The sequence below is a fragment of the Shinella sp. M27 genome (genome assembly GCF_049199905.1).
Lineage (GTDB): Bacteria > Pseudomonadota > Alphaproteobacteria > Rhizobiales > Rhizobiaceae > Shinella.
On the sequence record NZ_JBLZPK010000059.1, the window covers coordinates 123,608 to 178,994 of the forward strand.

The 55,387-nt window shown below is 63.5% G+C and carries 57 protein-coding genes, 1 tRNA gene and 1 riboswitch (1 of these 59 only partly in view); of the genes, 31 read left to right on the forward strand and 27 right to left on the reverse strand.

From position 1 onward, the window contains the following. Positions 1-29 precede the first annotated feature (29 nt). The 6 genes from purB to ACOZK4_RS21525 form a co-directional block, all read right to left on the reverse strand. Positions 30-1,337, reverse strand: a complete 1,308-nt coding sequence (purB, locus tag ACOZK4_RS21500) for an adenylosuccinate lyase (protein WP_313528760.1) — start codon at positions 1,335-1,337, stop codon at positions 30-32. A gap of 79 nt (positions 1,338-1,416) precedes the next feature. Continuing rightward, positions 1,417-1,842, reverse strand: a complete 426-nt coding sequence (locus tag ACOZK4_RS21505) for a hypothetical protein (RefSeq protein ID WP_421593700.1) — start codon at positions 1,840-1,842, stop codon at positions 1,417-1,419. A 103-nt stretch (positions 1,843-1,945) separates the two neighbouring features. Continuing rightward, the gene (locus tag ACOZK4_RS21510) at positions 1,946-2,674 is read right to left on the reverse strand and encodes a DUF2259 domain-containing protein (protein WP_421593796.1); all 729 of its coding nucleotides are present in this window, start codon (positions 2,672-2,674) and stop codon (positions 1,946-1,948) included. Positions 2,675-2,676: 2 nt separating this feature from the next. Then, positions 2,677-3,354: a ribulose-phosphate 3-epimerase gene (rpe, locus tag ACOZK4_RS21515; protein ID WP_421593701.1), complete on the reverse strand. Its 678-nt coding sequence runs from the start codon at positions 3,352-3,354 to the stop codon at positions 2,677-2,679. Between the two features lie 69 nt (positions 3,355-3,423). Then, positions 3,424-4,425 carry a P1 family peptidase gene (locus ACOZK4_RS21520; RefSeq protein WP_421593797.1) on the reverse strand — a complete coding sequence of 334 codons (1,002 nt, stop codon included), beginning with the start codon at positions 4,423-4,425 and terminating at the stop codon, positions 3,424-3,426. Positions 4,426-4,427: 2 nt separating this feature from the next. Next, positions 4,428-5,504: an ABC transporter substrate-binding protein gene (locus ACOZK4_RS21525; protein WP_421593702.1), complete on the reverse strand. Its 1,077-nt coding sequence runs from the start codon at positions 5,502-5,504 to the stop codon at positions 4,428-4,430. Between the two features lie 156 nt (positions 5,505-5,660). Here ACOZK4_RS21525 and ACOZK4_RS21530 point away from each other — a divergent pair, with 156 nt between their 5' ends. The 8 genes from ACOZK4_RS21530 (at position 5,661) to ACOZK4_RS21565 (ending at position 13,565) form a co-directional block, all read left to right on the forward strand. Beyond that, positions 5,661-6,173, forward strand: a complete 513-nt coding sequence (locus tag ACOZK4_RS21530) for a flavin reductase family protein (protein ID WP_409530381.1) — start codon at positions 5,661-5,663, stop codon at positions 6,171-6,173. 78 nt (positions 6,174-6,251) lie between these two features. Beyond that, positions 6,252-7,127, forward strand: coding sequence for an AAA family ATPase (locus tag ACOZK4_RS21535; RefSeq protein WP_421593799.1), 876 nt, complete (start codon positions 6,252-6,254; stop codon positions 7,125-7,127). Between the two features lie 3 nt (positions 7,128-7,130). Beyond that, positions 7,131-8,372, forward strand: coding sequence for a vWA domain-containing protein (locus ACOZK4_RS21540; protein WP_421593704.1), 1,242 nt, complete (start codon positions 7,131-7,133; stop codon positions 8,370-8,372). 10 nt (positions 8,373-8,382) lie between these two features. Beyond that, positions 8,383-8,709: an XdhC family protein gene (locus tag ACOZK4_RS21545; RefSeq protein WP_421593705.1), complete on the forward strand. Its 327-nt coding sequence runs from the start codon at positions 8,383-8,385 to the stop codon at positions 8,707-8,709. Beyond that, complete coding sequence (locus tag ACOZK4_RS21550; RefSeq protein ID WP_421593706.1) at positions 8,709-9,407, forward strand: XdhC family protein; 699 nt, start codon at positions 8,709-8,711, stop codon at positions 9,405-9,407. Before ACOZK4_RS21545 ends, ACOZK4_RS21550 begins: the two co-directional genes overlap by 1 nt. Further along, positions 9,404-11,014: an NTP transferase domain-containing protein gene (locus ACOZK4_RS21555; protein WP_421593707.1), complete on the forward strand. Its 1,611-nt coding sequence runs from the start codon at positions 9,404-9,406 to the stop codon at positions 11,012-11,014. Before ACOZK4_RS21550 ends, ACOZK4_RS21555 begins: the two co-directional genes overlap by 4 nt. Before the next feature lie 3 nt (positions 11,015-11,017). Continuing rightward, complete coding sequence (locus ACOZK4_RS21560) at positions 11,018-11,338, forward strand: TfoX/Sxy family protein (protein ID WP_257948346.1); 321 nt, start codon at positions 11,018-11,020, stop codon at positions 11,336-11,338. A 103-nt stretch (positions 11,339-11,441) separates the two neighbouring features. Beyond that, complete coding sequence (locus ACOZK4_RS21565) at positions 11,442-13,565, forward strand: TonB-dependent receptor domain-containing protein (protein WP_421593708.1); 2,124 nt, start codon at positions 11,442-11,444, stop codon at positions 13,563-13,565. Here ACOZK4_RS21565 and ACOZK4_RS21570 read toward each other — a convergent pair. The 5 genes from ACOZK4_RS21570 to ACOZK4_RS21590 form a co-directional block, all read right to left on the reverse strand. Beyond that, a complete protein-coding gene (locus ACOZK4_RS21570; RefSeq protein ID WP_421593709.1) occupies positions 13,562-13,981 on the reverse strand; it encodes an NUDIX domain-containing protein in 420 nt (139 codons plus the stop codon). The two genes, ACOZK4_RS21565 and ACOZK4_RS21570, sit on opposite strands and share 4 nt — an antisense overlap. A 9-nt stretch (positions 13,982-13,990) precedes the next feature. Beyond that, on the reverse strand, positions 13,991-15,499 hold the full coding sequence (locus tag ACOZK4_RS21575; protein WP_421593710.1) for a DEAD/DEAH box helicase: 1,509 nt from the start codon (positions 15,497-15,499) through the stop codon (positions 13,991-13,993). A gap of 192 nt (positions 15,500-15,691) precedes the next feature. Then, positions 15,692-16,969 (reverse strand): M23 family metallopeptidase, encoded by a 1,278-nt coding sequence (locus ACOZK4_RS21580; RefSeq protein WP_421593711.1) that lies wholly within the window; start codon positions 16,967-16,969, stop codon positions 15,692-15,694. Between the two features lie 98 nt (positions 16,970-17,067). Continuing rightward, on the reverse strand, positions 17,068-17,850 hold the full coding sequence (locus tag ACOZK4_RS21585) for a ferritin-like domain-containing protein (protein WP_421593800.1): 783 nt from the start codon (positions 17,848-17,850) through the stop codon (positions 17,068-17,070). 67 nt (positions 17,851-17,917) lie between these two features. Then, complete coding sequence (locus tag ACOZK4_RS21590) at positions 17,918-18,385, reverse strand: peroxiredoxin (protein ID WP_421593712.1); 468 nt, start codon at positions 18,383-18,385, stop codon at positions 17,918-17,920. 149 nt (positions 18,386-18,534) lie between these two features. Here ACOZK4_RS21590 and ACOZK4_RS21595 point away from each other — a divergent pair, with 149 nt between their 5' ends. Further along, positions 18,535-21,930, forward strand: a complete 3,396-nt coding sequence (locus tag ACOZK4_RS21595) for a DUF3971 domain-containing protein (RefSeq protein WP_421593714.1) — start codon at positions 18,535-18,537, stop codon at positions 21,928-21,930. Positions 21,931-21,975: 45 nt separating this feature from the next. On the opposite strand, the gene tyrS is transcribed toward ACOZK4_RS21595, so the two are convergent. Next, positions 21,976-23,229, reverse strand: a complete 1,254-nt coding sequence (tyrS, locus tag ACOZK4_RS21600) for a tyrosine--tRNA ligase (RefSeq protein ID WP_421593716.1) — start codon at positions 23,227-23,229, stop codon at positions 21,976-21,978. A 90-nt stretch (positions 23,230-23,319) separates the two neighbouring features. On the opposite strand from tyrS, the gene ACOZK4_RS21605 reads away from it, so the two are divergent. Together ACOZK4_RS21605 and ACOZK4_RS21610 are read left to right on the forward strand one after the other, a co-directional pair. Continuing rightward, positions 23,320-24,456 (forward strand): anhydro-N-acetylmuramic acid kinase, encoded by a 1,137-nt coding sequence (locus ACOZK4_RS21605; protein ID WP_421593717.1) that lies wholly within the window; start codon positions 23,320-23,322, stop codon positions 24,454-24,456. Positions 24,457-24,547: 91 nt separating this feature from the next. Beyond that, complete coding sequence (locus ACOZK4_RS21610; protein WP_421593718.1) at positions 24,548-25,726, forward strand: diguanylate cyclase domain-containing protein; 1,179 nt, start codon at positions 24,548-24,550, stop codon at positions 25,724-25,726. Between the two features lie 63 nt (positions 25,727-25,789). Here ACOZK4_RS21610 and ACOZK4_RS21615 read toward each other — a convergent pair whose 3' ends face one another. Beyond that, positions 25,790-26,467 (reverse strand): alpha/beta hydrolase, encoded by a 678-nt coding sequence (locus ACOZK4_RS21615; RefSeq protein ID WP_421593719.1) that lies wholly within the window; start codon positions 26,465-26,467, stop codon positions 25,790-25,792. A gap of 214 nt (positions 26,468-26,681) precedes the next feature. On the opposite strand from ACOZK4_RS21615, the gene ACOZK4_RS21620 reads away from it, so the two are divergent. From ACOZK4_RS21620 to ACOZK4_RS21665, 10 genes are all read left to right on the forward strand, one after another. Continuing rightward, positions 26,682-27,839, forward strand: coding sequence for a cysteine desulfurase family protein (locus ACOZK4_RS21620; RefSeq protein ID WP_421593720.1), 1,158 nt, complete (start codon positions 26,682-26,684; stop codon positions 27,837-27,839). Positions 27,840-27,977: 138 nt separating this feature from the next. After that, entirely contained in the window at positions 27,978-29,447 is a 1,470-nt protein-coding gene (sufB, locus tag ACOZK4_RS21625) for a Fe-S cluster assembly protein SufB (RefSeq protein WP_313528195.1), read from the forward strand. Between the two features lie 111 nt (positions 29,448-29,558). Continuing rightward, complete coding sequence (locus ACOZK4_RS21630) at positions 29,559-29,720, forward strand: hypothetical protein (protein ID WP_313528197.1); 162 nt, start codon at positions 29,559-29,561, stop codon at positions 29,718-29,720. 48 nt (positions 29,721-29,768) lie between these two features. After that, positions 29,769-30,524: a Fe-S cluster assembly ATPase SufC gene (sufC, locus tag ACOZK4_RS21635; RefSeq protein ID WP_313528199.1), complete on the forward strand. Its 756-nt coding sequence runs from the start codon at positions 29,769-29,771 to the stop codon at positions 30,522-30,524. 22 nt (positions 30,525-30,546) lie between these two features. Then, positions 30,547-31,821 (forward strand): Fe-S cluster assembly protein SufD, encoded by a 1,275-nt coding sequence (sufD, locus tag ACOZK4_RS21640; protein ID WP_421593722.1) that lies wholly within the window; start codon positions 30,547-30,549, stop codon positions 31,819-31,821. A gap of 29 nt (positions 31,822-31,850) precedes the next feature. Continuing rightward, the gene (locus ACOZK4_RS21645; protein WP_421593724.1) at positions 31,851-33,092 is read left to right on the forward strand and encodes a cysteine desulfurase; all 1,242 of its coding nucleotides are present in this window, start codon (positions 31,851-31,853) and stop codon (positions 33,090-33,092) included. Between the two features lie 11 nt (positions 33,093-33,103). Further along, entirely contained in the window at positions 33,104-33,484 is a 381-nt protein-coding gene (locus ACOZK4_RS21650) for an SUF system Fe-S cluster assembly protein (protein ID WP_313528205.1), read from the forward strand. Between the two features lie 137 nt (positions 33,485-33,621). Continuing rightward, the gene (gene sufA, locus ACOZK4_RS21655; RefSeq protein WP_314093892.1) at positions 33,622-34,011 is read left to right on the forward strand and encodes a Fe-S cluster assembly scaffold SufA; all 390 of its coding nucleotides are present in this window, start codon (positions 33,622-33,624) and stop codon (positions 34,009-34,011) included. Positions 34,012-34,126: 115 nt separating this feature from the next. Further along, entirely contained in the window at positions 34,127-36,013 is a 1,887-nt protein-coding gene (locus ACOZK4_RS21660) for a PAS domain S-box protein (protein ID WP_421593725.1), read from the forward strand. Continuing rightward, complete coding sequence (locus ACOZK4_RS21665; RefSeq protein ID WP_421593726.1) at positions 35,976-36,383, forward strand: response regulator; 408 nt, start codon at positions 35,976-35,978, stop codon at positions 36,381-36,383. Before ACOZK4_RS21660 ends, ACOZK4_RS21665 begins: the two co-directional genes overlap by 38 nt. A gap of 71 nt (positions 36,384-36,454) precedes the next feature. Here ACOZK4_RS21665 and gcvP read toward each other — a convergent pair whose 3' ends face one another. From gcvP to ACOZK4_RS21685, 4 genes are all read right to left on the reverse strand, one after another. Then, on the reverse strand, positions 36,455-39,316 hold the full coding sequence (gene gcvP, locus ACOZK4_RS21670) for an aminomethyl-transferring glycine dehydrogenase (protein WP_421593727.1): 2,862 nt from the start codon (positions 39,314-39,316) through the stop codon (positions 36,455-36,457). Then, positions 39,316-39,678 carry a glycine cleavage system protein GcvH gene (gene gcvH, locus ACOZK4_RS21675; RefSeq protein ID WP_313528215.1) on the reverse strand — a complete coding sequence of 121 codons (363 nt, stop codon included), beginning with the start codon at positions 39,676-39,678 and terminating at the stop codon, positions 39,316-39,318. Before gcvH ends, gcvP begins: the two co-directional genes overlap by 1 nt. Positions 39,679-39,722: 44 nt before the next feature. Next, positions 39,723-40,862 carry a glycine cleavage system aminomethyltransferase GcvT gene (gene gcvT / locus ACOZK4_RS21680; protein ID WP_421593728.1) on the reverse strand — a complete coding sequence of 380 codons (1,140 nt, stop codon included), beginning with the start codon at positions 40,860-40,862 and terminating at the stop codon, positions 39,723-39,725. A gap of 151 nt (positions 40,863-41,013) precedes the next feature. Further along, a riboswitch (glycine riboswitch) is annotated at positions 41,014-41,115 on the reverse strand. 146 nt (positions 41,116-41,261) lie between these two features. Further along, complete coding sequence (locus tag ACOZK4_RS21685; RefSeq protein WP_421593729.1) at positions 41,262-41,543, reverse strand: hypothetical protein; 282 nt, start codon at positions 41,541-41,543, stop codon at positions 41,262-41,264. Positions 41,544-41,824: 281 nt separating this feature from the next. On the opposite strand from ACOZK4_RS21685, the gene ACOZK4_RS21690 reads away from it, so the two are divergent. The 6 genes from ACOZK4_RS21690 to ACOZK4_RS21715 all read left to right on the forward strand — a co-directional run bounded on the left by ACOZK4_RS21690 (position 41,825) and on the right by ACOZK4_RS21715 (position 45,763). After that, the gene (locus tag ACOZK4_RS21690) at positions 41,825-42,061 is read left to right on the forward strand and encodes an Lrp/AsnC ligand binding domain-containing protein (RefSeq protein ID WP_117366160.1); all 237 of its coding nucleotides are present in this window, start codon (positions 41,825-41,827) and stop codon (positions 42,059-42,061) included. Between the two features lie 58 nt (positions 42,062-42,119). Beyond that, positions 42,120-43,106, forward strand: coding sequence for an RluA family pseudouridine synthase (locus tag ACOZK4_RS21695; protein WP_421593730.1), 987 nt, complete (start codon positions 42,120-42,122; stop codon positions 43,104-43,106). Then, on the forward strand, positions 43,106-43,765 hold the full coding sequence (locus ACOZK4_RS21700; protein ID WP_421593731.1) for an HAD-IA family hydrolase: 660 nt from the start codon (positions 43,106-43,108) through the stop codon (positions 43,763-43,765). Before ACOZK4_RS21695 ends, ACOZK4_RS21700 begins: the two co-directional genes overlap by 1 nt. Continuing rightward, the gene (locus ACOZK4_RS21705) at positions 43,765-44,550 is read left to right on the forward strand and encodes an ATP12 family chaperone protein (RefSeq protein WP_421593732.1); all 786 of its coding nucleotides are present in this window, start codon (positions 43,765-43,767) and stop codon (positions 44,548-44,550) included. Before ACOZK4_RS21700 ends, ACOZK4_RS21705 begins: the two co-directional genes overlap by 1 nt. A 79-nt stretch (positions 44,551-44,629) precedes the next feature. Continuing rightward, a complete protein-coding gene (locus tag ACOZK4_RS21710; protein WP_421593733.1) occupies positions 44,630-45,283 on the forward strand; it encodes a hypothetical protein in 654 nt (217 codons plus the stop codon). Positions 45,284-45,373: 90 nt separating this feature from the next. Then, positions 45,374-45,763, forward strand: a complete 390-nt coding sequence (locus ACOZK4_RS21715; RefSeq protein WP_421593735.1) for a DoxX family protein — start codon at positions 45,374-45,376, stop codon at positions 45,761-45,763. On the opposite strand, the gene sugE is transcribed toward ACOZK4_RS21715, so the two are convergent. From sugE to ACOZK4_RS21750, 7 genes are all read right to left on the reverse strand, one after another. Continuing rightward, a complete protein-coding gene (sugE, locus tag ACOZK4_RS21720; protein ID WP_298104885.1) occupies positions 45,760-46,074 on the reverse strand; it encodes a quaternary ammonium compound efflux SMR transporter SugE in 315 nt (104 codons plus the stop codon). The genes ACOZK4_RS21715 and sugE overlap by 4 nt on opposite strands. Before the next feature lie 159 nt (positions 46,075-46,233). Beyond that, positions 46,234-47,070, reverse strand: coding sequence for an S-formylglutathione hydrolase (gene fghA / locus ACOZK4_RS21725; RefSeq protein WP_421593736.1), 837 nt, complete (start codon positions 47,068-47,070; stop codon positions 46,234-46,236). Positions 47,071-47,088: 18 nt separating this feature from the next. Beyond that, a complete protein-coding gene (locus ACOZK4_RS21730) occupies positions 47,089-47,745 on the reverse strand; it encodes a DUF1345 domain-containing protein (RefSeq protein WP_421593738.1) in 657 nt (218 codons plus the stop codon). Continuing rightward, complete coding sequence (locus ACOZK4_RS21735; protein ID WP_313528240.1) at positions 47,742-48,215, reverse strand: YaiI/YqxD family protein; 474 nt, start codon at positions 48,213-48,215, stop codon at positions 47,742-47,744. The genes ACOZK4_RS21730 and ACOZK4_RS21735 overlap by 4 nt, the downstream gene beginning before the upstream one ends. A gap of 104 nt (positions 48,216-48,319) precedes the next feature. Beyond that, on the reverse strand, positions 48,320-48,799 hold the full coding sequence (locus ACOZK4_RS21740; protein WP_421593739.1) for a GNAT family N-acetyltransferase: 480 nt from the start codon (positions 48,797-48,799) through the stop codon (positions 48,320-48,322). Then, positions 48,796-49,923 carry an S-(hydroxymethyl)glutathione dehydrogenase/class III alcohol dehydrogenase gene (locus ACOZK4_RS21745; RefSeq protein WP_421593740.1) on the reverse strand — a complete coding sequence of 376 codons (1,128 nt, stop codon included), beginning with the start codon at positions 49,921-49,923 and terminating at the stop codon, positions 48,796-48,798. The genes ACOZK4_RS21740 and ACOZK4_RS21745 overlap by 4 nt, the downstream gene beginning before the upstream one ends. 82 nt (positions 49,924-50,005) lie before the next feature. Then, entirely contained in the window at positions 50,006-50,410 is a 405-nt protein-coding gene (locus ACOZK4_RS21750; RefSeq protein WP_421593741.1) for a helix-turn-helix domain-containing protein, read from the reverse strand. A 201-nt stretch (positions 50,411-50,611) separates the two neighbouring features. On the opposite strand from ACOZK4_RS21750, the gene ACOZK4_RS21755 reads away from it, so the two are divergent. Both ACOZK4_RS21755 and ACOZK4_RS21760 read left to right on the forward strand, forming a co-directional pair. Next, positions 50,612-51,517 carry a DMT family transporter gene (locus ACOZK4_RS21755; protein ID WP_409530376.1) on the forward strand — a complete coding sequence of 302 codons (906 nt, stop codon included), beginning with the start codon at positions 50,612-50,614 and terminating at the stop codon, positions 51,515-51,517. Between the two features lie 88 nt (positions 51,518-51,605). After that, on the forward strand, positions 51,606-52,844 hold the full coding sequence (locus tag ACOZK4_RS21760) for a hypothetical protein (RefSeq protein ID WP_421593742.1): 1,239 nt from the start codon (positions 51,606-51,608) through the stop codon (positions 52,842-52,844). On the opposite strand, the gene lipB is transcribed toward ACOZK4_RS21760, so the two are convergent. Then, on the reverse strand, positions 52,817-53,563 hold the full coding sequence (lipB, locus tag ACOZK4_RS21765) for a lipoyl(octanoyl) transferase LipB (protein ID WP_421593743.1): 747 nt from the start codon (positions 53,561-53,563) through the stop codon (positions 52,817-52,819). The two genes, ACOZK4_RS21760 and lipB, sit on opposite strands and share 28 nt — an antisense overlap. Positions 53,564-53,758: 195 nt before the next feature. On the opposite strand from lipB, the gene ACOZK4_RS21770 reads away from it, so the two are divergent. Continuing rightward, positions 53,759-53,843 (forward strand) — tRNA-Leu (locus ACOZK4_RS21770). A 51-nt stretch (positions 53,844-53,894) separates the two neighbouring features. On the opposite strand, the gene ACOZK4_RS21775 is transcribed toward ACOZK4_RS21770, so the two are convergent. Both ACOZK4_RS21775 and ACOZK4_RS21780 read right to left on the reverse strand, forming a co-directional pair. Further along, positions 53,895-54,143, reverse strand: coding sequence for a DUF982 domain-containing protein (locus tag ACOZK4_RS21775; RefSeq protein WP_421593744.1), 249 nt, complete (start codon positions 54,141-54,143; stop codon positions 53,895-53,897). Positions 54,144-54,254: 111 nt separating this feature from the next. Next, on the reverse strand, positions 54,255-54,749 hold the full coding sequence (locus tag ACOZK4_RS21780) for a peptide deformylase (RefSeq protein WP_421593745.1): 495 nt from the start codon (positions 54,747-54,749) through the stop codon (positions 54,255-54,257). 303 nt (positions 54,750-55,052) lie between these two features. Between ACOZK4_RS21780 and mgtE the strand changes: the two genes are divergently transcribed. Next, positions 55,053-55,387, forward strand: partial view of a magnesium transporter gene (gene mgtE, locus ACOZK4_RS21785; protein ID WP_313531151.1) — the 5' portion only. The gene runs 1,102 nt beyond the window's last position; the window shows 335 of its 1,437 coding nt (coding positions 1-335); it begins with the start codon at positions 55,053-55,055; the stop codon falls past the right edge of the window.

Consider the following 55,387-nt stretch of genomic DNA (forward strand, 5'->3'; position numbering starts at 1 on the left):
CTGGCGCCATCGCTGCTGTCAAAGGTCGATCAGACCGTGCCGAAGACGCGGCGGAAGATCGTATCGACGTGCTTGGTGTGGTAGCCGAGATCGAACTTTTCGCGGATCTGTTCCTCGGTGAGGGCGGCACGCACTTCGGCGTCGGCGAGCAGTTCCTCGAGGAAGTCCGCGCCCTTTTCCCAGACCTTCATCGCATTGCGCTGCACGAGGCGATAGGAATCCTCGCGCGAAACGCCGGCCTGGGTGAGCGCCAGCAGGACGCGCTGCGAGTGAACGAGACCGCGGAACTTGTTGAGGTTCTTCAGCATGTTCTCCGGATAGATCACCAGCTTTTCGATGACGCCGGCAAGGCGGTTCAGCGCGAAGTCGAGCGTGATCGTCGTGTCCGGGCCGATGCCACGCTCGACGCTGGAATGCGAAATGTCGCGCTCGTGCCAGAGTGCGACGTTTTCCATGGCGGGCGTCACGGCCATGCGCACGAGGCGGGCGAGACCCGTCAGGTTTTCCGTGAGCACCGGGTTGCGCTTGTGCGGCATGGCGGAAGAACCCTTCTGGCCCGGCGAGAAGAACTCTTCGGCTTCCAGCACTTCCGTGCGCTGCATGTGGCGGATTTCGATCGCGACATTCTCGATCGACGAGGCGATCACGCCGAGCGTGGCGAAGAACATTGCGTGACGGTCACGCGGGATGACCTGCGTGGAGACGGGCTCGGGCGTCAGGCCGAGCTTGGCGCAGACATGCTCTTCGACGTAGGGATCGATGTTGGCGAAGGTGCCGACGGCACCCGAGATCGCGCCGGTTGCGATTTCCGCACGCGCGGCGACGAGGCGGGCGCGGTTGCGGTCCATCTCGGCATAGAAGCGGGCAAGCGTCAGGCCCATCGTCGTCGGTTCGGCATGAATGCCGTGGCTGCGGCCGATGCGGATCGTGTCCTTGTGCTCGAAGGCGCGGGCCTTCAGCGCGGCCAGCACACGGTCGACGCCGGCAAGCAGGATATCGGCGGCGCGCACCAGCTGGATGTTGAAGGTCGTGTCGAGCACGTCCGAGGAGGTCATGCCCTGGTGCACGAAGCGGCTGTCGGGGCCGACGAATTCCGAAAGGTGCGTCAGGAAGGCGATGACGTCATGCTTGGTGACGGCCTCGATCTCGTCGATGCGGGCGACGTCGAATTCTGCCTTGCCACCCTTTTCCCAGATCGTCTCGGCCGCCGATTTCGGGATGACGCCGAGTTCCGCCAGCGCATCGCAGGCATAGGCTTCGATTTCGAACCAGATGCGGAACTTCGTTTCGGGCGACCAGATGGCGACCATGTCCGGTCGGGAATAGCGAGGGATCATCGGTTCTAGACTTTCCTTGGGAGGGTGGGAATTGCCGCCGCTTTAGCAAAGATGGCCGGCAAGCTCAACGCCGGTGCGGTCAATGCCGGGAAAGAGGCATGGCACGCGCGAGCCACAGGCTGGCACCGACGAGGATCGGCAGGCCGACCGGCAGATAGAGCCGTAGACCCATGACGAGGAACTGGTAGACGGCGCCGGCCGACGTGAAAACGAACTGGAAAGCCCAGACACGCGTGCCGAAGGGCTGGTGCCAGCGCGCATAGAACAGCCGGTAGTCCATGGCGAAGAAGAACGCCGTCAGGGCGACCGTGCCGAGGCTGAGCAGGGCGAAATGGGCGGCGAAGCGTGTCTCGGTGCCGCGCCGGCGCGTCAGAAGCCGGGCGAGCGGCAGGGCGATCACCCAGGCGCAAAACCCGCCCGTGAAATAGATGAGAAGCAGCTTTTCGAGATGAAAATTCGCGTCGCGGCCTTCCATATGCAGGGAAAGGAAGGCGCAGGCCACCATCAGCAGGCCCCAGGCTAAAGCGCCGCCGAGACAGAGCGCAAGTGAGGGAAAGATGGGGACGCGTGCGTCGCCAAAGGGGGGCCCGGATGCGGGTGCGCCCATGTCAGGGCCGGAAGGGTACGGCGATCCAGCGGCCGTCGGCACCCTCGAAGCCGAAGCTGCGGACGAGCACCAGCGCCACATGGACCGGTTCGGCGGCCAGCGGATGAAAGGTCATGGCGCCCGAGATCTGGTAGGAGATCGGGCAGGCGCGGCTTTCGGGCACGCGCGTGTCCTCATGCAACACCGCATCGGCCGCTTGGCCATCGCGCTTGACGAGCTTCAGGCGAAAGCCCTTGCCGCCGTCGGGCGTGATACCATCACAGTTTTCCGAGATCGGCAGCGGGATGTCGTCGAGCGCCAGCGCATAGCTGCCGCCCGGCGTCGGCTCGACGGCATAGGACAGGTATTCGATGCGATTGCGATCCGCGCCGACCTCGCCCATTGGGTTGAAGGCGGCGAGAACGCCGGGATTGTCTAGCACCTTGTGTTCGGCAATCAGCGTCTTCGCCTTGTCGCGGCCTTCCGCCCGCGCCTTGCCGAGACTGGCCGTTTCATCATCGATGCGCACGCGGACAGGTGTGCCCTTGAGATAGGCGTCCTTCTCCGTATCGATGAAATAGACGGTGGAATAGGGAAAGCCGGAACCGTCCTGTACGCCGAATTCCTCGAAGGCAAAAACCTTTCCGTCCGGCGAAAAGCCGAGCGGCTGGAAGCTCGCGAAATCGCCGGCCGAGGCGGTGGCCGCCGTCAGCAGGGAACCGAGCAGGATAGCCGCCGCTTTCCGCACCATCGTCACGCCCGCGCAACCTCCGCATTGCTGCGCAGAGTGTCGATGGTTTTGCGATAGGCGTCAACATGACCGCCCGAGAAGATGGCGGAGCCGGCGACGAAGACGTTTGCACCGGATGCGGCCGGCAGGGCGATCGTATCCACGGCGATGCCGCCGTCGACCTGGATCTCGATCGGCCGGTCGCCAACCATTTTGCGCACGCGTCGCAGCTTTTCCTGCATGGCCGGAATGAACTTCTGGCCGCCGAAGCCCGGATTGACGGTCATGACGAGGATGAGGTCGATCTTGTCGAGCAGATAGTCGAGCACGCTTTCCGATGTGGCCGGGTTGATCGCCACGCCGGCGCGCTTGCCGAGCGCGCGGATTGCCTGCAGCGAGCGGTCGAGATGCGGGCCGGCCTCGGCATGCACGGTAATGCCGTCGCAACCGGCCTTGGCGAAGGCTTCGAGATAGGGATCGGCCGGCGAGATCATCAGGTGGCAGTCGAAGAAGGCGTCGGTATGCGGACGCAGCGACTTGATGACGTCAGGACCGAAGGAAATGTTCGGCACGAAATGACCGTCCATGATGTCGAGATGGATCCAGTCCGCGCCGGCAGCGACGACGTCGCGCACTTCCTGGCCGAGCTTGGCGTAGTCGGCGGCGAGAATGGAAGGGGCGATCCGCATGGGAAGGGTCATGTCAGGCTCCGTGGGCAGGAATTTTGCCGTCGCCATAGCATTCCCGGCAGGGGGGAACAACGGCCGAATTCACCGCGCCGCCCAGCTCGGCAGCACATCCCCGTCCATCGGCGTCGCATCGTGCACGCCGCGGGCGATGGCGCGCGCCATGGTGGAGGCGGCGGCGGCGCAGAGCGCGATGAAATCCTCCGGTGCCGGCGTGCGGCCGCTCTTGCCGGTGGCGAGCGCGAAGACAAGGTCGCCATCGAGCGGCGTATGCGCCGGCCAGAGCGCGCGGGCGAAGCCGTCATGGGCGGCGATGGCAAGGCGTTTCGCCTCCGCTTTGCTCAGCACGGCATCGGTGGCGATGACGGCGATGGTGGTGTTTTCCATGGCCGTAGGTCGGGCGGAAAGCTTTGTGCGCGGAAGGCGAGCTTCGGACGGGAAGGGTGTGGGGAGGCCGAGGCCACCGAATTCGCCCTCTTCCTCGAAGGGGGACGCCCAGAAATGCCTGGTTCCGCCAACCGTCGCGGAGCCGAGCGCATTGACCGCCACGAGCGCGCCGATGGTGAAACCTTCCGCGAGCACAGTGGATGCCGAACCGAGGCCACCTTTGAAGGTGGCCGTCAGCGCGCCGGTGCCGGCGCCGGTGCTGCCGGTCTCGAAATCGGTGTCTGCATTTTTGAGTGCGGCATAACCGAGTTCGCGATAGGGCGGATAGCGTCCCCAATCCTTGTCGCCGCCGTTCATCAGGTCGAACAGGATGGCGGCGGGAACGATGGGCACGCGATGCGGGCCGACGGCAAAGCCGCGTCCCATTTCGCGCAGTCGCGCCTGCACGCCCGTCGCCGCATCGAGCCCGAAGGCCGAGCCGCCTGACAGCACGAGGGCGTCCACCGTCTGCACGGTGTTGTGTGGTTCCAGGAGATCGGTCTCCCGCGTGCCTGGTGCCCCGCCGAGCACCTGAACGGCAGCCGTCGCCGGCTCTTCGCAGAACACGACGGTCACGCCGGATTTCAGGGCATGGTCCGTTGCATTGCCGACTTTGAGACCCGCGACATCAGTGATGAGGTTTTTTGTGCCCGGCCGCATCGTCATTCGCTTTCGGGCGTCGTGCCGGCCGGGACGAAGGCCCCGTCCTTCCAGACGAGCAATTGATAGGGATTGGCGCTCAGTTCATGGTCCGTGCCGAAGGCGAGGGGACCGATCGCGGTATCGAACCGTCCGGCCGCGAGCTTTTCGGTGAGATCGCCGCCCTCGGTCGCCGCAGCCGCAAGCGCCGTCACGGCGGCATGGGCCGGCAGCACATAGCCTTCGGCGACGATATCCCGTGCCAGCATGGCCTTGGCCACCGGTTCGCCTGCCGGCAGGGATTGATAATCCGGCAGCGCGATGGCCTCGACGCCGTCCGTCATCGGCACGGTCGGATCGGCGCCGAGCAACGCTTCGCCGCCCAGCAAGGCGAGCGGTGCCTTCTCCGCCGCCGCGTCGCGGGCGATGACCGCCACATCCGTCCGGTCGCCGCCGACGAAGACATGGGTGACGCCGGTCTTAGCAAGCCGGCGCACCAGCGTGAGCTGCTGCTCCTGTGCCGGGCGGTAGGTATCGACGAAGGCCGCCTTCATGCCCACCTCTTCCAGCCGCAGGCGGATGGCCTCGACGATCTCACGGGCATGGATCGTGCCGTCGTCGATCAGTGCGAAGGGCTCGGATTTCCAGTCGCGCGTGATGACCTCAACCGCCTTGTCTGCTTCCGCCTTGGGGCCAGGGGCAAGCCGAAAGAGCGGCCATTTCTTCTTCAGCGCGTCTTCCATGAGGATGCCCGAGCGCACGGAGAGCGTGATGGCCGGCACCTTCGCCTCCGCAAGCGCGGGAAGCGCTGCGGAAAGGCCCTCTGTGCATAGGAAGCCGACAGCCGCGACGGCATTGGCGGATAGGATCGCCTTGGCGATGCCGTCGTCATCCTTCTCGTCGCAGCCTTCGGGAATCTCAACGATCGTATCGCCGTTGGCCTCTGCCGCGACGCGGGCACCATCGCGCACCTGCTGGCCGAGAATGGCGAGCGGCCCCGCATCGGGTGCGACGACCGCGAAGGTGAGGCCCGCGGCGAGCGCGGGTGAAACGGCGAGAAGGGCGCTGCCGAAAAGGCTCGCAAGGAAAACGGTCTTCATTCTCAATCCATCGGTCGCGATGATGCCCTTTGTACGGTCGGGACCTTTAAGGTCAAAGGGAAATATGGACGCTATCGACCGCTTGTCTCTGACAAGACAGGAAAATTCGACATCGGGGCTTACATTTTTCTTCACTTTCGCCATGTATCACTGACGATGAAGGAGAACGCCGTGTTGGACAGATTGATGCTGGATGCGTCGCTCTACCGCGATGCGATGAGCCGCTATGCCGGCCATGTGCAGATCGTAACGACGGCCCACGAGGGTGAGAAACGCGGCGTGACCATCACGGCCGCCTGCTCGATCTCGGACAATCCGGCCATGGTTCTCGCCTGCGTCAACGCCTCCAACCCGAAGAACGCGATCTTCTCGAAAAGCGGCAATTTCGCGCTCAACACGCTCGCCGCCGACCAGATGCACCTCGCCAATGCCTTTTCCGGCCGCGATCCCGCGCTGTCCGCCGAAGAGCGTTTTGCGATGGGCGAATGGGAGGAGCTGGTGACGGGCGCGCCGGTGCTGAAAGGCACGCTTGCCTCCTTCGATTGCCGGCTGATCGAGCTCAAGGTCATGGCGACCCACATGATGCTGATCGGCGAGGTGAAGGGCGTCACCTTCGGCGAGCACAAACCGGCGCTTGTCTATATGGACCGGGGCTACCACACGCTATAGTCTCCTCCTCCGGAATGGAGGAGTTGCGTGCCCTATCAGCCTGGACACATCCCGCAATCGATCGACGAAACCGTCGAGATGCTGGCCTCGGGAAACTATCTGGCCGGGCGCGCGCTCGCGACGGTGCTGTTTCTATCCCTGCGCATGAAGCGGCCGCTCTTTCTCGAGGGCGAGGCCGGCGTCGGCAAGACGGAGATCGCCAAGGTGCTGTCGGCAGCCCTCGACCGGCCGCTGATCCGCCTTCAGTGCTATGAAGGCCTCGATATTTCCTCGGCCGTCTATGAGTGGAACTATCCCGCGCAGATGCTGGAAATCCGGCTTGCGGAAGCCGCCGGCACCACGGATCGCGGCCGCATCGAGGCCGATATCTTTTCCGAGCGCTACCTCATCCGCCGCCCGGTCTTGCAGGCGCTGTCCTCGCCGGACGGCCGGGCGCCGATCTTCCTGATCGACGAGTTGGACCGCACCGACGAGGCTTTCGAGGCCTTCCTCCTGGAAGTGCTCTCCGATTTCCAGGTGACGGTGCCGGAACTCGGCACGATCCGCGCCGCCGAGCCACCCATCGTCATTATCACGACGAACCGCACCCGCGAGGTGCATGATGCCCTGAAGCGGCGCTGTCTCTACCATTGGGTGGATTATCCTGAGGCCGCGCAGGAGCTGGAGATCATCCGCCGCAAGGTGCCCGGCTGCGATGAAACCCTGTCCGGCCAAGTCGTTGCCTATGTGCAGAGACTGCGTGCGCTCGACCTTTTCAAGAATCCCGGTGTCGCCGAAACCATCGACTGGGCGACGGCGCTGACCGAACTCGACCGCGTGGCGCTCGATCCCGAAACCGTGTCGGATACGCTCGGCACGCTGCTCAAGTATCAGGACGACATTGCGCGTATCGACGGTGCCGAGGGGCGCAAGCTGCTCGATGACGTCAAGGCCGGGCTGGCGGCGACGGGCTGAGTGATGGCGGCAAGGGCAGAAAACCAGGTTCTAGGCACCACCGCGGACGGCCGTCTCGCCGACAATATCGTGTTTTTCGCGCGTGTGCTGCGCAAGGCCGGGCTGCGGCTTGGCCCCGCGGCCGTGACCGATGCTATCGAGGCGGTGCAGGCGATCGGCATCGGCGAGCGGGAGGAATTCTACACGGCGCTGCATGCGACGCTCGTCAAGCGCCGTGAGGACGATGCCGTTTTCGACGAGGCGTTCCGCCTGTTCTGGCGTTCGCGCGATCTCGTGGGAAAGATGATCGCGCTGATGTCGCCGGTCGTGACGCGGCACGAGAAGCGGGAAAAGCGCAAGGCGGGCGAAACGCGCGTTTCCGACGCGCTGTTCGGCGGGCGTGAAAACGAGAAGCGCCAGCGCGACGAGCCGGATATCGAGATCGATTCGCGCCTGACCGCCTCGGGCAGCGAGGTGCTGCGCCGCACCGATTTCGCCCAGATGTCCGCCACCGAGCTTGCCGCCGCCAAACGGGCCATCTCCCGCCTCGTCCTGCCGATGGATGCGGTGCGTACGCGCCGTTTCCGCCCGTCGACCCGGCCGGTCGCCGTGGATGCACGCGCTACGATGCGTCATGCCATGCGCACCGGCGGCGCCCTCATCCTGCCGCGCCACCGGGAGCACAAGACGGTGCATCCGCCGCTCGTCGTGCTTGCCGATATCTCGGGATCGATGAGTCAGTACACCCGCATCTTCCTGCATTTCCTGCATGCGCTCGGCGAAAGCCGGCGACGCGTGCATGCCTTCCTGTTCGGCACGCGGTTGACGAATGTCACGCGCCCAATGCGCAATCGCGATCCCGATGTTGCGGTAGAGGCCTGCAGCCAGACGGTCAGCGACTGGTCGGGTGGCACGCGCATCGGCGAAACGCTGAAGGAATTCAACCAGCTCTGGTCGCGACGCGTGCTGGGGCAGGGCGCCGTGGTTCTGCTCATCACAGATGGGCTGGAACGTGACGGCATCGATCTGCTCGAAAAGGAGATGGACCGGCTGCACCGCTCCTGCCGACGGCTGGTCTGGCTCAATCCGCTGCTGCGTTTCGAGGGGTTCGAGGCGCGCGCGCGGGGGGTGCGGGCCATGCTGCCGCATGTCGACGAGCTTCGGCCGGTGCACAATCTGGACGCCATGGCCGATCTGGTGGCGGCGCTGTCCGGTGCCGCGCCGCGCGGTGCCGGCGATCCCCGGCGGTTTCTGCCGGGCGCATGAGGAGGACAGGATGGACGCAAACGAAACGCTCGACCCGCTGACCATTGCCGAACGCTGGATGGATGACGGGCGCATGGTGGCGCTCGCCACCGTCGTGGAGACATGGGGCTCGGCGCCGCGCCCGGTCGGCAGCCATCTCGTCATTGATGGCGAGGGCAATTTCCATGGCTCCGTTTCCGGCGGCTGCGTGGAAGGCGCCGTCATCGGCGAGGCGATGGAGGTGATTACCGACGGCGAGCCGCGTATCCTGGAATTCGGCGTGGCTGACGAAACGGCGTGGCGCGTCGGCCTGTCCTGCGGCGGGCGCATCCGCGTTTATGTGGAGCGTGTCGGCTGATGGATCCGTTTCTCCTGCGCAAGCTCAACACGGAGCGCGCCGCCCGCCGCGCCGTTCTTCACCTCACCGATCTCGGCGACGGGCGCGACCGGGTGATCCGTGAGGGCGACCCGGTGGCCGGACCGCTCGGCGAGGCGATTGCCGGTGCTTTCCGTTCCGGTAAATCCGGGCTGGTCGAGGCGGAGGAGCGACAATTCTTCCTCAACGTCCATCTGCCGCCCGCCCGCATCGTCATCATCGGCGCGGTGCATATCAGCCAGGCGCTGGCGAGAATGGCCGAGATCGCCGGCTTCGACGTCACGATCATCGATCCGCGCACCGCTTTCGCCACGGAAGAACGTTTTGCCGGCATCGACCTCGTCGCGGACTGGCCGGAGGATGCGCTGAAGACGCGGCCGCTCGATGCCTATACGGCGCTCGTTGCTGTGACGCATGATCCGAAAATCGACGATTTTCCGCTAGCGCAGGCGCTGAGGACGGGCTGTTTTTATGTCGGCGCGCTCGGCAGCCGAAAAACCCATGCCAAGCGCATAGAGCGCCTGTCGGCGCTTGGGCACAGCGAGGCTGCCATCGCCAAGATCTCTGCGCCCATCGGTCTCGACATCGGCGCGGCAAGCCCTGCCGAAATCGCCGTGGCAATTCTTGCCGATATCGTCGCGCATCTGCGCCGCCGGTCCCTGCGCGGTGCCGCGCCATGATCTTTGGCGAAATCCCGATTGCCGATGCGGTCGGTGCGCGGTTGGCGCATGGCGTGCGCACGGCCAGCCTGTCGCTGCACAAGGGGCATGTGGTGACGGCGGAGGATCGCGCAGCCCTTTCCGCCGAGGGTGTCGCAACCGTCATTGCCGTGCGGCTGGAGCCAGACGATATCGGTGAGGACGAGGCGGCATCGCTGATCGCGGCGGCCATTCTGCCTGATCATCTGCGGTTCACACCATCCGCGACGGGGCGCATCAACCTGCATGCCAAGGTGAACGGCCTTTTCGTTGCCGATCGGGCGGCGATCGATCGTTTCAACCGGGTGGACCCGGCAATCACCATCGCCACCTTGCCGGACCATGCGAGCGTGAATGCCGGCGACATGGTGGCGACGATCAAGATCATTCCGCTCGCCGTATCCGACAGTCTGGTGCGCAAGGCGGCTGGGGTCATGGCGTCGAGCCGGGCACTGGAGGTCAAACCTTTCGCGTCCTATCGAGTCGGGCTCGTCGCCACGATTTTGCCGACGCTTAAGGTGTCCGTCATGGACAAGACGCGCCGGCTCGTCGAGCAGCGGCTGCAAGCCTCCGGTAGCCGGCTAACGCATGAGGTGCGCGTGCCGCATCGGGCGCCGGAGCTGGCGACGGCCATCACAGACTCAGCGCAGGGCAACGATCTCGTCCTCGTCTTCGGCGCGTCCGCGGTGACGGATGTTAACGATGTCATTCCCGCCGCCATCCGCGCGGCGGGCGGGGTGGTCGAGCATGTCGGCATGCCGGTCGATCCGGGCAACCTGCTGGTTCTCGGCCGCATCGGCGCGGTGCCGGTTATCGGAGCGCCGGGCTGCGCGCGCAGTCCCAAGGAAAACGGTTTCGACTGGGTTCTCGCCCGCATCTTTGCCGGTGAAAATCCCGGATCAGAGGAGATTACCGGCATGGGTGTCGGCGGCTTGTTGACGGAAATCCCGAGCCGGCCGCTGCCACGCGATCTGCGCGCGCCGGAGCGGCCGCTGTCCATCGCCGCGCTGGTGCTGGCGGCCGGTCGCGCAAGCCGCATGAACGGCAGCCACAAGCTGCTCGCCGCCTTCGATGGCCAGGCGCTGGTGCGGCGTTCGGTGGAGGCGGCGCTTGCCGCGGGGCCGGCACGGGTGCTCGTCGTGACGGGGCACCGGGCGGAGGAGATCGAGGCGGAACTGGCCGGGCTCAAGGTCGATCTCATCCGCAATCCCGATCACGCGCAGGGCATGTCGACCTCGCTCAGGGCGGGCGTTTCGGCGCTCGGGCCTGGCTGCGATGGCGTCTCGGTCATGCTTGCCGACATGCCGCATGTCACGGGTGCGGATGTGCGCCTGCTGCTGGACGCTTTTGCGGCGTCTGGCGGCCAGGCCGTGGTGCGCGCGGTCTCGGGCGGCAAGCGCGGCAATCCCGTCATCCTGCCACGCGCGACATTTTCGGCGATCCTCCAGCTTGAAGGCGATGTCGGGGCACGGCATATCGTCGAAAGCGCCGGCCTCGATATCGTGGATGTCGAGATCGGTGAAGCGGCGCATGTCGATGTCGATACGCCGGAGGCGGTGCTTGCCGCGGGCGGCGTTCTGAAAGGGTAGGGCATGGATCGGGACGGGATCGAGGAAATGTTCCAGGCGCTGGGGCCGGTCACGATCAAGCGCATGTTCGGCGGCAAGGGGATCTATCACGAAGGGCGCATCCTCGCGCTGGAGGTGCAGGGCGAAATCCTGCTCAAGGCGGACGCCCGCAGCGCGCCAGATTTCGAGGCTGCCGGCAGCCGGCAATGGGCCTATGACGGCAAGCAGAGCGGCAAGCCGGTGAAGATGCCCTACTGGTCCGTTCCAGAAGCCGCTTTCGACGATCCGGATGAGATGGCGGTGTGGGTGCGGCGCGCCTATGAGGCGGCGTTGAGGGCCAAATAGAGCCGGGAATTCTCCGCGATCAAACTTGACTTTATTTATCATGTTGTCCATTACCGGACGGTTCCGCGTGCCTGCGCGCGGCGTGAAGTCCGATGAGGTTCCCATGCAATATAATCGTTTTCACGCGTCGACGCTTCTGGCAGGCTCGGCCATGGCGCTTGCGCTTCTGGCTCTTGCCGCACCGGCCCGGGCGCAGGACGCGGCAGCGACGGAGCTTCAGGCTGTGAATGTCGAAGGCGACAGCAACGGTGACAGCAACGGTGACAGCATCGTCGATATCCCGGCAGCCGTTTCCAAGTCGGATCGCATCAAGGTGCAGGAGCGTTACGCCGGCGACGCGACCCAGGTGCTGCGCTCGACGCCGGGCACGTTCACCCGCGAGCCGGCCGACCAGCCGGGCATCACCGTCAATATCCGCGGCATGCAGGGCATGGGTCGCGTCAACAGCATGATCGACGGCGTGCCGCAGACCTTCAGCAACCTGTCCGGCCACGGCGGCACCTTCGACAATCTCCTCTATGTCGAGCAGAACATGCTCGTCGGCGTCGATGTCACGCGCGGTGCGGTTTCCGGCGCCGAGGGCATGGGCACGCTGGCTGGCGCCGCCAATTTCCGCACGCTCGATGTCGATGACGTGCTGCTTTCGGGCAAGGATGTCGGCGTGATGTCGAGCGTGCGTGCCGGTACCAACGGCTTCGACTATTCCCGGCTCCTGGCGGGGGCTGCCCGCACGGACCTGGGTGAGGGCGAGATGAGCGTCGTCGGCGCCCTCAGCGATACCAAGAAGAGCCCTTTTGAGAACGGCGCGGGTATCATCTACCCCTTCGGCGGCGATCAGCATCCGAAGTCGGGCCTCTTCAAGGTGAACCTTGCACCGAATTCCGATCATAAACTGCAACTCGGCGGCATCTGGTACGGCAACGAGTTCCTGCCCGGCACCTCCGGCTACAACTGGGTCATCAACAACCAGACCTACACGGCGAAATATTCCTATACGCCCGGCGACGATCTCTTCGATCTCCACGCCAATGCCTATCTCAACATCACGGACATGGAATTCGACGGCACCAACGGCAATGTCAGTTCATTCGACGGCCGCAAGGGCACCAACACGACGACCGGTTTCGACATTTCCAACCGGATGCGTTTCGATCTCAATGACGAGACGGAGCTAAAACTCTACTACGGCGCCGCCTACAGCCGCGATCGATACGAAGGCAATGCCAAGCGCGGTGCAAATCCTGACGGCACGCTGGTCAAGGCGGGCACCTTCGCCGAAGCCACGATCAGCCGCGGCATCTTCGACGTGACCGGCGGGCTGCGCTACGATTACTGGTCGCTCGACGGCATCACCGGCTACCACGCACCGGGAAGCAACGGTTGCCCGGCAGGAGGGGAGCCGTGCCCGATCGACACGCTGTCCCGCTCGGGCAGTGATCTCAATCCGAAGGTTACCATTTCCGCGCGTCCGTTCGACTGGCTACAGCCTTACATAACGTACGCCCATACTTCGCGTCCGCCGACGGCGTCCGAAGTCTTCTATCCCGGTGGTCACAGCTTCGACGGATCCTCCGATCCGATCAACAACAATCCGAACCTGCTGCCGGAGAAGAGCCGCGGCGTGGATCTCGGCGTCAATCTCAAGGGCAGCGACCTCTTTGAGAGCGGTGACGAGGGCTGGCTGAAGGTCGGTTATTTCCACAACCGCATCCGCGACTACATCACCTTCGACCTCGACACCGACGGCACGATGCGCTGGGTCAATGTCGAGGGAACAACGATCATGAAGGGCGTAGAGATTGAGGGCGGCTATGATGCCGGCCGCTATTTCGCCGGCTTCTCGGTGACGATTGCCGATACCGCCCAGCCGGAAGGCGTTGCCGCCGGCGTCGGCGATGTCGGCAAGCTGCCGGATGATTTCGCCACGCTCGATGTCGGCATGCGCTTCTTCGACGAAGCGCTGACGGTCGGTGGGCGCATGCGCTACACCGGCAAGAGCAAGCAGGCCTATATCAACGAGGCCATGGCCTACAACCTGCCGAGCTACACGCTGTTCGACGCCAACGCCTCCTGGCAGATCAACGAGAACGCAAAAGTGTTCGTCAACATCGAGAACGTCTTCAACAAGGATTACATGAAGGCGAATTCCGGCCTCATGGATAATTACAACGGCATCCGGAACGGCCGCGGCCGCACCTTCATCTTCGGCGCAACCGCGAGGTTCTAAGCCTCGCGGGCGCGCAACGCCGCCACGGCATCGGCCGCAAAGCGTGACAGCGGCGCGGGCAGGGCGTCGAGCGGGAACCACCCGAATTCCGGCAGCTTCTCCGGCTCCACGATGCGCGCCTCACCGGAAAAATCCTCGCAGACATAGATGAGCGACAGCCAGTGCTGGCGCTCCTCGGCGATGATCTGTTCGGAAAGGCAGAGAAAATCGATGGTGCCGATGGCGAGGCCGGATTCTTCCTCGGCCTCGCGGCGTGCCGCTTCCACTGCCCGTTCCATATGGTCGACCTTGCCGCCGACGATGTTCCACGTGCCGGCCTCCGGTGCGCGCAGACGCCGGTAGAGCAGCAGCTTGCCCTCACGCAAAATGGCCAGGCCACATCCGAGGCCTGGCGCATCGATACCCGGTATTGGCATTCGCTCAGATCAGGCCTTGCCGGCGATCAGCATGAAGGCCGGAACGTCGTCGCCGAAGCCGAGCGGCGTCGGACCATCGTCGTCGTCGCGGCGGTAGCGGTTGCGGCGGTCACGGCTGTCGTCGTTGGCCGGGCGCGGGGCGGCATGGTTTGCGGCCCGCGGGTTGCGAGCGGGATTGTTCTGCGGCCGCCCTTCCGCCTTGCGTTCAGCTTTCACGACTTCTTCCACCTTCTCTTCAATCTCGACGGTCTCGATACGGGGTTCCGGAACGCGGGCTTCGCCCTTGCTGCGTCCACGGGAACGATCACGGTCGCGGTCACGACCACCGCGATCGCGCCCGTTGCGGGGCCGTTCGCGCTCCTCGCTCTCGGCGGCCGGGGGCAGGTCCTCGATGCCACCGCTCAGCCAATCGATCTTCTGGTCGATCAGCTTTTCGATGGCATCGACGAACTTTCCGTCGCGCTTGGAGACGAGGGTGAAGGCGGCGCCCGAGCGGCCGGCACGGCCGGTGCGGCCAATGCGGTGGACATAGTCCTCGGCGTGGATCGGGACGTCGAAATTGAAAACATGGCTCACATCGGGGATATCCAGGCCGCGGGCAGCGACGTCGGAGGCCACGAGAAGCGTGAGCTTGTTTTCCTTGAAATTGGCCAGCATCGTCGTACGCGAGCGCTGGTCCATGTCGCCATGCAGCGCGCCGACGGAGAAGCCGTGGCGGTCGAGCGAGCGGAAGAGATCCGCGACATCGACCTTGCGGTTGCAGAAGATGATCGCGTTCTTGAGGTCTTCCTGTGCACGGATGAGGTCGCGCAGCGCGGCGCGCTTCTCGTAATCCTTCCCGTGGGTGGCAACGAGGCGTTGCGTCACGGTCGTGGCAGTGGAGGAGCGGGCCGATACTTCGACGCGTTCCGGGTTCTGCAGGAACTTGTCCGCAAGCTTCTGGATTTCCGGCGGCATGGTGGCCGAGAAAAACAGCGTCTGGCGGGTGAACGGGATGAGCTTGGCGATGCGCTCGATATCGGGGATGAAGCCCATGTCGAGCATGCGGTCGGCCTCGTCGATCACGAGGATCTCGACGCCGGTCATCAGGAGCTTGCCGCGCTCGCAATGGTCGAGCAGGCGGCCGGGGGTGCAGATGAGAACATCTGCGCCGCGCTCCAGCTTGCGGTCCTGTTCGTCGAAGGAGACGCCGCCGATGAGGAGGGCAACGTTGAGCTTGTGATTCTTGCCGTACTTTTCGAAGTTTTCCGCGACCTGTGCGGCGAGTTCGCGCGTGGGCTCGAGGATCAGCGTGCGCGGCATGCGGGCGCGGGCGCGGCCCTTTTCGAGCAGCGTCAGCATCGGAAGAACGAAGGAGGCAGTCTTGCCGGTGCCCGTCTGGGCGATGCCGAGAATGTCGCGCCGCGAAAGCGCCGGCGGAATGGCGCCAGCCTGGATCGGGGTCGGGATGGTGTAGCCCGAATCTGTAACGGCGGACAGGACTTTCTGGCTCAGGCCAAGATCAGCAAAAGTGGTCAAAGGAAAAAGGTTTCCGTTCCGGTTCTTACGAACGCAATGGGTTGCAGCGGGCACATCGCCGCTAGGATGCAGCGCACTTAGGCCCAAAGCGCCGGAAAGTCAAGGAAATCAGCGAATTTGGTAAATCCGCAAGCAATTTGAAGCCTCTGGCCGTCGCTTTCGGCTTCCGACGGGGCGTCAGCTTGCGTTCCGTCAATCCATATAGGTGGTCAGTTTCATGCCCGCCGTCAGGAAGCGCATGGGGTCGATCGCCTTGCCGTCGCGGCGGACCTCGTAATGCAGGTGCGGGCCGGTGGAGCGGCCCGTCGTGCCCGAGAGGCCGACCGCGTCGGCGGCCTCGATATGATCGCCGACCTTGACGAGGACGCGCGAAAGATGGGCGTAGCGGGTTGTCAGGCCGTTGCCATGATCGATCTCGACCATGTTGCCATAACCGCCGTTGCGGCCGGCGACGACGACGGTGCCAGCAGCGGTCGAGTGCACCTCTGTGCCCGTGCCGACGCGAAAATCGATACCGGCATGCAGCGCCAGGCGACCGAGAAACGGGTCGGTGCGGTTGCCGAAACGGCTGGTGATGCCAGCACCGGGCGAGGGGTTGCCGAAGGGCAGCTTGCGCGCCGTGCGGCGGGCGCTGTCGAGGCGATCCAGCGCGTCATCGAGGTCGTTGATCGATGCTTCGAAGGGGTCGGTGAAGGTTTCCGGCTCGACGAACGGGCCGCCGATGCCGGTCTCTGTGTCGGTTTCGGCCGTTTCCGCGACGTCGAAGCCGCTGCGCCGCAGGATCGTCTGGATCGCGTTTGCCGTCTCGGAGGCGCCTGCGGTCAGCGACTGGATGCGGCCGATCTGCTCGTGCTCCAGGTCCTTGAGGGAGAGCGTGACCTTGGAGAACAGGCGGTCCGCCCGATCGGCGACCGATTCGCTCGTCGCCGCATAGGCAAGCGAGGCCGATTTTTGTGATGCGCCGCCGGTCGAGCCCATGATGGCATCGATTGCGCCTGTAGCATCTGCGCGGCGGCCGTCCGTGACAGGTTTCTCATCGGATAGCGGCACGTCGGCGGAAACGCCGCCGGTTTCGGCGCGGTTGAGCAGGGCATCGAGCTTGCCGTGCCGCTCGGACAGCGCCAATTGTTGCTGCATCAGCTTCTCGACCTTTTCCTCGACGACCTGCTGGTCGAGAAGCTGGCGGCTGGTGACACGGTCGACCTGGGCGCGAAGGGCGGAGATACGGTCTTCGTAATCGTGCTGCATGCGCGCCTGGCGCGCCATCGTGGCGCCGATCAGGTCGTCGCGCAGCACGAGATAAGACGTTGCGGCGAGGTAGCCGACGGTGAACATGCCGGCAACGCAGAAGGTGGCGGCCGCCATCCAGGGACGGATCGTCATATGACGGATTTTGTCGCCGCTTGCCAGGATCACGACATGCTGCTCAGCGCGCTTTCCGAAGATGCGGTTTTCAGGACGCTCCGCCACAATACACTCCCCGACCGATTCCATTGGTCTCGTGCGGCGAATTACACATTGTTAGGGTTAATAAAGCCTTTCGTCGGGGTGTTTTTCGGGGAGAAATATTAGCTCTGGCTGACGGAAACGAGCGAGCGGTAGAAGGAGGGCGTCAGGCCCGCTTCGGCGCGGGCGACATCGTTGAACGGCGGCTTGAGCGGCCCGCGGAAATTGCTGCGCACCAGGTCCCTGAAGGTTGCCGAAGGGTCCTTCTTCTCGCGGGCACAGAGGAAGCGGAACCATTTCGCCCCGACGGCAACGTGACCTTTTTCGTCGTTGTAGATGATGTCGAGGATATCGGCGCTGGCATGATCGCCGGTCTCGCGCATCTTCATCTGCAGCGTCGGCGTCACATCGAGGCCGCGCGCCTCCAGGATCAGCGGCACGACGGCGAGGCGGGCGGTGAGGTCGTTGCGCGTGTCGTGCGCGGCCTTCCACAGGCCGTCATGCGCCGGCAGGTCGCCGTATTCGGCGCCGAGTTCGCGCAGTCGGTCGCGGATGAGGCGGAAATGTTTCGCTTCCTCGAAGGCCACCTGCATCCAGCCGTCGAAGAAGGAATGCGGCACGCGCTCCGTGGTGAACCGCGCGACGATATCGAGCGCGAGGTCCACCGCGTTGAGCTCGATATGGGCGAGTGCGTGAAGCAGCGCGATGCGGCCCTTTGGCGTGTGCAGCGAGCGCTTCTCCATATGTTTCGGCGGAATGAGCTCGGGTTTTTCCGGCCGGCCGGGCCGCACCGGCAGGGCCGGATCGAGTGGCGATCGCATGGACAGCGTGCGGGCGAACCAGCGCCGTGCGGTCTCCTGCGTCAGGTCGGCCTTAAGGTCGAGATCGGCCGAGGCGATGGCCATGGTGGCGCCGCCGCGCAGGCTTTCGATATACGGAAGATCAGCCACGTCAAAACCTTGTAAGGAGAACTTAAAGTTTCTTAGCCGCTTCGAGCACCGCCTCGACGTGACCCTTCACCTTCACCTTGGACCAGATTTCAGCGATCTTGCCCTCGGCATCGACGAGAACCGTCGTGCGTTCGACACCCATATAGGTACGGCCATACATGCTCTTTTCCTTCCACACGCCATAGGCTTCTAGCGTCTGAAGGTTTTCATCCGAGGCGAGGGGCACGCCGAGTTCGTATTTTTTGACGAACTTGTCATGCTTCTTCACCGGATCGGGGGAAAGACCGATGAGGGCGACGCCGGCAGCGTCGAAATCCGGCTTGGCCGCGGTAAAATCCTTGGCTTCCAGGGTGCACGCCTCGGTGTCGTCCTTCGGGTAGAAGAACAGCAAAACGGGTTTTCCCCTGAAGCTCGAGAGGGAAAGCGTGCCGCCGCCATCGCGCGGAAGGGTGAAATCCGGCGCTTCGACGCCCGGTACCAGTTCTGCCATGGGATTTCCTTTCTTTGGCCGGCTTTTTGAGTCAAGGAGCCGGCCTCCCGCATATATAGTGGCTGACAGAATCGTCCAGCGACGACAGGACGATGCGCAGCGATTCCGTGGGATAACGTTGCGAAACGGGGAAAGGAAACCAGCGCGAGATGGACGAAGTCCGCGGCGAGAAAGTCGTGTTCCGCAGAAAGGACATCGTTCCGCTGCATGACCTGCCGTCCGCGCAGGCACATGAACCTATCGTGCTGCATGCGGTTGATGCGAGCCGCACGAATATCTGCATGCGGCTTGCCGCGGCAACGGTCACCCTTGTTCTGCTCATCGGCGCCGTGCTCGTCGGTCTCGTCGAGATGGGCACCTTCGACAGCACGCTGAATGCCCGCGCCGTCGCCGCGATCAACAAGGCGCTCGGCCCGCGCTACCGCGCCTCGGTCGATCACACCGTGGTGCGCCTTTCCGGTTTCGGCCGCCTTGCGCTGAAGGCCGAGGATGCCCGCATCATCGATGTCGAATCCGGCCATGAGCTCGCCACGACCGCATCGGTCGGCATGGTGCTCGATCCGACCGCGCTGCTCTCCGGCCGCGTCGCGGTGTCGAGCCTCGATGTCGAAGGCGCGATGTTCAATGCCGCGCTGCTGCCGAAAAGCGCGCCGCTGGATCTTGCCGCGCTTCGCATCTCCGATGTGCCGGATTATCTCGAAACCACATTCGAGCGCCTCGACGGCATCAGCAAGTTGATCGAGGCCAATGGCATGCAGACCATTCGCATCTCCGATCTCGGCGCGACCTTCCGCGGCCCTGACGGCAAGCCGGTCACGCTCGATGTCGCCAGCCTGCAATTCACCCGCGAGGGTGGCCGGAGCATGTCGATCGACGGTCATTTCACCATCAATGGCGAGCAGGGCGAGATCGACCTGACGACATCGGGCGCGGCCGGTGCGGTCCGGACGATCGATGGTGCAATCCGTAATGTCGATCTCGGCGATTTCATGCTGAGCTATGATCCGCAGGGCGCGGTGCATGCCGGCGTCGATACGGCGGCTGATGTCTCCGTCAGCGCATCGCGCGAGGCGGACGGGGCAAAGCCTGCTCTGGGCCTCGACGTCAAGCTTTCCGCCGGTTCGGTCTATGGCGACGGCGTTGCTGCCGAGCTGCGTCCATCTTCCGTGAAGGTCCGCTACAATTTCGAAAAGGGTTCGATCGAGCTTGCCTCGACGGATGCGAGCGTCGGCGAGTCGCTGTTTCCGTTCACCGGCGGCCTGATCGATCTGGACCGCGTTTCCGACAAGACGGACAAGGGCTTTGCGATCGACCTCGTGTTCAGCAATGCCATTACCCGGCCCGCCGATACCGGCGAGGCGCCGATCCGCTTCGACGCGAAGGTGAACGGCTATTATCTCGCCAAGGCGAAGAGCCTGCGGTTCGAGGAGATGGCGGTGGCGAGCGACAAGGGCAGCATTGCCGGCTCGCTTGCACTGCAGTTCGGCGACAAGGAGCCGGAGGTCAGCTTTGTAATGATCGCCAGCGAATTGCAATCGGCCGCCGTCAAGCAGTTCTGGCCATTCTGGATGGCGAAGACAGCGCGTAGCTGGGTGGCGAAGAACATTTTCGGCGGGACTGTCACCAATGGCCGAATCGAATTCTATCTCGCGGCCGGCCGCAAGCGCGAGCCGGGCGTGCCGATGCATCTCACCGAGGACGAGCTGAAGATCGACTTCGACATCAAGGGCGCGCGCATGAATATCGCCGGCGATATTCCGCCGCTGCGCGATACCTCCGGCACCTTCCGCCTGCGCGGGCCGCGCACCGAGATCGGGATTGCCGGGGGGACGGCCTATTTCCCCTCCGGCCGGTCCGTGGCGCTGACCGGCGGCACCTTCGTTTTGCCCGACAACTATACCAAGCCGCTGATGGCCGACATGGACATCGACGTCGCTGGCAATGCCGATGCCATCGCCGAGCTGGTAACCTATCGGCCGATCCGCGCGCTTCCCGCGACGGGCTTTGCGCCGGATGACTTCAGCGGTCAGGTCAAGGCCAAGGTCAAGGCGCATTTCGGCGTGATCTCCGCCCATAAGCCGCCGCCGCCGCAATGGACGGCGACACTCGACCTGGACGATGTCGACGTGAAGAAGCCGATCGCCGGCCGCGACGTGACGGCGCTGCATGGCATGCTCACCATCGATCCCCAGCAGGCGAAACTCAAGGCTGAGGCCGATATCGACGGTGTGACACTTGATCTCGCGCTCGTCGAGCCCGTCAACAAGGCCGCCGGCATCACGCGCCAGACGGTGCTGTCGGGAACGCTCGACAATAAGGACCGGCGCAAGCTGCTGCCGGGCCTCGACGACATCATCGAGGGCGAAGTTTCCATCCGGATGGAGCAGGACGGCGACGGCCCTCGCGCCGTCGAAGCCGACTTGAGGGCGGCGGCCGTGTCCGTGCCCTGGCTCGGCTGGACGAAGGGAGCCGGCATCGGCGGCAAGGTGACGCTGACGGCGGACACCAAGGACGGCACGACCCGCGTCTCCGATTTCCGCTTCGCCGGCGATGGCTTCAAGGTAGCGGGCGATCTGGTCTTCAATGGCACAGCGCTTGATTCGGCTAGTTTCTCCACGGTGCAGCTTTCGGCCGACGACCGGTTCCGGCTGGTGGTGGATCGTAACAAGGCGGGCTACGCGGTCGCGGTGAACGGCGATTCGGCGGATGTCCGGGCGGTGCTGGGGCGTCTCAAGAATGCGAGCGGCGGTGGCGGTGACGGCAAAAGCAAGCAGGGGGCGAGCATCAAGGCCAAGCTGGCGCGGGCCGTCGGTTTCAACGGCGAAAGCCTCAACAATGTCAGCCTGAGCTACGCAACGTCAGGCAACCGCATTTCCGCAATCGATCTTTCCGCCGTGACGGAAAGCGGCGCTCCGGTCGTCGGGCAGATGGTGCAGAATGGCGGCACGGATGCCATCCAGCTGACGAGCGGCGATGCCGGCTCGGTTGCCCGCTTTGCCGATATCTACCGCAACATGCGGGGCGGGCTCCTGAATGTGCGTCTGCGCGAGACAACAAACAGCAGCTGGCGCGGTTCCGTCGATATCCGCAATTTCGCACTCGTCGGCGAAGAGCGTCTGCGCTCACTGGTCTCCACCCCTGCCGGCGGCGACGGACGCAGCCTCAACGATGCGGTGCGCAAGGAGATCGACGTCAGCGCGGTCAAGTTCTCTCGCGGCTTTGCCCAGGTGCGCGTCGGCGGCGGCACTTTGGCGCTGGAAAACGGCGTGGTGCGCGGCGATAGCGTGGGGGCGACCTTCCAAGGCGTGGTACGCGATGCCAATGGCCAGACGGAGATGACCGGTACCTTCATGCCTGCCTATGGCCTCAACCGGCTGTTTGCCGAATTGCCGTTAATCGGCATCATTCTCGGCAACGGCAATGATCGTGGCCTGATCGGCATCACCTTCAAACTGTCCGGCCCGTTCGACAAGCCGCAACTCAACATCAACCCGCTGTCGATCATCGCACCGGGCGTTTTCCGCAACATCTTCGAATTCCAATGAAAAAGGCCGCCCGGAGGCGGCCTTTTCGTCAGTGTTTCGTCTGCCTCAGGCGGGACGCACGAGAATGTGCTTCTTTTTGCCCAGCGAGAGCTTGATGACGCCGTCGGCCGAAACATCCGCCGTGCCGATCATCCGGCGCTCGTCGGATATCGCGGTATCGTTGATGCGCACGGCACCGCCCTGCACGTGGCGGCGGGCTTCGCCGTTGGAGGCAGCAAGGCCGGCCTTGACGATCAGCGAGAGCAGGCCGATGCCGGCCTCCAGCTCACTCGTGGCGACATCGACCGACGGCAGGTTTTCGGCGATCGCGCCTTCCTCGAACGTCTTGCGCGCGGTCTCGGCGGCCTGTTCGGCTGCGGCGCGGCCGTGCAGAACCGCCGTCACTTCCGTTGCAAGGATTTTCTTCACCTCGTTGATCTCGGCACCGCCAAGCGCCGACAGGCGAGCGATCTCGTCCATCGGCAGGGTCGTGTAGAGCTTCAGGAAGCGCGAGACGTCGGCATCTTCCGTGTTGCGCCAGTACTGCCAGAAGTCATAGGCCGAGAGCATGTCCGGATTGAGCCAGACAGCGCCATTGACCGACTTGCCCATCTTGGCGCCGGACGAAGTGGTCAAGAGCGGCGAGGTCAGCGCGTAGAGCTGCGGCGTGCCCATGCGGTGGCCGAGGTCGATGCCGTTGATGATATTGCCCCACTGGTCGGAGCCGCCCATCTGCAGGCGCACGTCGTAGCGCCTGTTGAGCTCGACGAAGTCGTAGGCCTGCAGGATCATGTAGTTGAATTCGAGGAAGGACAGTGACTGCTCGCGGTCGAGGCGCGTCTTCACGCTGTCGAAGGACAGCATGCGGTTGACCGAGAAGTGACGGCCGACGTCGCGCAGGAATTCCAGGTAGTTGATGCCGAGCAGCCAGTCGGCGTTGTTGATCATCAACGCGTCCTTCGGACCGTCGCCATAGGTCAGGTAGTTGGCGAAGACCTTCTTGATGCTGGCAATGTTGTCATTGATGGTCTGCGGCGTCATCAACTGGCGGGCCTCGTCCTTGAACGAGGGATCGCCGACCATGCCCGTGCCGCCGCCCATCAGCGAGACCGGGCGGTGGCCGGTCTTCTGGAACCAGTGCAGCAGCATGATCTGGATGAGCCCGCCGGCATGGAGACTGGGCGCCGTCGGGTCGAAGCCGATATAGGCCGTCACGGTTTCCTTGGCCAGGAGGTCGTCGAGGCCGGTTTCATCGGAAATCTGGTGGATGAAGCCGCGCTCTTTGAGCGTGCGAAGGAAATCGGATTTGAATTCGGACATGGCCTGTCTCTCTGGTGGGATTGTTTCGGGCGGGCATTTATCACCTTTAATGGGCATTATCACTTCAAAAGTGAGTCTGGAGCGAATGGGATGATGGGAATGCGAACGGCGATCGGTCTGATGAGCGGTACGAGCCTCGACGGTATCGACGTGGCGCTGCTGCGCACGGATGGCGAGGCCATCGTGAAGCGCGGCCCGTCGCTCGGGCGTTCCTATGACGCGGCCTTCCGCCGCCGGCTGCAAGGCGCGCTGGAAACCGCCAAAGCGATCAGCGACCGAACGGAGCGGCCCGGCGATCTCGCCGAGATCGAGCGGGAACTGACCCTGCGTCACGCCGAGGCCGTGCGTGCCCTGCTGGCGGAAAACAAGCTGAAGGCCGCTGACATCGACGTCATCGGTTTCCATGGCCAGACCGTGCTGCACCGGCCGAATGATGCCTTGACGGTGCAACTGGGCGATGGCGGCCTGCTGGCCGACGAGACCGGCATCGACGTGGTCTATGACATGCGCGCCAACGACATGGTGCATGGCGGGCAGGGGGCGCCGCTCATTCCCGCCTATCACGCCGCACTTGCCGCCGGCCTCTCCAACGCGAGCGGCAAGGCCGTGGTCTTCGTCAATATCGGCGGCATCTCCAACCTTACTTTCATTGGCAGCGACGGCGACCGAATCGTCGCCTTCGACAGCGGGCCGGGCAACACGCTGATCGACCAATGGGTCGAGGCCCATGCCGGCATTCCCTATGACCAGGGCGGCATGATCGCCTCGGAAGGACAGGTCGATGCCGATCTCGCCGCGCGCTATCTGGGCCATGCCTTCTTCACCGATCCGGTGCGCCGCTCGCTCGACCGCAACGATTTTCGCCCGCCGCAAGGCAGCGATGCGAGCCTGGAGGATGGCGCGCGCACGCTGGCGCATGTCACGGCCGCCGCGATCCTGCGCTCGGCGCGCCATCTGCCGGAGAAACCGAAACTCTATGTCGTTTGCGGCGGCGGTCGGCTTAACCGGGTCATCATGGACGACCTCGCGTCGCTTGCGCAGGCCGAGTTAGCCGAGGTCGTGGCTGCCGAAGCCGTCGATCTCAATGGGGACAGCATGGAAGCGGAGGCCTGGGCCTATCTGGCCGTGCGCTCGCTGCGCGGCCTGCCGCTCACATTTCCGGGAACCACCGGCGTCAAGGCACCGGTAACGGGCGGCCTGCTGCGGAAATCTGCTATGGCCGGTTAACGCAATTTTTCCTGCCGTTCCCTAGCATGGCCAGCGATCATTCCGGGGCGCGATGCACGGAATGGTTTTGGTGTCATGCGTAAGGTGGCCAATGAGTGGCGCAGGCTTCCTGCTGGCGGTGAATTTCCTCATCGCCCAATGTTTCTTCATGTTCTTCCTGGCGGTCTCCACCCGCAGCCGCAATCGCATTGCCGCCCGCTGGTTCGCCGGCAGTTTTGCGGTCGCCTCGCTGTCTGCGATCTTCGAATTCCTCATCGCTTATGTCCCGCCGGTGAGGCTCTGGGCGATCCTCGCCTTCGCCTCGATGCTCGCGGGCATGTTCATGTTGCGCATCGGTATCGGCCATCTCTACAGCCTGAGGACAAATCGCACGGCTCTTGCCGGCATTTATCTCGGCTTCGTGGCGCTTGGCTGCTTCATCTATGATTTGCCGCGCGGAACCCTACAGCATGCGCTCCCCTATCAGACCCCCTTTGCGATAGCGCTCGGCATGAGCGCCTGGGCCACGTGGCGGGCGCCGGTGAAGTCCTTCGTGGACCGGGCGCTTGTCGCGTTGCTGGTCGCCACCAGCCTGCATTTCATCCTGAAAGGCTTTGCCGCCGTATTTGCCGGTGCGGGCGCGACGGCGAAGGACTATCTCGGCAGCCCGTTTGCACTCGTCTCCCAGAGCATGGGCGCCGTGCTTATCGTTGCCGTCGGGTTGATGCTGCTGTGTGTGCTCGTCCTGGAAATCGTTGCCGACGAGAAGGTCAACGCCGAGGTCGATCCGCTTTCCGGCCTGCTCAACCGTCGCGGTTTCGACAATCGCGTCGATGCGTTGATGGCGCAATCCGGGCCGCACAGCATCGTGATCTGCGACCTGGACAGCTTCAAATCGGTCAACGATACCTACGGTCACCAGGGTGGCGATGCCGCGATTCGTGCCTTTGGCGAGATGCTGAAGGCCGCAGCCCCCGAAGGCGCGCTCGTCGCCCGCATCGGCGGCGAGGAATTCGTGCTCTTCCTGCCGCGCACCGGCAAGGAGGCGGCGCTGCTGTTTGCTCATGCGTTGCGGGCGACGCGCTCCGTCTCGCCGGTCCCCGGCCTGCCGCCGGCTGTTCGCGTCACCGCGAGCTTCGGTGTTGCGGAAATCGGCCCGAACGAGCCGCTGCGTTTCGCCATGCGCCGCGCCGACGATGCGCTCTATGCCGCCAAGAATGCCGGGCGCGATTGCGTGCGCGAGGCCGAGCCGCCGGCTGTCGTGCTGGAAGTCTTCAAGCAGGCGAATTGATTTCAAAGAAAAAGCCCGATGGCGGAACCATCGGGCTTTTGTTTCGCTTATGCTTTTGGCCGGTCAGCGGATGCGCTTGGCGGCCGGTTCCGGCGTCAGTTCGCCGGCCAGGCGACGGTCGAGATAGTCCTCGCATTCCGCCATCAGCGTTTCCGTCTGGCCGTTGAAGAAGTGGTTGGCGCCCGGCACGGTCTTGTGCGTGATCAGGATGCCCTTCTGCGTCTTCAGCTTCTCGACGAGGCCATTGACGTCCTTTTCCGGTGCCACCTTGTCGGCGTCACCGTTGATGATGAGGCCGGAGGACGGGCAGGGGGCGAGGAACGAGAAGTCGTAGATGTTCGGCTGCGGCGAAATCGACATGAAGCCTTCGATCTCCGGACGGCGCATCAGAAGCTGCATGCCGATCCAGGCGCCGAAGGAATAGCCGGCGACCCAGCAGCTCTTGGAATCCGGATGCAGGCTCTGCACCCAGTCGAGCGCGGAGGCCGCGTCCGACAGTTCGCCCGCGCCATGGTCGAATTCGCCCTGGCTGCGGCCGATGCCGCGGAAATTGAAGCGCAGCGTCGTGAAGCCGCGCTTCTGGAACATGTAGAAGAGCTGGTAGACGATCTGGTTGTTCATCGTGCCGCCGAACTGCGGATGCGGGTGCAGCACGATGGCGATCGGGGCGTTCTTCTGCTTGGACGGCTGGTAACGGCCTTCAAGGCGACCGGCGGGTCCGTTGAAGATGATTTCGGGCATTCTTACTCCGGCAAGCTCGGGTCCGAAAACGGATTCTTGTCAACTGAAGTCTTGACGAAAGCAGTCAGCTTTTCTAGAACCTAGTTTAGAACCATTCGAAACTGTATGGGCGCCCGGTTGGCGCCATGAGTTTGGTGTCATAAGGCAAGCCCGACGGAAATTTCAAGAAAAATGCACGCCGCATTGAACTTGATTGCACGGGCACGGATGAAGAATGACCAAGACGGAGCGGACATATCTGGACTGGAACGCCACGGCACCCCTGCTGCCGGCAGCGCGTGAAGCCGTTGTGTCCGCACTCGATATGGTTGGAAACCCGTCTTCCGTGCATGGCGAGGGCCGGGCGCTGCGCATGCTGGTCGAGGCCGCGCGCCGGGATGTAGCAGCACTCGTCAATGCCGCTCCCGCGCATGTCATCTTCACCAGCGGTGCCACCGAGGCGGCGAACCTTGTGCTGACGCCTGACTATCGCATGGGCCGCACGCCGCTTGCCATTGGTCATCTCTATGTTTCCGAGATCGAGCATCCGGCGATACGCGAGGGCGGACGGTTCGCGCGCGAGAACGTCACGACCGTTCCTGTGACCCGCGCCGGTGTCGTCGATCTCGATGCGCTGGAAGGTCTTCTGAAAAGCCACGACAAGGCCAAGGGCCTGCCGATGGTCGCCGTCATGCTCGCCAACAACGAGACGGGCATCGTCCAGCCGGTGAAGGCAGTCGCCGAGATCGTTCGCCGCAATGGCGGACTTCTCGTCGTCGATGCGGTGCAGGCCGTGGGCCGCATGGCCGTCGATATCGAAGCGCTCGACGCCGATTTCCTGATCCTCTCCTCGCACAAACTCGGCGGCCCCAAGGGCGCTGGGGCGCTCGTCTCGCGCGGCGAGGTTCTGATGCCGGTATCGCTGATCCGCGGCGGCGGGCAGGAGAAGGGCCATCGCTCCGGCACGGAGAACCCGGCTTCTCTCGCCGGATTTGCCGCGGCCGCCCGAAGCGCTGCTGCCGGTCTCATCGAGCGCAATGCCAGCATCGCGGGCCTGCGCGATGGTCTTGAAAACGGCATGCGGCTGGCGACCAATGACGTGATCATCCACGGCGCGGATGTCGAGCGTGTCGCCAATACGTGCTTCTTCAGCCTGCCGGGCTTGAAGTCCGAAACCGGCCAGATCGCCTTCGATCTCGAGGGTATCGCGCTGTCGGCCGGCTCGGCCTGCTCGTCCGGCAAGGTCGGCCAGAGCCATGTGCTCACCGCGATGGGGTTTGATGCCGCGCTCGGCGGGCTTCGCGTCTCGCTCGGGTCGGGCTCGACGCAGGCGGATGTGGATCGGTTTCTGGCTGCCTTCGCGCGCGTTGTGTCGCGCCGGCGCGCCGCCTGAGGCAAATCTGGCGAAAACGCAAGTTTTCGCTTGCCAAAAGGTGGGAAAAGTCCCCTTTGGCGCTTACATAACCGGCGGAAGACCCGCCACACGTTGACAAACTGCCGGACCTTGGATCCGGCAAGATTGGAGAACGATATGCCTGCGGTGCAGGAAACGATTGATCAGGTCCGTCAGATTGACGTCGACCAGTACAAATACGGCTTCGAGACGAATATCGAGATGGAGAAGGCCCCGAAGGGTCTTTCCGAGGAGATCATTCGTTTCATCTCGGCCAAGAAAAGCGAACCCGAATGGATGCTTGAGTGGCGCCTTGAGGCTTACCGCCGCTGGCTGACGCTTGAGGAGCCGACCTGGGCGCGCGTCGATTATCCGAAGATCGATTTCAACGACCTCTACTATTATGCGGCTCCGAAGAACCAGAGCGGCCCGAAGTCCATTGACGAAGTCGATCCCGAACTTCTGAAGATGTACGAGAAGCTTGGCATTCCGCTGCGAGAGCAGGAAATCCTGGCCGGCGTGCAGACCTCGAAGATCGCCGTCGACGCCGTGTTCGATTCGGTTTCCGTCGTCACGACCTTCAAGGAAGAGCTGAAGAAGGCCGGCGTGATCTTCATGTCGATCTCGGAAGCCATCCGCGAACATCCCGACCTGGTGAAGCAGTACCTCGGTACCGTCGTGCCGACGACCGACAACTATTACGCCACGCTGAATTCCGCTGTCTTCACCGACGGTTCGTTCGTCTTCGTGCCGAAGGGCGTTCGCTGCCCGATGGAGCTGTCGACCTACTTCCGCATCAACGAGAAGAACACCGGCCAGTTCGAGCGCACGCTGATCATCGCTGAAGACGGCGCCTATGTGTCCTATCTCGAAGGCTGCACCGCGCCGCAGCGCGACGAAAACCAGTTGCACGCTGCCGTCGTCGAACTGGTCGCGCTCGACGATGCCGAGATCAAGTATTCGACGGTCCAGAACTGGTATCCGGGCGACAAGGACGGCAAGGGCGGCATCTACAACTTCGTCACCAAGCGCGGCGATTGCCGGGGCAAGAACTCCAAGATCTCCTGGACGCAGGTCGAAACCGGCTCCGCGATCACCTGGAAGTACCCCTCCTGCATCCTGCGCGGCGATGGTTCGCGCGGCGAGTTCTACTCGATTGCCGTTTCCAACGGCCATCAGCAGATCGACAGCGGCACCAAGATGATCCATCTCGGTAAGAACACGTCGAGCCGCATCGTCTCGAAGGGTATTTCGGCCGGCTTCTCCAACAACACCTATCGCGGTCAGGTCTCGGCCCACCGCAAGGCGGAGAACGCCCGCAACTTCACGCAGTGCGACTCGCTTTTGATCGGCGACAAGTGCGGCGCGCATACCGTGCCCTATATCGAGGCGAAGAACGCCACGGCCCAGTTCGAGCATGAGGCGACCACCTCGAAGATCTCGGAAGACCAGCTGTTCTACTGCCTGCAGCGCGGTATCCCGACCGAAGCGGCAATCGCCCTGATCGTCAACGGCTTCGTCAAGGAAGTCATCCAGGAACTGCCGATGGAGTTCGCCGTCGAGGCGCAGAAGCTGATCGGCATCTCGCTGGAAGGTTCGGTCGGCTGACCGGATAGCAATGCCCCGGCGGTTTCCGCCGGGTGGCCGGATTGCTTCCCGATGAAGTTTCCCGCGTGATCCGTTATATCAGACGGTGCGGTTCTCATCGGGAGAGACGACATGGATCCGGTCAATCTGACATATTATGCCGTGGTTTGCGGTGGACTGGCAGCGTATGCGCCCAACGTTCGGAACGTGGCGATACGCACGGCGGTGGGGCTCAGCCTCGGCGGCTTTGCCGCCATGATGCTTCCGGTGGTCCATTTCTTCCTCGGCTTCTGAAACGAAGATGAGAGCGTTTGGACGCTCTGAACGCAGGACCAAGACACCATGCTGGAAATCAAGAATCTGCACGCTCGCATCGCCGAAGACGGCACCGAGATCATCCGCGGCCTGAACCTCACCGTGAAGGCCGGCGAAGTCGCCGCCATCATGGGCCCGAACGGCTCCGGCAAGTCGACGCTGTCCTACATCCTGTCGGGGCGCGAGGACTATGAAGTCACCGAGGGTGATATCCTCTATAACGGCGAGAGCATTCTGGAGCTCGACCCGGCCGAGCGCGCCGCCAAGGGCATTTTCCTCGCCTTCCAGTATCCGGTCGAAATTCCGGGCGTCGCCACGATGCAGTTCCTCAAGGTCGCGATGAACGAGCAGCGCAAGGCGCGCGGCGAAGCGGAACTGACGACGCCGGACTTCATGCGCCGCGTCAAGGAAGCCGCTGCCGAGCTGAAGATCGCGCCGGAAATGCTGCGCCGTCCGCTGAACGTCGGTTTCTCCGGCGGTGAGAAGAAGCGTGCGGAAATCCTGCAGATGTCGCTGCTCGAGCCGAAGCTGTGCGTGCTCGACGAAACCGATTCCGGTCTCGACATCGACGCGCTGAAGATCGTCGCCGATGGCGTCAACGCGCTGCGGTCGCCCGACCGCGCCGTCATCGTCATCACCCATTACCAGCGCCTGCTCGACTACATCGTGCCGGACACGGTCCACGTCCTCTACAAGGGCCAGGTCATCAAGTCCGGCGACAAGACGCTGGCGCATGAGCTGGAAGCGAACGGCTATGCCGACATCATCGGTGCCGCTGCCTGAAGCATCGTGAAGGAGTAATCTCATGAACATGCAAACAGGCATGAAGCTCTCGGTCGCCGAGACCGCGCTGTGCGAAGCCTACGACCACGCCCTCGGCGAGCTGCCGGGCGACGGTGCGGTGCTCGCCGCCCGCGACACGCTGATCAGCGATTTCAAGGATGCCGGCCTGCCGACGCGCCGCGTCGAGGCCTGGCACTATACGGACCTCAAGGCGTTGCTGCGCGCTGTCCCCGCCTTCGATCCGGCCGCATCGGCCGCCAAGACCAGCCCGCTGGTCGAGGGATCGTCCGTTCTGTCGGTCGTCAATGGCGTGGCCGATGCGCGCGCAACGGCAAGCGGCGTGACGGTCCGCACCTTCAAGGATGCGCTGGCCGACGGCACCGCCGCCGAAGGCCTTGCCGCCCGCGACCGTGACGACGCGATCGGCCGCATCAACGGTGCCTTCGTGCGCGACGGTTTCGTGCTCGACCTGCCTGCCGGCACGGAGCTGGAGGCCCCACTCGAAATCCAGACGGTGCAGAATGCCGGCCAGACGCATACGCGCTTCCCGGTCACTTTTGGTGCGAACACCAAGGGGACGATCGTCGAGCGCCACGTCGCCGTCGGTGAAACGGCTGCCTTCGTGACGTCGATCAGCGATATCGCGCTGGGCGATGGCGCCGAGATCACCTGGATCATCTTCCAGGCGCAGGGTGCTGTCGATACGCATCTGGGCCAGATCCGCATCACGCTCGGCACGGACGCGAAGCTTCGCCTCTACGTGATCAATGCCGGCGGCAAGCTCGTGCGGCAGGAAGTCCACGTCGTGGTGGCAGGCGAGGGCGCGGACCTGAAGCTGCGCGGCATCAACCTGCTCGGCGGCGAGACGCATACGGACGTGACGTTTACGGTCGGTCATGACGTGCCGAACACGACTTCGACGGAAGTCATCCGCAACGTGATCTTCGATCGCGCCCGCGGCGTCTTCCAGGGCCAGATCCGGGTCGCCCCGGATGCCCAGAAGACCGACGCCAAGATGTCGTGCAACACGCTGCTCTTGTCCGACGAAGCCGACTTCTCCGCCAAGCCGGAGCTGGAAATCTTCGCCGACGACGTGCAGTGCGGCCATGGCGCGACCGTGATCGATATCGACCATGTCCAGCTGTTCTATCTGATGGCCCGCGGCATCCCGGAAAACAAGGCGCGCGCCATGCTGGTCAACGCCTTCGTCGCCGAGATCGTCGAAGAACTGGAAGACGAGCCGCTGGTCGAGGCGCTGGAAGGCGTCATCGCCGTCTGGCTCGAAAAGCACGCCTGACAGGGTACGCCTGATAAAGGACGAATAAGATGGAACACGCTTTGCCCACAGCAGGCTATGACGTCGAGGCGATCCGCAAGGATTTCCCGATCCTGTCGAAGACGGTCTATGGCAAGCCGCTGGTCTATCTCGACAATGGCGCCTCGGCGCAGAAGCCGCAGTCGGTGATCGACGCGATCTCGCATGCCTATTCGAACGAATATGCCAATGTACATCGCGGCCTTCATTTCCTGTCGAATGCTGCCACGGATGCCTATGAGGCGGCGCGCGAAAAGGTGCGCCGTTTCCTGAACGCTTCCTCGGTCGACGAGATCATCTTCACGAAATCCTCCACCGAGGCGATCAATACGGTTGCCTATGGCTACGGCATGCCGAAGCTGGGTGAGGGCGACGAGATCGTTCTGTCGATCATGGAGCACCACTCCAATATCGTGCCGTGGCATTTCATCCGCGAGCGGCAGGGCGCCAAGCTGGTCTGGGCGCCGGTGGACGAGACGGGTGCGTTCCACATCGAAGAGTTCGAAAAGTGCCTGACGGAGCGCACCAAGCTCATTGCGATCACGCATATGTCGAATGCGCTCGGCACCATCGTGCCGGTCAAGGAGATCTGCCGCATCGCCCGCGAGCGCGGCATTCCGGTGCTGGTCGACGGTTCGCAGGGCGCGGTGCATATGCCGGTCGACGTGCGCGACATCGACTGCGACTGGTATGTGATGACCGGCCACAAGCTTTACGGCCCCTCCGGCATCGGCGTGCTCTACGGCAAGATGGACCGCCTGAAGGAGATGCGCCCCTTCCAGGGCGGCGGCGAGATGATCGTCGAGGTCACGGAAGATATCGTCACCTACAACGACCCGCCGCACCGTTTCGAAGCCGGCACGCCGCCGATCGTGCAGGCGATCGGGCTTGGCCATGCGCTTGATTATATGGAAAAGATCGGCCGCGCGGCGATTTCGACCCATGAAGCCGATCTGCGCGACTATGCCCACGAGCGGCTGTCGGCGATCAATTCGCTGAAGATTTTCGGTACGGCGCCGGGCAAGGGCTCGATCTTCTCCTTCGAGCTGGAAGGCATTCATGCCCATGACGTGTCGATGGTCATCGATCGGGCAGGGGTTGCGGTGCGCGCCGGCACCCATTGTGCCCAGCCGCTCTTGAAACGCTTCGGCGTTACCTCCACATGCCGAGCATCGTTCGGCCTCTATAACACGCGCGCCGAAGTCGATGCCCTGGCCGATGCGCTCGACCACGCCCGCAAGTTTTTTGCCTGAGGAGGTGAATCATGTCCCTCGACGCAACCCAAGACAAGGTGGATGTCCGCGAAGGCATCGTTCATTCGGCAATCCCGGCCGATGAACTGGCACGCCTGTCCGACGACGTCATTTCCGCGCTGAAGACGGTCTATGACCCGGAAATCCCGGCCGACATCTTCGAACTCGGCCTGATCTACAAGATCGACATCGAAGACGACCGCATGGTCAAGATCGACATGACGCTGACCGCTCCGGGCTGCCCCGTCGCCGGCGAGATGCCGGGCTGGGTGGAAAACGCCGTGAGCGCCGTCGAGGGCGTGTCCGGCGTCGAGGTCAGGATGACCTTCGATCCGCCGTGGACGCCGGACCGTATGTCGGAAGAGGCGCAGGTCGCGGTTGGCTGGTACTAGCTTGATACCGAAAAGTTGAAGACTTTTCGGATAAGATCATGCGGTAGCAGAGTATTGATCCCTTAACGAGGGAACACTAGATTTGGATTCGGAAACCGTCGGGCCTTGAACCCGGCCGGTCGAAGGAGATACGGCCCATGGCCTTTGCAGTGATGACACTTACCGATGCGGCGGCCAGCCGCGTCAAGGCGATCGTCGACAATGCCGGCGGCGACGCCAAGGGCATTCGCGTCGGCATCAAGAAGGGCGGTTGCGCCGGGATGGAATATTCCATCGATCTCGTGACCGAACCCAATGCCAAGGACGACCTGATCGAGCTGAACGGCGCCCGCGTCTGGGTGGCGCCTGAGGCCGTGCTCTATCTGCTCGGCACGCAGATGGATTTCGAAGTGACGACCCTGCGCTCCGGCTTCACCTTCCACAACCCGAACCAGACGTCCGCCTGCGGCTGCGGCGAATCGGTGGAGCTGAAGCCCGCCGACCTCGCAGCCCTTGCCGCCGCCGGCCAGCCGACGGTGCGCGCCTGACATCAGGGGATGCAGGGACTGCAAATCCTTGCACCTTTTCTTTGCAGATGGTTTTGCCTAGTCTCCCTCAGCCGGCGTGCTGATACCGGTGGTGTCGCAACGGGGAGGGCGCGCGATGATGGGCTTTGCCGCCGCACTTTACCAGAACCTGCCGTTTCCCGTGCTCATCGTCGATGCCGCAGCGCATGTCGTGTCGTATAACGATGCGGCCGCGCGCACGTTTGGTTGGAGCAAGGACGGCCAGATCCCCTCCGATTCGCCCGTTATCGATGGGCCTGACGCAACAGGATTGCTCGCCCTTCATGCGGCGACCGGTCGGGAAAACGCCTATCCGTTTGTCTTCCGTCATGACAACGGGTCCCGCTTCGAGGCGACCGCCCATGTCATCCCCGTTCCGGACGAGACCGGCCGTGCCCGCTATGCGCTTCTCCTGCGCAGCCTGTTGAGCGGCGGCAGCCATGGCGAGCAGATCCTGCTTGGCCAGCGCATTGCTTCTGCACTCGACACGATGAACGAGGGTTTTGCGATCTTCGATCAGGAGGAGCGCCTGATCATGTTCAACCGCTCCTACAAGGAACGTACCGGCGTGGCGCGCGACGCCGTGCGCGTCGGGGCGACGCTGGAGAGTATCGCGCGCGCCAGCATCCGCGCCGGCATGTTTCCCGGCATTGTCGAAGGCACGCCCGAAGCCGAGGCCATGGTGCGCGAGCGTCTGGAAAGCCACCGCAACACCGACAGCGGGGGCAGCGTCTTCGAATTCGGCAAGGACCGCTGGATCCGCGGCGAGAGCCACGTCGCCGAAACCGGCGACATCGTCGCGCTTCGTGTCGACATATCGGAGTTGAAGCGCGCGGAAGCAGCGCTGGAGGAGAAACGTCGCGACTATCTTTCGCTGCTGCAGATCCTGCCCGACATGATCCTGCGCTTCGACAGGAACCTGACCATCCGCTTCGCCAACGACAAATACGCCGCCCATGTCGGTTCGACGACCGATGAGCTTCTCGGTCGCTACCTGCCGGACGTTGCCTGCGCGCCGGAGCAGACTGCCGACCTCATCAACATCACGAATTATACGCGGGAGGCCCCCGTGCGCTCGCTCGAGGTCTGTACCGAAGGGCCGGATGGGCAGGAAGAATGGATGTTCTGGACGGCCGTGGCGATCTTCGATGATGATGGGGTGGCCGAGGTGGTGAGTGTCGGCCGCGACATCACCGAGGCCAAGCGCCAGCAGCAGCAGGTGGAAGCTCAGACGAACGAGTTGCGCCGCAAGAACGAGGCGCTCGACCAGTTCACCGCCACGGTGTCCCATGACTTGAAGGCGCCGCTGCGCCATCTCTCGATGTTCGCCGAGATGATTTCCGAGGATTTGCACCGCGGTGAACACGATGAATTGGCGCATTACGCCGATCATGTGCGCAAGAGTGCCGCGCGCATGCGGCGCATCATCGACAGCCTGCTCGAATTCTCGCAGATCGCCTACCGCATCACCACGCCGAAGCCTGTCGCCCTTTCGGATGTTGTGCGCGATGCGCTGGCGCTGCTCGAAACCCATGTGCAGGAGGCGGGCGGCTCGGTCGATGTCGCCGCGCTGCCGGAGATCATGGGCGATCAGGAGCTTCTGAAGCGCCTGGCGCAGAACCTGATCGGCAATGCCCTGAAATACCGCAGGCCCGGCGAAATACCCGTGGTGCGTGTCTACTGCCGGGAAAACGAGGAGGCCGTCGATTTCATTGTGGAGGATGACGGTATCGGTATCGACCCGCAGCATGTCGGGCGGATTTTCGAAGTCTTTCAGCGGCTTCACCGGGATGAAACGGTTTATCAGGGCACGGGCGTCGGCCTGGCGCTGGCGCGCCGCATCGTCGAAAGTCACAACGGTGTGATCGCGCTTGACACGACCTATGGTCCGGGCGCACGCTTCATCGTGACGTTTCCGCAACCCATAAAATCAAGGGGGAGCGATCGTGGTAAGCTTGGCCAGGAAGCTGATCGTCGTCGATGACGATCCGGTGGATGTGCGCTTCGTGATGCGCGCCTTCAGCGATGCCGGCAGCATCATCGAGATTACCCATGTGACCGATGCGGACATGGCAAGCGATCGTCTCGCGACGGAAGCTTTTGACTACATCCTGCTCGACATCAACATGCCCGGCACCAACGGCATGGAGCTTCTGAAACGTCTGCGCGGCGATGCCCGCACGGCGGTAACACCGGTCATCATGCTGTCGTCGTCGTCGAATACGGCTGATGTCAACCGCGCCTATGAGAACGGCGCCAATGCCTATGCGGTGAAACCCTCGACGCTCAGCGGCTACCGCGATTTCGCCGAGGGCTTCACCCGCTTCTGGGTGGACGTCGCCGTTTCGCCCTAACCAGTCCCTGCCCGAAAATGAAAAGCCCCGGCCGATGGGATCGGCCGGGGCAATCGTTTTGTGTGCCGTGTTTACTCGGCGGCGTCTGCATAGTCCTCGAGCGGCGGGCAGGAGCAGACGAGGTTGCGGTCACCATAGACATTGTCGACGCGGTTGACCGGCGACCAGTATTTGTCCACCCGGAAGGCACCCGGCGGGTAGCAGGCCTGTTCGCGCGAATAGGGGCGATCCCATTCGCCGACGAGGTCTTCCACCGTGTGCGGGGCGTTCTTGAGCGGGTTGTTCACCCGGTCCATCCGGCCTTCCTCGATGGCGCGAGCTTCCTCGCGGATCGACAGCATCGCATCGCAGAATCGGTCGATTTCCGCCTTGGTCTCCGATTCCGTCGGCTCGATCATCAGCGTGCCGGCAACCGGCCAGCTCATGGTCGGCGCGTGGAAGCCGCTGTCGATCAGGCGCTTGGCGACGTCGTCGACGGTCACGCCGGCGCTGTCGACCAGCGGGCGCGTGTCGATGATGCATTCATGCGCCACGCGGCCCTTGGCGGACTTGTAGAGCACGTCATAGGCACCCTTGAGACGGGCGGCGATGTAGTTGGCGTTGAGGATCGCCACCTTGGTCGCCTGCGTCAGGCCCGCGCCCCCCATCATCAGGCAGTAGCTCCAGGAGATCGGCAGGATGGAGGCCGAGCCGAAGGGAGCCGCCGAGACTGCGCCGGCCTCGCCTGTCGTCGGGTTTGTCGGCAGGAACGGTGCAAGATGCGCCTTGACGCCGATTGGGCCCATGCCGGGACCGCCGCCCCCATGCGGGATGCAGAAGGTCTTGTGCAGGTTGAGGTGGCTGACGTCGCCGCCGATATCGCCCGGACGGGCAAGGCCCACCATGGCGTTCATGTTGGCGCCGTCCATATAGACCTGGCCGCCGTGCTTGTGCACGATCTCGCAGACCTCGCGCACGTTCTCTTCGAAGACACCGTGCGTGGAGGGATAGGTGATCATGCAGCAGGACAGGTTTTCCGCATGCTGCACTGCTTTTGCACGGAAATCGTCCATGTCGATGTCGCCGTTGTCAGACACCTTCACGACGACGACCTTCATGCCGACCATCTGGGCCGACGCCGGGTTGGTGCCATGCGCGGAGGTCGGGATGAGGCAGACGTCGCGATGCGTATCGCCATTGGCGAGATGATAGGCGCGGATCGTCAGGAGGCCGGCATATTCGCCCTGCGCGCCGGAATTCGGCTGCATGGAGAGGGCGTCATAGCCGGTGATGTCGCAGAGCTTCTGCGACAGGTCCTCGATGAGATAGCGGTAGCCCTGCGCCTGGTCGGCGGGAACGAAGGGATGGATCTCCGAAAATTCCGGCCAGGTGATCGGCAGCATTTCCGCCGTGGCGTTGAGCTTCATCGTGCAGGAGCCGAGCGGGATCATCGAGCGGTCGAGCGCGAGGTCGCGGTCGGAGAGACGGCGGATGTAGCGCGTCATCTCGCTTTCCGCACGGTTCATGTGGAAGATCGGATGCGTCAGGTATTCGCTGGTGCGCAGCAGGTCTTCCGGCAGCCGGTAGCCCGGCTCGAACTCCGCCACCTCGAAATCGCCGCCGAAGGCCCGCCAGACGGCTTCCAGCGTGACGGGGCGCGAACGCTCGTCGAGGCTGATGCCGATGCGGTCGTCGCCGATCTTGCGGAGATTGACTTCTTCCGCGACGGCCGTCTTCAGGATGATGCCCTGCAGCTTGCCGACGTGAACGGTGATCGTGTCGAAGAACACCTCCGGCTCGACGGTGTAGCCGAGCTTTTCAAGGCCCATGGCGAGACGCACGGTCTTCTGGTGCACACTCTGCGAAATGGCCTTCAAGCCCTGTGGACCGTGGAAGACGGCATACATCGAGGCCATGACGGCGAGCAGCACCTGCGCGGTGCAGATGTTCGACGTCGCCTTTTCGCGGCGGATGTGCTGCTCGCGGGTCTGCAGCGACAGGCGGTAGGCGCGGTTGCCGCGCGCATCGATGGAGACGCCGACGAGACGGCCGGGCATGGAGCGCTTGTAGGCGTCCTTGACGGCCATGTAGGCGGCATGCGGCCCACCATAGCCGACCGGCACGCCGAAACGCTGGGTGCAACCGATGGCGATATCCGCGTCCATCTCGCCGGGCGATTTGAGAAGGGCGAGCGCCAGCGGGTCCGCCGCCATGACGGCAATGGCGCCGGTCTGGTGCAGGCGGGCGATCAGGCCGGTGAAATCGCGCACATGGCCGTAGGTGCCGGGATACTGGAAGATCGCGCCGAACACGTCGACCGGGTCGAGATCGGTGAAGGGATCGCCGACGACGATGCACCAGCCGAGCGGTTCCGAACGGGTCTTGAGCAGCGCGATGGTCTGTGGGTGGCAGTTCTCGTCGACGAAGAAGGTCTTGGCCTTGGACTTCGAGACGCGCTCGGCCATGGCCATCGCTTCGGCGGCGGCGGTCGCCTCATCGAGCAGCGAGGCATTGGCAACATCAAGGCCCGTCAGGTCGCAGACCATGGTCTGGTAGTTCAGCAGCGCTTCGAGGCGGCCCTGAGAAATTTCCGGCTGATAGGGCGTATAGGCCGTGTACCAGGCGGGATTTTCCAGGATGGTGCGCTGGATGACCGGCGGCGTGATCGTGCCGTAATAACCCTGGCCGATCAGCGAAACGAGCTTTTTGTTGCGGCCGGCGGTCTCGCGCAGCTTGTCGAGCGCCTCGCGCTCGGTCATCGGCGCGCCCCATTCCAGCGGCTTTTCCTGTCGGATCGATTTGGGCACGGTGTCGTCAATCAGCGCGTCGAGGTTCGGATAACCGATCACCTTGAGCATCGCCTCCATCTCCTTTGGCGAGGGGCCGATATGGCGACGGTTGGCGAAGTCGTAGGGCTGGTAATCGGTAAAGGCAAAGTCCTTGGGGAGAGACATCAGCCGACAAGCTCCTTGTAGGCGGCTTCATCCATCAGGCCGTCGGCATCGGCCACATTGGCAAGCTTCAGCTTGAAGAACCAGCCGGCACCCTGCGGGTCGCTGTTGACGAGGGAGGGATCGGCGGTGATCGCCTCGTTGACTTCGACGATTTCTCCGTCGAGCGGGCAATAGACATCGGAGGCCGCCTTCACGCTTTCAACGGTGGCCGCATCGCCACCCTTTTCGAAGGTCGCGCCGACCTCGGGCAGTTCGACGAAGACGAGATCGCCGAGCTGTTCGGCCGCATGGACCGTGATGCCGACGGTCGCGACGCCGCCTTCGATCTTCAGCCACTCGTGTTCTTCGGTGAATTTCAGCATGTTTGTTCCTCTCTGGGGATGGGTGGGTGGCAGGTGCGCTTGTTTCAGCGCTTGAAGGTGTTCTTGACGAAGGGCATGGCGGTGACGGTGACGGGCAGGAATTTGCCGCGCACGCCGGCATAGAGCTGGGTACCGGGGGCGACGGCGGCCTTGGTCACGTAGCCCATGGCGACGGGACCATCGACATTGGGGCCGAAGCCGCCCGACGTCACTGTGCCGACGACGTCCTCGCCCTCGGGATCGGTGGCGAGCACCGCGCCTGATCGCACGGGCGCACGGCCTTCGGCCCGCAGGCCGATGCGACGGCGGTCAGCGCCGTTTTCAAGCTGTTCGAGGATGATGGCGCTACCCGGGAAACCGCCTTCACGCTCGCCGCCTCTGCGGCGCACCTTCTGGATGGCCCATTCGAGCGCGCCTTCCACGGGCGTCGTGCCGGTGTCGATATCGTTGCCGTAGAGGCAGAGACCCGCTTCGAGGCGCAGCGAATCGCGGGCGCCAAGGCCAATCGGCAGCACGTCAGGATGGTCGAGCAGGCGGCGACAGACGGTTTCGGCGAGCGCCGCCGGAATGGAGATCTCGAACCCGTCCTCGCCGGTATAGCCGGAGCGCGAGACGATGCAATCGGCGTCGTGCAGGTCGCAGGCGCGCACATCCATGAAGCGCATGGAGGAGACATCGGCCCAGAGTTCGGCCAGCACCGATTCCGCCCGCGGCCCCTGAAGGGCGACCAGCGCGCGGTCGTCGTGCAGCGTCAGCTCGCAGACGTCGCCGATCTTCGCCTGCATATGGGCGAAGTCCTGATCCTTGCAGGCGGCGTTGACGACGACGTAGAAATGATCGCCGCGGTTGGCGATCATCAGGTCGTCGAGGATGCCACCGTCGTCATTGGTGAACAGCGCATAGCGCTGGCGGCCTTCGCCGAGGCCGACGACATCGACCGGCACCAGCGTTTCGAGGGCACGGGCGGCATCGGCATTGTCTCCGGAGCGGGCACGTACGGTGACCTGGCCCATATGCGAGACATCGAACAGGCCGGCGGCGGCACGGGTGTGCAGGTGTTCTTTCATCACGCCGGCGGTGTATTGCACCGGCATCTCGTAGCCGGCAAACGGCACCATGCGGCCGCCGAGCGATACGTTCAGCGCGTGAAGCGGTGTTTTCTTGAGTTCAGACGATCCGTCCAAAAGGCGCCCTCCAGTCCCTGGGCGCCCAGTTGCAGGGCGCCGGCTCACAATCAGGCGCAGTTGCGCCGTTCTCCTGAGCCCCCTCTGTCCCTTCGCCTGAGATTGTTATCCCTTCGGCGAGCGCTTTCGCGCTTCTCTCCAGAGTTCTGACGGCACCTTGCTGGTCCTTTTGCCTGAGAGTTTCCGGGGCGGTTGCTCCTTCGGCACCGGCACTGCCTTTCCCAAGGCGGCCGGTTTCTCCCAGCGAGGTTGGCTCCAGATAACGGCCTTGCCGGTGTTTTGGCAAGAGGCGGCGTCGCTGCCGAGCACATTTTTGTCGTAGTGGGAAAGAAGCAAAGAAAAGGCCCCATCAGGGGCCTTAGTCGGTTGGAGGACGGCTGCAGTCCTTGGAAGGGAGGATCACGCGGGTTCGGCTTCCTCCTGAACGGGGGTGCCGTTTTCGTCATAGAGACGCTGCGCCTCCGCGAAGGTCACCTGCGGCGTCATCCCGGGTGCGGTGATGAGGGCAAGCGCCAGCGCCGGCGGCTGGATGACGTTGAGCACCGCGATGGTGCGCGCATCGCCGTGGATCTTCGCATCCTCGCTCCAGGTGTGGATGCGCTGCTCGAACAGCGTGTTCGCGCGGGTCTGCATCTTCATGCCCTGCGCGGCATAGGCGGCGGTGGCGGGCGAAACTGTCACGATCTGAGTCATGGCGTTCAACGGGTTTGCTTCAGGTTCGTGCAATTTATCATTTGCGCCTTTCGCGTGTGTGAAACGCGGCGGTTGCATTTTCATCGAGTTTTAACGATCTGTGCGAATTTCGGTCGGCCTTGCCTTTGCCGTGAAAATTCCGTCATAAGAGAGCTGAAATACCGCCGGAATCGGGCGGTAAAAAGCAATCCCAGCAAAAGTGTGCAGCGGTTTTGCGCCCGGGATTGCGATCACAAGAAAACAATGCCGCCAATGGTGCGGGAGGACCGATGAAGCCGATTTTCGTTCAATTGCAATGCGCTCCGGGTAAGACCTATGAAGTCGCGGATGCGCTTTACGCTACGGAACTCATTTCGGAGCTTTATTCCACCAGCGGCGAGTACGACCTGCTCCTCAAGGTCTATGTCGACAGCGAGGAGGATATCGGCAAGTTCATCAACGACCACGTCGCCTCCATCCCCGGCATCGTGCGTTCCCTGACCACGCTGACCTTCCGCGCGTTCTAAAGCTGTTCCCCTTCGGCCTTTCTTGCGCTAAAGCACGGCGCAACGAAAGAAGGCTGACATGGCAGGCATCGAACACAAGCAGGTTGAGAGCGACGAGGCGGGCATGCGCCTCGACCGGTGGTTCAAGGTCCATTATCCGGGCCTCGGCTTCGGCCCGCTCCAGAAATTGCTGCGCTCCGGCCAGGTGCGCATCGATGGCGGTCGCGTCAAGAGCGACACCCGCGTGCAGCCGGGCCAGATGATCCGCATCCCCCCGATGGAGGTCGATGCCAAGAAGGCCGGGCCGATCGCCGGCCGCGAGCTGAAACATTCCTCCGATCACGAACTGCTCTCCCGTATGCTGCTGCATGAGGACGAGAAGGTCATCGTGCTCAACAAGCCGGCCGGCATCGCCGTGCAGGGCGGTTCGGGCGTCAACCGCCACATCGACCAGATGCTCGAGGCCTGGACCAGCCCGAAGGGCGAGAAGCCGCGCCTCGTGCACCGGCTCGACCGCGACACGTCGGGCGTGCTCGTCATCGCCCGCACGCGTGGCGCCGCGCAGAAGCTGACCGCCGCCTTCCGCGAGCGCGATACCAAGAAGACCTATTGGTCGCTGGTGATGGGCGTGCCGAAGAAGCGCGAGGACAAGATTTCGACCTGGCTCGTCAAGGAACAGACGCCGGATGGAGACCGCATGCGCATCGCCAAGCACGGCGAGGACGGCGCCGACCATGCGGTTTCCTTCTACCGGATCATCGAGCAGGCCGCACAGAACTATGCGTGGCTGGAGATGGAGCCCTATACCGGCCGCACGCATCAGCTTCGCGTGCACGCCGCGCATATCGGTCATCCGATTATCGGCGATCCGAAATATTTCGAGGCCGACCTCAACTGGGCCTTTCCGGGCGGCGTGCAGAACCGCCTGCATCTCCATGCCCGTCGCATCGATATTCCGCACCCCAATGGCGGGCGCCTGCGCGTCACCGCGCCGCTGCCGCCGCATATGGTGCAGACCTGGAACCTCTTCGGCTTCGACCAGACCGCGGCGGACGAGGAAGACTGATGCGGCTTGCGCTTTTCGATTGCGACGGCACGCTGGTCGACAGTGCGCGGCTGATCCATGAGGTCATGGCCCGCACTTTCGTCGATTTCGGCCATGCAAGACCGGATATTTCCGAGACCAAGGCGATTATCGGCCTGACGCTCGACATCGCCATTGCCCGCATGCAGGGCAAGCCGCATGTCGACGACGAGGCGCTGGCGATGACGGCGCATTATAAGGCGACCTATACCGGCGTGCGCGCCGAGCCCGGCTTCCAGGAGCCGCTGTTTCCCGGCATCGCCGAGATGATGGCGCAGCTGGAGCGCCGGGACGACCTGCTGATCGGCGCCGTCACGGGCAAGTCGCGCCGCGGCCTCGACCTCATCCGCGCGGCGCACGGTTTCGACAAGACCTTCTTCGTCTCGCGCACGGCGGACGACTGCCCGTCCAAGCCGCACCCGGCCATGGTGGCGGAATGCTGCAACGAAGCCGGGATTGATGCGGCCCGCACGGTTGTCATCGGCGATGCGATTTACGATATGCAGATGGCGAAGGCGGCCGGGGCGAAAGCCATCGGCGTTTCCTGGGGCTACGCCAGCGTGCCCGAACTGGTCGCGGCCGGCGCGGATCACATCCTGCGCACGCCCGCAGACCTTATCGACTGGTTGGAGACTTTTTGATGCGTGACATCCTGAGCGACCTTTCCGACGCGATGAGCGATCCCGATCCGGTGCGCCGCGCGCAGATCCAGATGAAGCGGCCGCTGCCCAAGCGTTTCTATAAAGAGGTCTCGACCGACACGGCGGAGGAGGGGTTCCGCATCCTTCTCGACGGCCGCCCGGTGCGCACGCCCGGCAAGAAGACTTTGGCCGTTGCGACGCAAGCAATCGCCGACCGCCTGAAGGCGGAGTGGCACGCGCAGGCGGAGGAAATCGATCCGGCGAAAATGCCTGTGACCCGCCTCGTCAACACGGCTGTCGATGGCGTCGCGGAAAATCTGGATGCTGTGTTCGACGAGATCGTGCGTTTCGCCGGCACGGACATGCTCTGCTACCGTGCGGATTCACCTGAAGGTCTCGTCGCACGCCAGCGCGACGGCTGGGATCCGGTCTTGCGCTGGGCGGCGGACGCCAAGGGCATCCGCTTCATCCTAGTAGAAGGCGTGATGCATCAGGAGCAGCCGGTCCCGGCCATCGAAGCCTACGCCGCCGCGCTTTCTGCCTGGCGCGATCCGCTGGCGCTCGCCTGCGTGCACACCGTCACGACGCTGACCGGCTCGGCGCTGCTGGGCCTGGCCTTCGCCGAAGGCATCATCGATGCCGACAAGGCCTGGTCGCTCGCCCATATCGATGAGGACTGGCAGATCGAGCATTGGGGCACCGACGAGGAGGCGTTCCACCGTCGCGAAAAGCGCCGCGAGGAGCTGGATGTGGCCGCATCCGTGCTGTCCGAAATGCTGCGCTGACCAGACTTTCTTAAACTTTCCGCTCCATTTTGGCGCATCGTTCCAACAGCCATAGCCGACCCGCACCGCACCGAGTACCATGCAGTTCCTTCTCCGCGCCGTTCTTTCCGCCTGTCTCGCTCTTTCCGTGCCGCTCAACGCTAGTGCCGAGGGCTTTCCCGTCCGCGACATCCGCAAGGTCGTCGTTAGCGGTGATGGCAACGTGCCTTCAGTGGTTCTCAAGCGCACCGATGCCTATCTGAAGCGCGCTGCCAAGGCGACGCGCCGTGCGGTCGCGCTCGACCGGGCCTCGATGGACGTGCGCGTGACGGGCGTCACACAGTCGGCGACAGGCGCAAGTTCGGCAAAAGTCACAATCACGCTTTCCGATCCGAAGGGTGGCGTTTCCGCACGCAATACGCTGACCGTTAACAGCTTCATGCCATCCAGCAAGGGCCGTGATGCAGCGCTCGGCGATGCCATCGCCAAACGCGTGGCGATCGCCTACCACCTGTCGCCGGTCGCGGCCGGCAAGCTCAATGAGGGCAAGCGTCCCGCCAAGGGCCGCAAATATGCTGGCGGCAAGCGTAAGCCGGCGGGGCGTCAGAGCGTGACGACGCATACGCGCAGGGACAACCGCCCGCTGGTCATCCCGACCGAGGCGGCCCTGACTGTGCGCTCGCGTGCGCTCGCCGAAGGGTCGACCGGCAAGATCGCCCCGTGTGTGGTTACCCAGACGATCAGCTGCGATTGACGCCGCGCATCGTGAGTGACGATGTCTGGAAAATCTCCGGAAGAAACATGATACCATTCTCTCCCAAGTGAAACGGAGGGAGTGCCTGCCATGTTCGATCGCTTGTCCGTCTACCAGCCGCAGGCGCTCGCCGCCTTGCGCATCATGTCCGCGCTGCTCTTCATCGAGCACGGCATGCAGAAATTCTTCAATTTCCCGCCGGCCGAACAGCCGTTCGGCGACCTGATGAATATCATCGGTGTTGCGGGCGTGCTGGAAGTGGTCGGCGGGATCCTGCTTTTGATCGGGCTGTTCACGCGGCCGGTGGCCTTCGTGCTCTGCGGCTTCATGGCTGTCGCCTATTTCACGGCGCATGCGCCGCAGAGCTTTTTCCCGATCAACAATCGCGGCGACGCCGCGATCCTGTTCTGCTTCGTCTTTCTCTACCTGGCGGCAGCCGGGCCGGGGGCTTTTGCCCTCGACAACAGCCGTAGAAATTAGGCGACGAACTTCAGGCCCAAAATGCCGGTGACGATCAGCGCGATGCAGCCGATGCGCATCGCCGTTACCGGTTCAGCGAAAAGCACGATGCCGAGAATGACCGTGCCGACCGTGCCGATACCGGTCCAGATCGCATAGGCCGTGCCCATGGGCAGCGTTTTCACGGCAAGACCGAGAAGCACGATGCTGACCACCATGGAGCCGGCGGTGAGGACGGTGGGAACCAGCTTGGTGAAGCCGTCGGTATATTTCAAACCGATGGCCCAGCCGATTTCGAAGATGCCTGCGAGGGTAAGAAGGATCCAGGGCATTTGCCTACTCCGTTTCAAGGGAGCGAGGCCGTCCCCGCGATCGTGACCGGGATTGTCCCGGCGGTAGCCGTCTACCAAGTGCGACTATTGCCCAGGGAGAACTTAAGGGCAAGGGCAGGGGCGGCATGTCAGCCATGCGCCCCCGCCATAGCATTGCAGTTACGCGCCGAGGCGTTCGGCATGCCACTTCAGGTGCTCGTCCATGAAGGTCGATATGAAGTAGTAGGAATGATCGTACCGCTCGTGCATGCGCAGCGTCAGCTTGATGTCCGTGTCCTTGATCGCCTCTTCGAAAAGCCAGGGGCGCAGGCCGTTGTCCAGGAAGCCGTCGGCCTTGCCCTGGTCGATCAGGAATTCCGGGAAGCGGGCACCGTCCGCGACGAGCGCGCAGGCATCGTATTCGCGCCAGGCCGCTTTGTCGGCCCCGAGATACTTTTCGAAGGCCGGCATCGACCAGTCGGCGCTGGAGGGCGCGACGATCGGTGCGAAGGCCGAGCAGCTCCTGAAACGGTCCGGGTGCTTCAGCGCGATGGTCATCGCGCCATGGCCGCCCATCGAATGGCCGAAAATGCCCTGACGGTCCATATCCATGCGGAAATGCTGGCGCAGGTAGTTCGGCAGCTCCTCGGTAACGTAGCTGTACATCTGGTAGTTTTCCGCCCAGGGCGCTTGCGTGGCGTCGAGGTAGAAGCCGGCGCCCTTGCCCATCTGCCAGTTGGTCAGCTCATCCGGCACGTCGTTGCCGCGCGGGCTGGTGTCGGGGCAGACCACGATCAGGCCGAGCTCAGCGGCCATGCGGCGGTACTCGCCCTTTTCCATCACGTTGGCATGGGTGCAGGTGAGGCCGGAGAGATACCAGAGCACGGGACGCGGCTCCTTGATCGCCTGCGGCGGCACGAAGACGGCGAAGGTCATCTCGGTCTTGCAGGCTTCGGAATCATGGGCGAACACACCCTGCATGCCGCCGAAGGCGGTGTTCTGGGAAAGCACTTTCATCAAAAACTCCGATTGTTTTCAGGATGCGAGCGACACCGCCACGTTAACCGCGGCGGCGACCAGCACCGTGTTGAAGAAGAAAGAAACCACGGCATGCAGCAGATTGACCTTGCGCATCGCCGTGGAGGTGATCGCGACGTCGGAGGTCTGCGCCGTCATGCCGATCACAAAGGCGAAATAGAGAAAATCATAGGCGCCGGGCGGCGCCTTGCCGGGAAAATCGAGGCTGCGACCGACGTCGTCGCTTTCCTCCGTGCTGCCAGGGCGCCAGTAGAGATGCGCATAGTGCAGCGCCGCCATAGTGTGAATGGTGAACCAGCCGAGGGCCACCGAGGCAACGGCGAGCACGAATTCGATGCCTGAGGCGGAGACTTCATTCAGCACGACGAATAGCGAACCTGTCGCGACGGCGACTGCGAGGAAGGTGACGGCGAAGATGATCGCGACCGGTTCGTCGGAATCCGTCGCATAGTGCTCGAGATAGGTGGCCGTCAGGTGCGGCAGGCGTATCGCCATCAGCACGAGATAGATGAGAAAGAAGGCGATGGCCCCGATCTCGATGGCGAAATCCGGCTTCAGCCAGAGGGCTGCAACGCCAAGGAGTGCGGCCGTACCAATCCCAGCGTAGAAAGGCACATGTCGGCCATAGGCCTTGCGTTCCGGCGCGACCGTCATGCGCCCGCCCGCGCGCTTTTTGCCCGGCGGCAGAGCCGGTCGAGCGTTTCGAGGAAGGCGGAGCGGTCACGCGGCGAGAAGGCGGCATTGTAGCCCTTGCTTTCGCCGGTTTCGCGCAGATGCGCGCCGAGATCGCGCATGGCACTCGCCATGCCGATATTCGCCTGGTCGAACAGCCGGCCTGTCGGCCCGGTCACATGCGCACCCTTGGCAACGCAGCGCACGGCAAGCGGTACATCGGCCGTTATGGCGATATCGCCCTCGAGGATGTTGTCGGCGATCCAATTGTCGGCCGCGTCGAAGGCGCCGGAGACGATGACGTTCTTCACCATCGGGTCGCGCGAGGGCCGAAGGCCCGAATTGGCGACGAACGTCACCGGCAGGCCATGGCGTTCGCCGACCTTCAGGATTTCCGGCTTCACCGGGCAGGCGTCAGCATCGACATAGATGGTTGGTGGCGTGTCAGTCATCGAAGTATCAGGAATAGTCCTCTCCGCGTTCCAAAGGATGTCTAGATCTTTTCGGCTGGCAAGAACATATCCCGGATGTCGTGCGGCAGCTGGCGCGTTGGCATTCAAGCCGACGCTCGATTGTTCTCGACAGGCCGCACCATGTCGATATGTGGAATGCCGTCCTCGACATATTCCTCGGAAATCGGCGTGAAGCCGAGCGCCTTGTAGAAGCGCTCCAGATAGCTCTGGGCCGAAAGTTCGATCGCCATACCCGGAAAATGGTTTTCGCAAGCGCGGATGGCTTCGCGCATGATCGTTTCTCCCAGTCCCTTGCCGCGGTGGCCGGGCGCGACGAGCACGCGGCCGATGCGCGGTGCCGCGCCATTTTCCGGCGGCAGCAGCCGCGCATAGGCGGCGGTATCGCCGTCGATCAAAAGCCGCAGGTGGAGCGCGTCGACATCCTTGCCGTCCAGCTCCGGATAGGCGCAGGCCTGCTCGACCACAAAGACCGAAACACGCAATGTCAGCAATGCATAAAGCTCGATGGCGGAGAACGTTTCCATCCTCCGCACATCGATGCTGTAGGGCGTCTGCGTGCTCAATAGATGACCACGCCGCGGATCGATTCACCCTTGTGCATGAGCTCGAAGCCCTTGTTGATGTCCTCGAGCGGCATCGTATGCGTGATCATCGGGTCGATCTGGATCTTGCCGTCCATGTACCAGTCGACGATCTTGGGAACATCCGTGCGGCCGCGCGCGCCGCCGAAGGCGGTGCCCATCCAGTTGCGGCCGGTGACGAGCTGGAACGGACGCGTCGAGATCTCCTGGCCCGCGCCGGCAACGCCGATGATGACCGATTTGCCCCAGCCGCGATGCGAGCTTTCCAGCGCCTGACGCATCACCTTGGTGTTGCCCGTGCAGTCGAACGTGTAGTCCGCGCCGCCGATCAGGTCGCCGCCCCGCTTCGTCATGTTGACGAGATAGGGCACGATGTCGTCGCCGACCTCCTTCGGATTGACGAAATGCGTCATACCGAACTTCTCGCCCCAGGCCTTGCGGTCGGGGTTGATATCGACGCCGATGATCATGTCCGCACCTGCAAGGCGCAGGCCCTGCAGCACGTTGAGGCCGATGCCGCCGAGGCCGAAGACGATCGCCGTCGAGCCGATCTCGACCTTGGCCGTGTTGATCACGGCGCCGATGCCGGTCGTGACACCGCAGCCGATGTAGCAGACCTTGTCGAAGGGCGCGTCCGGATTGATCTTGGCGAGCGCGATCTCCGGCAGAACGGTGAAGTTCGAGAAGGTCGAGCAGCCCATATAGTGGTGGATCTTGTCCTTGCCTATCGAGAAGCGCGAGGTGCCGTCGGGCATCAGGCCCTGGCCCTGGGTGGCGCGGATCGAGGTGCAGAGATTGGTCTTGCGGCTGGTGCAGGAATAACATTCGCGGCATTCCGGCGTGTAGAGCGGAATGACGTGGTCGCCTTTCTTGACGGAGGTGACGCCCGGACCGACATCGACGACGATGCCGGCACCCTCATGGCCGAGGATGGCCGGGAACAGGCCTTCCGGGTCGGCGCCCGAGAGCGTGAAGTCGTCGGTGTGGCAGATGCCCGTCGCCTTCACTTCGACCAGCACTTCGCCGGCGCGCGGGCCTTCGAGCTGTACGGTCATGATTTCAAGCGGTTTTCCGGCCTGAACGGCAACGGCGGCGCGTACGTCCATTTTCGTCTCCCTATACGGATTCTGTGTTGGCCGGACCATTGCAGAGCCGGTCCGGCGCCTCAAGTGCGTGAAGCGGAAAAAATCAGCCCTGATCTGTTTTGATCAATTTCGCGACCTCGGCTTCGAGCGCGGCTATCGCCTTGCCCGTCTGGTCGTGCAACTGATGGATCTCGCGCAGCTGCCGCAGCAGCGGGTGCAGATACTCGTCGCCGGATGGATCGGCGGGTGCCTCGCCGATGCCGGCGATCAGCCAGGAGGGCGACACCGACAGCACGCCGGCCAGCATGAACAGAGCCTTGGTATCCGGCTCGGCATGGTCCCGTTCCCAGCCGCTGACGGTCTCTTCGGGAAGCCCGAGCCGGGAGGCGAGGCCGGCAAGGTCGAGACCCAGCGCATCGCGGGCGCGCCAGATGCGCCCGCCGAGCGTATCGCCGTCGGCGCGGCCCGAGGGGAAGGGGATGGTGTTGCTCTCGCCGGGAAAGGTCATCGCGGCCTCCATTTCTTCTTGTCGCCAGTCTACAGGCAAGCCGGTGGCCGGTGCTACCTCAAATGCGCCGTGCCGCGCCGCCCGCACAGGACAGATTTCCGGCATTGCCAGCCGGCGCAAAAGGACTATGCAGGGGGCGAACGAAGGAGAAGTCCGATGAATGCCACGGCCAGCGCCACCGACAGCACCAGTGGAAACACGATGCAGGGCGTCGTGCTGATGGCCGTCGCCATGCTGCTTCTGCCCTGCATGGATGCTATCGCCAAATACATGGCGAATTTCGTCGGCATGTCGCCGGGACAGGTGACGTTCTACCGCTTCTTCTTCCAGGTCCTCTGCACGGTTCCGCTGATCTTCACCGCCGGGGGCAGCGCCATGCTGCGGCCGAAGCGGCCATGGATGAACCTGCTGCGCGGCGCGATCCACGGCGCGGCGAGCCTGCTGTTTTTCGCGGCTGTCAAATACATGCCGCTTGCCGACGTCTTCGCGATCTATTTCGTCGAGCCGTTCATCCTCACCGCGATGTCCGCTGCTTTCCTCGGCGACAAGGTCGGTTGGAGGCGCTGGCTTGCCATCATGGTCGGTTTCGGCGGCGCGCTGATCGTTATCCAGCCGAGCTTCATTCTCTTCGGCTGGACGGCGCTGCTGCCGGTCGCCTGCGCCTTCCTCTATTCCATCTATCTCTTCATGAACCGCGCCATAGGTGAGGCCGACTCACCGCTGACCATGCAGACCATCGCCGGGTTCGGCGGGACGATCCTGATGGGGGCTGCGCTCTTTTTCGGAAACACGGCCGGCATTGCCGATTTCGCGCCCTCGCTGCCGCCGTCGCTCTTCACGCTTTTGCTCCTGGTCATCCTTGGGGCGCTTTCCGGCTATGCGCATATGCTCGTGGTGCGCGCCTTCCGCATGGCGCCGCTCTCGCTGCTTGCCCCATTCCAGTATTTCGAGATCATCTCGGCGACCGTGCTCGGCTACGCGATCTTCGGCGATTTTCCGACGCCATCGAAATGGCTCGGCATCGCCATCATCGTCGCCTCCGGCCTCTTCATCATCTGGCGCGAACACAAGGCCCGCAAGCTGACGGCAACGGCCGCCTTCGACTGACGATCCCGCTTGAAGCGCGATTCTTAATATTTGTTAGTATCTTGCCGGTAACCTTGTGCTTCCTGTCATGAAGACCGGGGAGGACGACATGTCGACATCGCTTTCGATGTTCCTGCTTGTGGCGATCAATCTCGGCCTGATCTGGCTCTTGATTGCTGCACCCGTTGGCCGCCGCACACTGCATCTGACCCGCGTCTTCAAAGCCCCGCCGAGCCGTATCGCCGCCCTTATCAGCCCGCTTGGTGCGGACGCCAACTGGCATCCCTCCGTCGTCTCCAGCGAACGGCTCTCCGCCGCTCGCGTTCGGCAGACGCTCTCCCATCCGGATCGTCACGGCGTCCCGATCACGCGCACGCTGGAGGTTCATGAGGCACAGGATGCGGACGACCTGGCCTGCGAGACGCGGGTGGTCGACGACAGCGCGCTCGATGCCTCTTTCTGGAAAAACTATGTCGAGCGACGATTCCTGCGTCCTGTGCCGGGCGGCACGGCGCTGACCGTCGAACAGACCGACCGCTATCGCGGCGTCGCCTTTCTGCTTTTCCGCTATATCCAGCTGCGCCGGGAAATGAAGGCGCTCGACCAGTGGCTGGCGACGGGCAAGGGCGACATGAGTGGCGTCCTCGAAAGCGGATGGACCCAGGCGGGTCTTGCTGTGCTGTCCACGCTGCTGCTCTGGCCGTTCTTCGGGCTCAGCACCCAGGGGCTGCTGCTATCCACCATGCTGACGGTCGTCATCGTCCTGCACGAGCTCGGCCATATGGCCGCTTACCGCGCCTTCGGCCACGGGCGGGTGCGCATGATTTTCGTGCCGCTGCTCGGCGGTATCGCCGTGGGCGGCAGGCCCTACAACTCCCATTTCGAGGTCGCGGTCTGCGCGCTGATGGGGGCGGGCATGTCGGCCTTCCTCGTGCCGCCGCTGATTGCGCTTTATGACGGCGGCGTGATGGGGCGCGGCCTTCTGGTCTTCTTGCTCATTCTCGGCGCCTTCAACCTGCTGAACCTGTTGCCCATGCATCGATTCGACGGTGGTCAGGTGCTGCGGCAGGTCTTTTCAACACGCACCAGCCTGCTGATGGCGAGTTTCCTGGTGACGCTGGTAATCCTCTGGATCGGCTGGCGCGTCGGCCTGCCGGTGCGCATGCTGGTTGCCGGCCTCGCCGTCTTCACCGTGCTCAGTCTTCTCGGCGCTGGTGGCGTCAAGCCTCGCATGGCGCTCGATCCGATGACCCCGCCGCAACGTCTGCTGGCCGGGTTTGGCCTCTATTCCGCGCTGGTGCTGCACGGCTATGCGATCGTCTATGCCTGCGACAGGCTTCTGGGCTGACAGTCGACATCGGAAACCGTCGGGCCGAACACGCGTTCGAACGAATCGCGGATGCGTATGTCCACATCGCTCATCATGACGGGCAGGCCGAGATCGACGAGGCTGGTCACGCCGTAGCCGCGGATGCCGCAGGGCACGATGCCGGAAAAATGCTCGAGATCCGGATCGACGTTCAGCGAGAAGCCGTGAAAGCTCACCCAGCGGCGCAGGCGGATGCCGATCGCCGCGATCTTGTCCTCGGCCGGTGAGCCGTCCGGCAGCGGCGGCCGTTCCGGCCGGCGGACCCACACACCGACGCGGTCCTCGCGCCGCTCGCCGCGCACATTCATGGAATCGAGCGCGTCGATCACCACGGCTTCGAGGGCCGCCACGAAGGCGCGCACGTCCTGCCGGCGGCGTTTCAGGTCCAGCATGACATAGACGACCCGCTGGCCGGGGCCGTGATAGGTGTATTCGCCGCCGCGGCCTGTGGAAAACACAGGGAAGCGATCCGGCGCCACGAGGTCGGCGGAATCCGCACTCGTGCCGGCCGTATAAAGCGGCGGATGTTCCACCAGCCAGACCAGTTCGTCGGCCTCGCCATTGGCGATCGCCGCGGCCTCCTTTTCCATGGTTTCGACGGCCTCGTCATAGGAAACGAGGTCCTGCGCGATGCGCCAGCGCACCGGGGGCGAGCCGTCGATCGCAAGAAGGGATGTGGAGATGTCCTGACGCTGCATGATGGCCGTCCTTTCGGATTTCTTGTGCCAGATATAGGCGCGATCATGCAAGGATTTCAGGGGTTTCAGGGCGTTCGTGAAGGGGCTGTTGAAATTGTTTCGCTTTCCGTCACTTTTCTTGTCGCACGGCCTTGCACCCCCCAAATGCTTTTGCTACATGCACCTCCGTCGCCGCAAGGCAACGCCTACCACGATGCGGTCGTGGCGGAATTGGTAGACGCGCAGCGTTGAGGTCGCTGTGGGGCAACCCGTGGAAGTTCGAGTCTTCTCGACCGCACCAAAAAAGACCCGCCAAAAGGCGGGTCTTTTTGTTTCTGCACTTTCGTATGTTTCAAGACACGACCTCTACGCGTGCCTCCCTCGCCGCCGCGATGAAGGCGAGCCGGGCGCGGGTAGCACTCATCCGGCCCTCCAGCGCACGGGCGCAGAAGGCCAGCGCCCGCTGATAGGCGCGGCCGTAGGTGACCGGCCACAATTCGGCGAGCAGGTGCATGGCGCCGGCTACGTCACGCACGAAGCGCGGGCGTGCGGAGCCCGGCAGCAGGATGCCCAAAGTCTTGTCCCAGGAAATGATTTTCATCGGTATCGTCCCTTGCATTCGCGCTCAAAAATGCGGGACGAGTCTGTTTGTTCCGGCTTCACGGAGATTTTTTCGCGGCGATTCCGCTGTGTTAAGAAAGGCTTGTGCGAATCAGCCTCTGGTCTTGCCGTATTTCTTGACGATGCGCTCGCGCTTCAGGCGCGAAAGCCGGTCGATCCAGAAAATGCCGTCGAGCTGGTCGATTTCGTGCTGCAGGCAGACGGCAAGCAGGCCGTCCGCGTCCTCCGCCTGCGGCGCGCCGGAAAGGTCCTGATAGCGAAGGCGGATGCGGGCAGGGCGCTCCACCTCGTCGGTGACGCCGGGCATCGAGACACTGCCCTCCGTGTGGCGCTGCATCTCCGGCGAGAACCACTCTATGACGGGGTTCACATAGATCCTGAGCGAGCCGGGACCGTCGAGTTCGATCACCGTCAGCCGCTCGAGAATGCCGACATGCGCTGCGGTGATGCCGATGCCGGGGGCGGCGCGCATCGTCGCCGCGAGATCGTCCGCGAGGCCCGCCAGCCGCGCATCAAAGGTCTCGATCGCTTTGCAGGGTTGGCGCAGGCGCAGGTCGGGATAGCGCACGATGGGCAGGAGGGCCATGGTTTCTCCGGTTGTCGGTTTTTTCCCCTTCCTAGCCTGTTTGCGGCGGTGGGAAAATGCCGGGCCTGTTTCGTGCGCCGCAAAACCTTCGATTTGCATGCTATTGCAACAGCTTGCGAAAAATTTTCGCGACGTCGGCTTTTGCCGCTTTCGGCCATGGACCGGGCGGGCACTTTGAGCTAGCACGATGGGCGTGAGACGTCCGTTTTAGGGCGCCTGCGAGGAACCCTGCACTGAAATCCCTGTCATCTCCGCGCCGCCGACATGGCCCTGCGGGACGATACCGACGCAAGGAGCGGCCCGATGGACAACACCGGCGACGACGACCGCATCGAGCAGCAGGGCAACACCGTAGAACACAGTACCTTCGACGGTGAGGATATCTATGCCGAGGACGGCTCGATCCGTTCGGATTTCCTCATGCATGTCGGCGCGGCGATCGCCGACCGCGATCTTCTGTTCCTGCGCCGCCACGTCGCGCGGCTGCACGAATCGGAAATGGGCGACCTTCTGGAGGCGATCCAGGCTGACCAGCGCCGCCAGCTCGTCTCGCTGCTCGGCGCGGATTTCGACCTTGCGGCGCTGACCGAGGTCGACGAGGCCATCCGCCTCGACATCGTCGATCACATGCCGAACGA

Bases quoted from the DNA above. Each gene is read 5' to 3' on its own strand.
- purB (WP_313528760.1), bottom strand. From the start codon at position 1,337: ATGATCCCTCGCTATTCCCGACCGGACATGGTCGCCATCTGGTCGCCC.
- ACOZK4_RS21505 (WP_421593700.1), bottom strand. From the start codon at position 1,842: ATGGTGGCCTGCGCCTTCCTTTCCCTGCATATGGAAGGCCGCGACGCG.
- ACOZK4_RS21510 (WP_421593796.1), bottom strand. From the start codon at position 2,674: ATGGTGCGGAAAGCGGCGGCTATCCTGCTCGGTTCCCTGCTGACGGCG.
- rpe (WP_421593701.1), bottom strand. From the start codon at position 3,354: ATGACCCTTCCCATGCGGATCGCCCCTTCCATTCTCGCCGCCGACTAC.
- ACOZK4_RS21520 (WP_421593797.1), bottom strand. From the start codon at position 4,425: ATGCGGCCGGGCACAAAAAACCTCATCACTGATGTCGCGGGTCTCAAA.
- ACOZK4_RS21525 (WP_421593702.1), bottom strand. From the start codon at position 5,504: ATGAAGACCGTTTTCCTTGCGAGCCTTTTCGGCAGCGCCCTTCTCGCC.
- ACOZK4_RS21530 (WP_409530381.1), top strand. From the start codon at position 5,661: ATGAAGGAGAACGCCGTGTTGGACAGATTGATGCTGGATGCGTCGCTC.
- ACOZK4_RS21535 (WP_421593799.1), top strand. From the start codon at position 6,252: ATGCTGGCCTCGGGAAACTATCTGGCCGGGCGCGCGCTCGCGACGGTG.
- ACOZK4_RS21540 (WP_421593704.1), top strand. From the start codon at position 7,131: ATGGCGGCAAGGGCAGAAAACCAGGTTCTAGGCACCACCGCGGACGGC.
- ACOZK4_RS21545 (WP_421593705.1), top strand. From the start codon at position 8,383: ATGGACGCAAACGAAACGCTCGACCCGCTGACCATTGCCGAACGCTGG.
- ACOZK4_RS21550 (WP_421593706.1), top strand. From the start codon at position 8,709: ATGGATCCGTTTCTCCTGCGCAAGCTCAACACGGAGCGCGCCGCCCGC.
- ACOZK4_RS21555 (WP_421593707.1), top strand. From the start codon at position 9,404: ATGATCTTTGGCGAAATCCCGATTGCCGATGCGGTCGGTGCGCGGTTG.
- ACOZK4_RS21560 (WP_257948346.1), top strand. From the start codon at position 11,018: ATGGATCGGGACGGGATCGAGGAAATGTTCCAGGCGCTGGGGCCGGTC.
- ACOZK4_RS21565 (WP_421593708.1), top strand. From the start codon at position 11,442: ATGCAATATAATCGTTTTCACGCGTCGACGCTTCTGGCAGGCTCGGCC.
- ACOZK4_RS21570 (WP_421593709.1), bottom strand. From the start codon at position 13,981: ATGCCAATACCGGGTATCGATGCGCCAGGCCTCGGATGTGGCCTGGCC.
- ACOZK4_RS21585 (WP_421593800.1), bottom strand. From the start codon at position 17,850: ATGGCCATCGCCTCGGCCGATCTCGACCTTAAGGCCGACCTGACGCAG.
- ACOZK4_RS21590 (WP_421593712.1), bottom strand. From the start codon at position 18,385: ATGGCAGAACTGGTACCGGGCGTCGAAGCGCCGGATTTCACCCTTCCG.
- ACOZK4_RS21595 (WP_421593714.1), top strand. From the start codon at position 18,535: ATGGACGAAGTCCGCGGCGAGAAAGTCGTGTTCCGCAGAAAGGACATC.
- tyrS (WP_421593716.1), bottom strand. From the start codon at position 23,229: ATGTCCGAATTCAAATCCGATTTCCTTCGCACGCTCAAAGAGCGCGGC.
- ACOZK4_RS21605 (WP_421593717.1), top strand. From the start codon at position 23,320: ATGATGGGAATGCGAACGGCGATCGGTCTGATGAGCGGTACGAGCCTC.
- ACOZK4_RS21610 (WP_421593718.1), top strand. From the start codon at position 24,548: ATGAGTGGCGCAGGCTTCCTGCTGGCGGTGAATTTCCTCATCGCCCAA.
- ACOZK4_RS21615 (WP_421593719.1), bottom strand. From the start codon at position 26,467: ATGCCCGAAATCATCTTCAACGGACCCGCCGGTCGCCTTGAAGGCCGT.
- ACOZK4_RS21620 (WP_421593720.1), top strand. From the start codon at position 26,682: ATGACCAAGACGGAGCGGACATATCTGGACTGGAACGCCACGGCACCC.
- sufB (WP_313528195.1), top strand. From the start codon at position 27,978: ATGCCTGCGGTGCAGGAAACGATTGATCAGGTCCGTCAGATTGACGTC.
- ACOZK4_RS21630 (WP_313528197.1), top strand. From the start codon at position 29,559: ATGGATCCGGTCAATCTGACATATTATGCCGTGGTTTGCGGTGGACTG.
- sufC (WP_313528199.1), top strand. From the start codon at position 29,769: ATGCTGGAAATCAAGAATCTGCACGCTCGCATCGCCGAAGACGGCACC.
- sufD (WP_421593722.1), top strand. From the start codon at position 30,547: ATGAACATGCAAACAGGCATGAAGCTCTCGGTCGCCGAGACCGCGCTG.
- ACOZK4_RS21645 (WP_421593724.1), top strand. From the start codon at position 31,851: ATGGAACACGCTTTGCCCACAGCAGGCTATGACGTCGAGGCGATCCGC.
- ACOZK4_RS21650 (WP_313528205.1), top strand. From the start codon at position 33,104: ATGTCCCTCGACGCAACCCAAGACAAGGTGGATGTCCGCGAAGGCATC.
- sufA (WP_314093892.1), top strand. From the start codon at position 33,622: ATGGCCTTTGCAGTGATGACACTTACCGATGCGGCGGCCAGCCGCGTC.
- ACOZK4_RS21660 (WP_421593725.1), top strand. From the start codon at position 34,127: ATGATGGGCTTTGCCGCCGCACTTTACCAGAACCTGCCGTTTCCCGTG.
- gcvP (WP_421593727.1), bottom strand. From the start codon at position 39,316: ATGTCTCTCCCCAAGGACTTTGCCTTTACCGATTACCAGCCCTACGAC.
- gcvH (WP_313528215.1), bottom strand. From the start codon at position 39,678: ATGCTGAAATTCACCGAAGAACACGAGTGGCTGAAGATCGAAGGCGGC.
- ACOZK4_RS21690 (WP_117366160.1), top strand. From the start codon at position 41,825: ATGAAGCCGATTTTCGTTCAATTGCAATGCGCTCCGGGTAAGACCTAT.
- ACOZK4_RS21695 (WP_421593730.1), top strand. From the start codon at position 42,120: ATGGCAGGCATCGAACACAAGCAGGTTGAGAGCGACGAGGCGGGCATG.
- ACOZK4_RS21700 (WP_421593731.1), top strand. From the start codon at position 43,106: ATGCGGCTTGCGCTTTTCGATTGCGACGGCACGCTGGTCGACAGTGCG.
- ACOZK4_RS21705 (WP_421593732.1), top strand. From the start codon at position 43,765: ATGCGTGACATCCTGAGCGACCTTTCCGACGCGATGAGCGATCCCGAT.
- ACOZK4_RS21710 (WP_421593733.1), top strand. From the start codon at position 44,630: ATGCAGTTCCTTCTCCGCGCCGTTCTTTCCGCCTGTCTCGCTCTTTCC.
- ACOZK4_RS21715 (WP_421593735.1), top strand. From the start codon at position 45,374: ATGTTCGATCGCTTGTCCGTCTACCAGCCGCAGGCGCTCGCCGCCTTG.
- sugE (WP_298104885.1), bottom strand. From the start codon at position 46,074: ATGCCCTGGATCCTTCTTACCCTCGCAGGCATCTTCGAAATCGGCTGG.
- fghA (WP_421593736.1), bottom strand. From the start codon at position 47,070: ATGAAAGTGCTTTCCCAGAACACCGCCTTCGGCGGCATGCAGGGTGTG.
- ACOZK4_RS21730 (WP_421593738.1), bottom strand. From the start codon at position 47,745: ATGACGGTCGCGCCGGAACGCAAGGCCTATGGCCGACATGTGCCTTTC.
- ACOZK4_RS21735 (WP_313528240.1), bottom strand. From the start codon at position 48,215: ATGACTGACACGCCACCAACCATCTATGTCGATGCTGACGCCTGCCCG.
- ACOZK4_RS21745 (WP_421593740.1), bottom strand. From the start codon at position 49,923: ATGGACGTACGCGCCGCCGTTGCCGTTCAGGCCGGAAAACCGCTTGAA.
- ACOZK4_RS21750 (WP_421593741.1), bottom strand. From the start codon at position 50,410: ATGACCTTTCCCGGCGAGAGCAACACCATCCCCTTCCCCTCGGGCCGC.
- ACOZK4_RS21755 (WP_409530376.1), top strand. From the start codon at position 50,612: ATGCAGGGCGTCGTGCTGATGGCCGTCGCCATGCTGCTTCTGCCCTGC.
- ACOZK4_RS21760 (WP_421593742.1), top strand. From the start codon at position 51,606: ATGTCGACATCGCTTTCGATGTTCCTGCTTGTGGCGATCAATCTCGGC.
- lipB (WP_421593743.1), bottom strand. From the start codon at position 53,563: ATGCAGCGTCAGGACATCTCCACATCCCTTCTTGCGATCGACGGCTCG.
- ACOZK4_RS21775 (WP_421593744.1), bottom strand. From the start codon at position 54,143: ATGAAAATCATTTCCTGGGACAAGACTTTGGGCATCCTGCTGCCGGGC.
- ACOZK4_RS21780 (WP_421593745.1), bottom strand. From the start codon at position 54,749: ATGGCCCTCCTGCCCATCGTGCGCTATCCCGACCTGCGCCTGCGCCAA.